This is a genomic window from Bacteroides sp. (assembly GCF_052357945.1).
Taxonomy (GTDB): Bacteria; Bacteroidota; Bacteroidia; order Bacteroidales; family Bacteroidaceae; genus Bacteroides.
The window spans coordinates 1-47,214 of record NZ_DAWCXD010000025.1 but is presented as its reverse complement, the minus strand read 5'-3'; the positions used below and the strand labels follow the sequence as shown (position 1 = coordinate 47,214).

Genomic DNA, 47,214 nt, shown 5'->3' with positions numbered 1-47,214 from the left:
CACGTACGGTTCTTAGAGGGGAAAGCTCCCGCAAGGGAGCTGACCTACTCGACAGTTCCGGCGATCCGGATGTGAGCAAAGTGGCATCCTCCTGGTTCGGTGCGTGCATCTTTCTGATTGTCGCCGCCACTATCCTGCGTTCGTTCTTCCTCTAAGGGACATATTCGCCTATATATAATAATGTATATGGACTATGAACTGAACAAGGGGATCGGCGAGAGTGCGGAGTTCAAGGGACTCAAGGCGCAATACCTTTTTATTTTCGCCGGCGGACTGCTGGCTCTGTTCGTGCTGTTTGTCATTCTCTATATGGCCGGTGTCGGCCAATGGATCTGCATCGCTTTCGGTGTAACCTCCGCATCCGCACTGGTCTGGCTGACATTCCACCTGAACGGCAAGTTCGGAGAACACGGGCTGATGAAACTGCTGGCCAGAAAACAGCACCCCCGCTACCTGATCAACCGGATCAGTCCCCGAAAATTATTCACGATTAAAAAGAAGAATGTATGCGGAACACACTAAAGGCCGCCACATTGGAAAGCAAGTTCCCGCTTCTCGCCGTCGAAGCGGACTGTATCATTTCCAAAGATGCGGACATCACCGCCGTCTTTGAGGTGGATCTGCCCGAACTCTTCACGGTGACGGCAGCTGAATACGAGGCTATCCATGCGGCATGGGCAAAGGCAATCAAGGTGTTGCCCAATTATACGGTGGTACATAAGCAGGACTGGTTTATCCGGGAGGATTACCGCAGCCAGACGGACAAGGAGAATCTAAGTTTCCTTTCCCGAAGCTACGAGATGCACTTCAACGAGCGTCCTTTCCTGAACCATAAATGCTATCTGTACCTGACCAAGACGACGAAAGAGCGCATGAGGATGCAGAGCAACTTCTCTTCGCTGTGCAGGGGATTCATCATCCCCAAGGAGGTGGACAAGGATACCACCGCCCATTTTCTGGATACGGTGGGACAATTCGCCCGTATCGTGAACGATACGGGGCTGGTGCGCCTAAGACGGCTCGGCGGTGATGAGATTACCGGCACGGAGGATAAGGCCGGACTGGTGGAGAAATATTTCTGTCTGTCAATGGAAAATACCACTGCGCTGGAAGACATCGAACTCGGAGATGACGGCCTGCGTGTCGGCGACAAGCACGTTTCGGTGCATACGCTCTCGGAACTGGATGCGTTGCCCAACAAGGTGGGTACGGACTGCCGGTATGAAAGGCTGTCAACGGACAAAAGCGACTGCAAGCTGTCATTCGCCAGTCCGGTAGGCCTGCTGCTCTCGTGCAACCACCTGTACAACCAGTATATCTTTCTGGATGACAGCGGCGAGAACCTGCAACGTTTTGAGAAGAGCGCACGCAACATGCAGTCGCTCTCGAAGTACTCACGGAGCAATCAGATCAACAAGGAGTGGATCGACCTGTACCTGAATGACGCACACTCGTTCGGGCTTACCTCGGTACGTGCCCACTGCAACGTCATCGCATGGACGGACAACCCGATGGAGGTGAAGAACATGCGCAATGACGTGGGCAGCCAGATCGCCATGATGGAGTGCAAGCCACGCCATAATACGGTGGACGCCGCCACGCTGTACTGGGCGGCGATGCCGGGGAACGGCGCTGACTTCCCGGCAGAGGAGAGCTTCTACACGTTCATCGAACAGGCTCTCTGCTTCTGGGTGGAGGAAACGAACTACCGCAGCTCCGTTTCACCTTTCGGACTGAAGATGTCAGACCGTATCAGCGGGAAACCGCTGCACGTGGACATTTCCGACCTGCCGATGAAGCGTGGCGTGACCACCAACCGCAACAAATTCGTATTGGGCGGCTCCGGGAGCGGCAAGTCATTCTTCATGAATCATTTGGCGAGGCAGTATTATGAACAGGGCACGCACGTGGTATTGATCGACACGGGGAACAGCTATCAGGGGCTTTGCTCGCTGATACACCAGAAGACCGGCGGCAAAGACGGCATCTATTTCACTTGTGCGCCCGTCAAGGCGATATAATAAATATGTCAATAGCAAGACGTTAGGCGAGTTTTCCAACAGCCTATCATCATCCGATTTATCCACCAACGAAAGACGGTGGGGAGTGTAGCATATCGGAAAAACCATTAGCTGGACGGCTATCAAGTCTGGGACTGAATGGCGAGATGAAAAGATAGATATAAGGATAAAATCCTGATTGATTGAATGGCAATCCAAGTGGTCGCTGTAGAGACTTTGGTGTTAGTGATAGCTATACTCACCATACTATGATACTTACACTGGTGTAGGTGAACAATGTAAGCAGGAAATTATCATAGCACAACCACAGTAAGTGGTAAAGGGTGGAAACCATATCCGACAATCTATCAAGCTAAGTTATTATATCACAAACGGGGATCACCTAAATCGGAAAGCCGGTTGTAAGGCTATGAGGTTCCAGCCTCTGAATATCCGACACGGTAACGGAGCTTCCATAGTAGTTCGAGCAAGGTAATATCTTGTACATAGCGAAGGGAAGCAGTTAAAGGTTTAATACAATTAAAGAAAAATGTGAGAGACATTATGAGAAATTCAGTAAACGTATTAAACGGTCTATCAAAACATAGTCCGCAAGTCGATTACAAGTATGAAAGGTTATACCGAATACTGTTTAACGAAGAGATGTTCTACGTTGCCTATCAACGCATTTATGCGAAAGAGGGTAATATGACGAAAGGGTCTGACGGAAAAACAATAGATGGTATGAGCCTAACACGGATAACCGACCTAATTGACTCGTTGCGTACGGAAGCGTACAAACCAAAACCTGCAAAAAGGGTATGTATACCAAAGAAAAACGGGAAAATGCGCCCTTTAGGAATACCATCTTTTGATGATAAATTAGTACAAGAAGTATTACGGATGATTTTGGAAGCAATTTATGAAGGACAATTTGAAAATTGTTCACATGGGTTCAGACCAAAACGTAGCTGCCATACTGCATTAACACAGATTCAAAAGAGATTCACTGGTGCAAAATGGTTCATCGAAGGAGACATTAAAGGTTTCTTTGATAACATCAATCATGAGATACTGATTGGCATACTCAAAGAAAGAATCTCAGATGAACGTTTCATCCGATTGATAAGGAAATTTCTAAATGCAGGTTACATTGAAAATTGGACATTTCACAATACTTACAGCGGAACACCTCAAGGTGGAATTATTAGCCCCATACTGGCTAATATATATCTAGACAAGCTTGATAAGTTTATGATGGAATATGCTCAAAAATTCAATAAAGGGAGGAAGCATAAGCCGAACAAAGTGAGAGTTCAGTTAGAAAAACAGAAAATGAGGGCTATGAGAAGCTTAGAAATTGTGAAAGACAAAAATGCAAGAGCTGATATTGTAAAACAAATTAAAATTATTGACAAAGCACGTCACAGTATAGCCAGTGATGACGAAATGGACGATAGTTTTAAAAGAATCCAGTATGAGAGATACGCTGATGATTTCCTTGTAGGTGTCATTGGCAGCAAAGAAGATAGCAAACGAATCAAAGAAGATATAAAGAATTTTCTTGCATCTAAATTGAAGTTGGAGCTTTCAGATGAAAAGACTCTCATCACACATACCGAAAAGAAAGCAAAATTTCTTGGTTATGAGATTTTTATAAACAAATCCAACCTAGCCCGACGTGACACTTTGGGCAGACTAAGCAGGGTGTACAACAAGAAAGTGCGACTTCATATCTCAATGGACACCATTAAGAAAAAACTCATTGAACTAGGAGTTTTAGAGATAAAATGTCCCAATGGGAAAGAAATATGGAAACCAAGAGAAAGAGGAAGATTAATCAATAATGATGATTTGGAAATTCTTAAAATATATAATTATCAAATACAAGGATTCCACAATTATTACGCTATTGCAAACAACAGTGCTCTATTGAACTCTTTTAAGTACATAATGGAATATAGTATGTATAAGACTTTCGCCGGTAAATATAGAACCAGCGTAAAAAAGATTCTTCGTAAATATAAGAAGAACAAATTGTTTACTATTCATTATACGAATAAAAAGGGAGAAACGAAAGCTCAAACCTTTTACAACAAAAGCTTCAAAAGGTGTAAACCAATTGTAAGTGAACAACTTGATGACATTATCACAATAAATTACATTACAGGCACAAGTCTGATAGACAGGCTAAAAGCTACGATATGTGAGAATTGTGGAGCAACCGAAAATTTAGAGATGCATCATATCCGAAAATTAAAAGATTTGGATGGTAAGAAGTTCTTGGATAAAATGATGATTGCAAGGCAGAGAAAAACCATTGCCTTATGTCGAAGTTGTCACTTAAAAGTTCACGCTGGAAAGATATGACTGACTCTTTAATGGAGAGCCGTATACGCGGAGACGTGTACGTACGGTTCGGGGGCGAGTACACGAAAACCTATCATAGAAATATGACAAGGCGTTGGGTGCTTAGCCTACATACGGACGAAAGCCCGATAGCGTTCAACCCTTTTTTCACGGATGATAAGGTTTTCGACATTGAGAAACGAGAGAGTATCAAGACACTGATCCTCACACTCTGGAAAAAGGACAACGAACCGGCGACACGTTCGGAAGAAGTGGCGCTGTCCAATGCGGTGGCCCTGTATATCAGGCGCATCAAGGAGGATGAGAATGTCGTTCCCTCGTTCAACACTTTCTACGAGTTCGTGAAAACGGACTACCGGAGGATACTGGAAGAGAAGGAAGTTCGGGAAAAGGATTTCGACCTTGCGGGTTTCCTGAACGTGCTGGAGCCTTATTACCGTGGCGGAGAATATGATTTCCTGCTTAACTCGGACAAGCAGCTCGACCTGCTCGGCAAGCGGTTTATCGTATTCGAAATCGATCAGATCAAAGGTGCGCCCGTCAAGGCTGCGTAAGTAACAATCCCATTAGCAAGGGATTAGGTAAGTGTACATTGAAATGACCTATCATCCACCTGCTTATCCATTCAACGAAAGACGATGGGGAGTGTAGCATGCAGGAAAAGCCATAAGTCAGTTAGTTACCAAACTGCGACTGAATGGTAGGATGAAAAGACAGATAAAGGATAAAGTCTATACTGATTGAATGATAGTCCAAGCGGTATCTTGTTGTACCTGCAACGTAAGGTAGCTATTTGAATTATCCCGAAGAGGGAAATTCATACTCGTTGTATCGTGACACTCGTCTTCCAGTCTTTGAGGAGGATGTAGCATGTACTTGTCACGACGCATCTGCAATAAGCAGAAAAGGACGAAAGTCATATCCGACAATCTGTCAAGCGGCAGTTATTACGCAAGCAAACGGGGATTGCCTAAATCGGAATGCCAATAAAAAGGCTATAAGGTGCAGACCTTTGAATATCCGACATGGCAACGGAGCCTCCGTAGTAGTCCGAGCAGGGTAACGCCCTGTACATGGCAAAGGGAGGCAGTTAATTCTTTTAATACAATTAATGAAAAATGTGCGAGACATTATGAGAAATTCAGAAAGAGTATTAAACAGTCTGGCAAAGCACAGCAAACAACCAGACTACAAATTTGAGAGGCTTTACCGCCTGCTGTTCAATGAACAGATGTACTACGTTGCCTACCAGCGTATATACGCAAAGGAAGGCAACATGACCAAAGGTGCGGACAATAAGACCATTGACCGCATGAGTATATCACGCATTGAAAAACTGATAAGTTCGTTAAAAGACGAGTCATATCAGCCAATACCGTCAAGGAGGGTATATATTCCCAAGAAAAATGGGAAGAAACGCCCTTTGGGAATACCTGCATTCAATGATAAACTTCTGCAAGAGGTGGTCAGAATGATTTTGGAAGCAATTTACGAGGGTAGTTTCGACATGAACTCACATGGGTTCAGACCTAAACGGAGCTGCCATACGGCTTTGCGACAAATCCAACGGACATTTAACGGAGCACGCTGGTTTATTGAGGGAGACATCAAAGGTTTCTTTGACAACATTGACCATGGTGTAATGATTTCCATTTTGGAAAAACGCATCTCCGATGAACGTTTCCTGAGATTAATCCGCAAGTTTCTAAATGCAGGGTATCTCGAAGATTGGACGTACCATAAAACATACAGCGGTACTCCGCAAGGTGGAATTATCAGCCCTATGCTGGCAAACATATACCTTGACCAATTAGACCGCTATGTACATGAATATATCCAACGCTTTGATAAGGGTAAAGAACGGGCAGACAATCCCGAACGTATCAAATTTGAGTATGGGAAAAGGCTGGCAGTGCTGAAACTTGAAAAGATAAAGGACAAGGAACAACGCAAATCCATAGTCAAGGAAATAAAAGCCTATGACAAAGGAAGAGCGGCTATTCCTTGTGGCGTGGACATGGACGAGAATTTCAGACGACTGAAATATGTACGTTATGCTGATGATTTTCTCTGCGCTGTGATAGGGACGAAAGCAGAGGCGGAAGCTATCAAACAAGACATCAAAGTATTCTTGCAAGAAAAGCTCGCCCTTGAACTTTCGGAAGAGAAAACTCTTATCACACACGGAAGAAAATCGGCAAAGTTTCTCGGATATGAAATCTATGTCCGAAAATCTACACAGACCAAGAGGAACAAGGCTGGCAAACTGACGAGACCTTATAACAATAAGATTTATCTGAAGATGCCCCTTGAAACGGTACGGAAGAAACTGTTGGACTATGACGCACTGCAAATCAATGTGCATAATGGGAAAGAACAGTATAATTCCAAACACCGTACCTATCTCATCAATAACGATGATTTGGAAATCTTGGAAAGGTACAATTCGGAAATAAGAGGTTTTTACAATTATTATTCACTTGCAAATAATTGTCATACACTTCACTCTTTTAAGTACATCATGGAGTATAGCATGTATAAGACTTTCGCGGCTAAATACAAAAGCACGGTCGTGAAAATCTGTAAAAAGTACAAGAAAGATAAAGTATTTACAGTGTACTACAAGAATAACAAGGGGAAAACTTTGGCACGTCAATTTTATCATGATGGTTTCAAACGCAAGAAACAGGACTATGCGCAATGTTACGACAAAATGCCCGAACGCTATTATTTTACACCGACAAGCCTTGTAGCTCGTCTAAAGGCATGTAGATGTGAACTGTGTGGCAAAGAAAATGTCAAGCTGGACATGCACCATGTTAGAAAGCTCAAAAATCTGAAAGGGAAAGAGGATTGGGAAAAACACATGATTGCACGGAAACGCAAGACTATCGCACTTTGTCGGAGTTGCCATAAGAAAGTGGATGGCGGTTGGATGGACTGACGGAATTAATGGAGAGCCGGATACGCTGAAAGGTGTAAGTCCGGTTCGGGGGCGAGCATTTGAAAACCTACCATAGTAATATGGAAAGGCGTTGGGTGCTTAGCCTACACCACCCCATTCTTTTCCCGGTAACGACTATCATCATCATGGAGCTGTTTATCAACAAGATGCGCCGTCTGAAAGGGGTGCGCAAGATGATCATCATAGAGGAAGCGTGGAAGGCTATCGCCAAGGAAGGGATGGCGGACTACATCCGCTATCTTTTCAAGACTGTCCGCAAATTTTACGGAGAGGCGGTTGTCGTGACACAGGAAGTCGATGACATCATTTCCTCGCCTGTCGTAAAGGAGTCCATTGTGAACAACAGCGACTGCAAGATCCTGCTTGACCAGCGGAAGTACCTTAACAAGTTCTCGCAGATACAGTCCCTGCTGGGACTGACGGACAAGGAAAAGGCGCAGATCCTGTCGGTGAACATGTCCAACGATCCGAAGCGCAAATACAAGGAGGTCTGGTTCGGATTGGGGGGCGTGCAGTCAACGGTGTACGCCACGGAGGTATCGCCCGAAGAATATTTGTGCTACACGACCGAAGAGAGCGAGAAGGTGGAAGTGGAACAACTGGCGAAACAGCTGGACGGCAATATCGAGCTGGCTATCAAGAGGCTTGCGGAAAAGAAACGAAATCCAAACAATGAAATACCGTAAATGCCTATGGAGTATGAAACCCTGTTTCCGCTCTACTGGATATGCGGGGAGTGGAAAAGCAACCGCAAGTCGCCGCCCGTTACCGTATTCCGTGACGGTGGCGCATACAAGATTGCCCTGACCTATCACCTTGATGCGGTGGTGGTCGGCACGATCCACCAAAGCGGCGGCATCATCTGGGCAGACCTGCTGGGAAGGGTGCAGCTCGCTTATGACCGGGAGGAAGACCGGCTGGTGCTGGCTACCGAAGGGATCTATGTACGTGCGGAATAATTATTAACGGATAAGGTAAACAATGGAAAAAATAGAAATATTCGTGATTGATGCCCCGTGGGAACAACGCAAGGGGGGACTCCGTAAGATACGGAAGCATCAAGGGCGTGAGCTTGATTATGAAACGATTTCCGTACCCGGCATTTTCGGCCTCCTGGAGAGGGATATTTTTCCGCTTGCAGAAAGTAACCATTGTATATTCATGTGGACGACAGAGCGATATTTGTCCGAATGCGAGGCGGAAATGTCCAAACGTGGATACAGACGCCATTGCAGGGTGGTGTGGAACAAGCTGAACGGGGTGGCTCCGGCTTTTACCGTCAGGTTTGCGCATGAATACCTGCTATGGTTTTACAAGGAAAAGCTCCTGCCGATAGCCCGTAGCGAGAGGGGCAGGTTCACTACCGTGCTGACGGAAAAAGGCAGGGAACACAGCCGCAAGCCGGAAGTGAGCTATCGGATGATAGAGGCACTGTATCCTGTGCACAGAAAAATGGATGTCTTTTCAAGGGAGTACCGGAAAGGATGGCTCCAGTACGGTGATCAAGTAAATCATTTCAATATTAAAACAAATAAGAATTTATGAGAGCAAAAATGATGATTGTATGCTGCCTGTTCCTGTTGGGGACAGGTATGGCGAAAGCGCAATGGGTGACGTTCGATCCCTCGAACCTTGCACAAAGCATCGTGAATACAACCCGCAATGTGGTACAGACCACGACGACGGCAGAAAATATGGTGAAGAATTTTCAGGAAACAGTCAAGATCTACGAACAGGGGAAGCGTTATTACGACGCCTTGAAAGCGGTCAACAATCTGGTGAAGGATGCCCGCAAGGTGCAGCAGACCGTTCTTCTGGTCGGTGAAATATCGGACATCTATGTGAACTCCTTCCAGAAAATGCTGACGGACGGGAACTATACGCCGGACGAGCTTTCGGCGATCGCTTCCGGATATGCGAAGATGCTGGAAGAGAGCAGCGGTATGCTGAACGAGATGAAGACGGTCGTGACCTCCACCAGCCTTTCCATGACGGACAAGGAGCGCATGGACGTGATCGACCGTGTGTACCGTGACGTAAGAAACCAACGCAATCTGGTCAGGTATTACACGAACCGGAACATCGGCATCTCTTACCTGCGTGCGAAAAAGAAGAACGATACCCGAAGGGTGCTGGACTTGTACGGAACGGACAATCAAAAATACTGGTGACATGACGGGCGAGGAAACTTTCGGCAACCTTCACGAAGTGTTGCGCAACCTTTATGACGAGATGATGCCGCTCTGTTCGGACATCACGGGTGTGGCTACCGGAGTGGCCGCACTGGATGCGCTGTTCTATGTGGCCTCACGGGTGTGGCAGGCTCTTTCGAGAGCCGAGCCGATTGACATTTACCCGCTCTTCAGACCTTTTTGTCTGGGTGCGTGCATCATGTTCTTCCCCACATTCGTTCTAGGAACTCTCAACGGCATCATGAGTCCTGTGGTTACCGGCTGCCACGATATAATGGAAGGCCAGACGCTGAACATACGGGAGTATTCCGAGAAGCGGCAGAAGCTGGAATACGAGGCGATGACAAGGAATCCGGAAACGGCGTATCTGGTCGATAACGAGGAATATGAACGCCAGATCGAGGATCTGGGATGGTCGCCTTCGGACTTGAAAGCGATGGCGGGCATGGCGGCGGAACGCTTCAAATACCAGGCCAGGCAGGGCGTGAGCAATTTCTTCCGCAGCTTTCTGGAGCTGCTGTTCCAGTCGGTTTCGCTGGTACTGGACACGCTGAGAACCTTCTTCCTGATCGTGTTGAGCATTCTGGGGCCCCTGTCGTTCGCCATATCGGTGTACGACGGCTTCCACAATACGATGATCCAATGGATTTGCCAGTATATCAGCATCTATCTGTGGCTGCCCATATCCGACCTGTTCAGTTCCGTGCTGGCAAGGATTCAGGTGCTGATGATCGAAAAGGACATCGCCGCACTGAGCGATCCCGCCTATGTGCCCGACGTGAACAATTCCGCTTACATCATCTTCATGCTGATAGCCATTGTGGGGTATTTCACCATTCCGACAGTATCCACATGGGTGATTCAGGCATCGGGAGCCGGCAACTACGGCAAGCAGGTCAACTCGTGGTCATTGAAGGGCGGACGTGCGGCTGCCGCCGTTACCGGCGCTGCCGTCGGTCACGTGGCCGGCAAGTTAAGAGGCAGATAATCCAATATAAAATCTTAGAAACATATGGAATTTAAGAGTTTGAAGAATATAGAAACGAGCTTCCGGCAAATCCGCACGATGGGTATCGTGTTCGTTTCGCTCTGTGCTCTGGTTACCGGCTATGCTCTCTGGAGTTCCTACCGGTTCGCCGAACGGCAGAGGGAGAAAATCTATGTGCTGGACAATGGGAAGTCCCTGATACTTGCTCTTTCCCAAGACCTTTCGCAGAACAGGCCGGTGGAGGCAAAAGAACATATCCGGCGTTTCCACGAGCTGTTTTTCACCTTGTCGCCCGACAAGGCGGCTATCGAGTCGAATATCCGCAGGGCGTTGTTCCTGTGCGATGAGAGTGCGTTCCGCTACTACAAGGACTGGGAGGAAAAGGGATATTACAACCGTATAATCTCGGCCAATATCAACCAGAGCATCCGGGTGGACAGCGTGGCGTGCGACTTCAACAGCTACCCGTATGTGGTGACGACTTACGCACGGCAGTCGCTCGTCAGGGCGAGCAACATCACGGAGCGGAGTCTTGTAACCCGTTGCCGGCTGTTGAACTCGGTCAGGTCGGACAATAACCCGCACGGCTTCACGATGGAGCAGTTCAATATCGTGGAAAACAGGGATTTGAGAACCGTTGAACGATAACTTAAAAAAAAGACAGGAAATGAACCGATTGAAAAAATGGATCAGGTACGTGCCTGACAGGATAGACGACGGACTCCGCTATCTGTGCGGACGGATGTCGCCCGATGTACGGCTCGTCTGCGTGGTGGCCATGCTCACCGGCTTCGGCTGTCTGTCGATATACATGACGGTATCTTTGATATACCGCATCGGCAGGCATGAGGGGGAGCAGTTGCAAATGGAGCATATCAGGCGGATGGAACTGTACAGGGGGATAAACAAGGATAGTATAAACATTAAAAACCAGGTGGATTATGGAAAACCTAAAAAATCAGGAACGGCAACCGGCGAACGCTGCAACGCCTGAAAAGGCAGAAGAGAAAGGGCAAAAGCCGAAACAGGGGAAGAAAGAGGCCAGACCTCTGACTCCGGAAGAGATGCTCAAACGAAAGAAGATGCTCGTGTATCCGTTGTTCTTTCTCGTGTTTCTGGGAGCGATGTGGCTGATATTCGCTCCTTCGGACAGCGACGAGCCATTAAGGGAGGGATTCAACGTGGATGTCCCGATGCCGGAGGATAAGGGGCTGCTGTCGGATAAAAAGACCGCCTACGAACAAAGTGCCTTTGAAAAGAAACAAAAGGAGAAAATGAACACGCTCCAGGATCTGGCGGTATCGCTGGAACAGGAAGAGCCGGTGGCGGACGAGGTATTCCTGACAGAAGAGGACACGGACAACGGCAGTCCGTCTATCCGTTCCTCGGCCAATGCCTATCAGGACATCAACCGGCAGTTGGGCAGTTTTTATGAAACACGGCCTGCGGAAGATGACCAGAAAACGCTGGAACTGGAATGGCGTATTCAGGAGCTGGAGCGTCAGGCGGAGGAAGAGCGCAAGGCCAGGGAAAACGGTGAGGAACAACTGCGGCTGATGGAGAAGTCCTACGAGATGGCGGCAAGGTACATGCCGGGCGGCGGTGGCGAAGCCAAACAGGTCGCCGTGTCCCCCTCTACGGGTAAAACGCCGGTCTGTCCGGTTACGCAGGTAACGGAACGGGTGGTCAGCCTGCTGGCCGCACCCCTGTCCGATGAAGAGTTTGCCAGACAGTACGGCAAACCCAGAAACATGGGTTTCCACACGGTGGGGACAGTCCGGAGCCGTACGGAAAGGAACGGTATCCGTGCCTGCGTGTACAGGACGGTAACGGTTTCGGGAAGCGACGGTCAGGAGGTGGGACTCCGCCTGCTGGAGCCGGTGCAGGCCGGGGAGTTGTACATACCCGCCAACACGATACTGACCGGCACGGTGAAAATCAGCGGTGAACGTATGGAAATCACCGTTTCCTCGGTCGCCTTTCAGGGAACAATCCTGCCGGTGGAACTGGACGCTTATGACACGAGGGGCATGAAGGGCATTGAGGTCAGGGGATCGCAGGAGCTTACCGCCGTCAAGGAGATGGCGGCCAACATGGGTTCGGCAATGGGAAGCAGCATCAATATCTCCACCAATGCCGGCGCACAGCTGGCTGCGGACTTGGGCAAAGGGGTGATACAGGGCGCATCGCAATACCTTTCCACAAAGTTCAGGACTGCCAAGGCGACTTTGAAGGCGGATTACGAGCTATTGCTCGTGTCAAGACAATAAACGGTTAAAATCAATTTATCAATCAAGAAAAAACAACAAGCATGAAAAAAGTAATTTTAATGATGGCTTTTGCCATTGGTATGACCGGTGCGTATGCACAAAAGACCGTGAAAGTGGAAAAGACGGGAAATGACACGGAAGAAACGGCGGATTCCGGAGAAACGGAAACCACGCCGCTGCCGGATAAGGAGGACGCAAGACGCAGCCCGTCCACCGGTGATTTGTTTGACGGGCTGACACGTCCGGTGACATTCGACCGGATGGTTCCTCCATACGCCTTGGAGGTGACATTCAATAAAACTGTACACCTTATCTTCCCGGCTGCTATCAAGTATGTGGATCTGGGATCGGCTGACATTCTTGCCGGCAAAGCGGACGGTTCGGAGAACGTGCTTCGGGTGAAAGCGGCGTTGAGGGACTTCTCCCGTGAAACGAATCTGGCGGTGATCACGGATGACGGCAGCTATTATACATTCAACGTGAAGTATGCGGACGAGCCGGCCAAGCTGAATATCGAGATGAAAGACTTCATCCATGATGGCGAGGCGGTGAACCGGCCGAACAACTCGCAGGAAATCTACCTTACGGAACTCGGCAGCGAGTCCCCGCTGCTGGTACGGCTGATCATGAAGTCCGTCTATGACAACAACAAACGTCTGGTGAAACATATCGGCTGCAAGCGCTTCGGTATCCAGTATATCCTGAAGGGGATTTATACGCACAACGGTCTGCTTTATTTCCATACGGAACTGAAAAACGCTTCCAACGTGCCGTTCTCCGTTGACTTCGTCACTTTTAAGGTGGTGGACAAAAAGGTTGCAAAACGTACCGCCATTCAGGAACAGGTTATCGTGCCGCTTCGTGCCTTCAACTATGTGACGGCGGTTGACGGAAAGAGCAAGGAACGGACGGTATTTACCCTGCCCAAATTCACCCTTCCGGATGACAAGCAGCTGGTTGTCGAGATGAACGAGCAGAACGGGGGAAGGCATCAGCGGTTTATTCTGACCAACGCCGAGCTGATCCGTGCCAGAGTCATTAACGAACTGAAGGTGAAATAGTATGAAAAGGGTATCTGTTATTATATGTATACTTTTGTGCTTTGTCCTGACGGACAAGGCACATGCCCAACGTTGCCTGCCCGGTACAAAAGGGCTGCGTATTACCGCCGGCATGACGGACGGCTTTCACACTGCGGACAAACGTAACGAGCTGGGTTACCATTCCGGGATGGGAATGGACAGATATGTGAACGGCTGCCATAAGTGGGTATTCGGTGGCGAGTATCTTCAGAAGTATTATCCATACAAGGACATACGTGTCCCGGTTTCCCAATTCACTGCGGAAGGCGGCTATTATTATAATTTCCTTTCGGATGCCAACAAGGTGTTTCTCTGCTATGCCGGCGGTTCGGTGTTGGCGGGATATGAAACCGTGAATTGGGGTACAGGCACGCTGTTCGATGGCTCACGCTTGTGTGCCGGAGATGCGTTTGTCTATGGCGGTGCGGTATCGCTGGAGATAGAAACCTACCTTGCCAACCAGGTGGTATTGCTGTTCCATGCCCGTGAGCGTTGCCTCTGGGGAAATGACAGCGGACACTTTCATTTCCAGTTCGGGGTGGGATTGAAAATTATTTTGAATTGATAAAACAATAATAGAATGAAAAAGATGATTGAAAGCATGATTATAGCAGGTTGTATGCTGGTAGCCTTGTTATGTATGACCGCCTGTTCTGACAAATTGGAGGTTCAGCAGATGTATGAGTTTGATCTGGCGACCTTGCCGGTGCAGACGACAATCATAAAGGGTGAGGAAGCGGAAATCCGTTGTCAGCTTGTAAGAAGCGGCGAGTATCAGGACACCAAATACTTCATCAGGTACTTCCAACCGACAGGCAAAGGGGAGCTTCGCATGGAGAACGGTACGGTGTTGTTGCCGAACGACCTGTATCCGTTACCGGAAGAAACGTTCAGGCTCTATTACAAGTCACTTGGCACAGACCAGCAGAAAATAGACATTTACATCCTTGATTCCTTCGGTCAGGTTGTGCAAAAGTCTTTTGCCTTTAATAATGAAGCGGAAGATGAAAAGGAGGATACCGAATGATTTATGCCGGATATACCTCGAAAAAAAGCAGCGACGAGCAGTACACTCCGGCTTATGCGGTGGCTCCTATAATCAAATATATACCCGGAAATAAAATAGTCTGGTGTCCGTTTGATACAGAGCATAGTGAGTACGTGCTTGCGCTGAAAGCCGCCGGTATCAGAGTGGTTCACTCCCATATCCTTACCGGTGAGGACTTCTTCGTTTACGAGCCGGAAGAGTGGGATCTAATTGTTTCCAATCCTCCGTTCAGTATCAAACAGAAGGTTGTGGAACGCTGCCTTGCACTCGGCAAGCCGTTTGCGTTACTGCTTTCCAATCTTTGGCTGAACAGCAGTGCACTGGTTCACTTGTTCCGGGAAAAGGAGATGCAGATGTTGTTGTTCAACAAACGTATCCAGTTTACGGAAAAGAACGCCGCTTATTTCGGATCAAGCTATTTCTGTTGGAAAGTCCTTCCAAGACAGATCGTGTTTGAGAGTCTGAGTCGTTCCAAATATGAAGAGAGCCGGATGGCCGATGATATGAAGAAATATGTTGATATGCTACCTGCACCAACATTGGGTGGAGAATCTGAATGAAAACCTAATAAGATAGCTCCCCTTACCGGAATGGAAATCGGTAAGGGGAACTTGTTCCTGTATTATTTCTTGTCCTCTTTCTTTTTAAGCCACTTGTTGCATTGTCGCCTGCACTCTTCCAATGTGGGCTTCACACAGGAGAAAAGTTCGTTGTCTGCCGTATCCCTGTAATCATAATGGTAAAACGTGCGCCTTTTCCGTCCTACGGTCATTTGGAATTTTTCATATTTCTCACCCGCTTTGCAGGTTGAAACTCCGTTCTCGTTCATTTTTGTTGCCATAACTTATGATTTTATAGTTCGTGAATATTAAAACAGATTTAACTGTCGGGGCTGTGTGTATTTCCGCTTGAGATCCAACAGTTTTCCTTTCAGACTGCGGATAACCTTCGGGTTGTAATTGCTTCTGTCGGAAACAGACCAACGTTCCGCTTTGTCGTATTGTCGCTCCAACAGAAGGATTCCTTGCCGGACAGCTTCCTTATAATCTCTGACAGGTTCATCCCAAACGGACGGGTGGCTACCGCCTCCGGCTGTGCCGGTACACCAGTCGATGGCTACCGCATACGTCCCGTCAACGGATTGCCCGATATGGATCGTGTTGAAGGTGTCTAACTTGATTTCCTCTATTATCGGCAACATGCCATTTATCCAACCGTATTCATTGAACCGCTTGCCTACATAGCCGAAAATCAGCCCCCTTTCATATGTGCGTACATTGAGTATGATATGCCGTACACTCTTGCCGAAACTCTCGAAATAAGCGATTTGTGCCGTGTCATTGCGGCGTACCGCCAATAAGTAACGGAGGACTGCGCTGCGCTCCACCCTGCAAGGACTGTATTCTACAATCTCCTGCAATTTCTCTTCTCGTGTCATTTGGGATATTGGTTTCATGTCATTATGTATTAAGGGTTAAAATGTCGCAATGAATAACCGGCTTTGGATGAACTGCACGCTTCCTTTGGAAATGCGCTGGTTGCACCAGAAATGGTGTGAGCCATAGCCGTAGGTGAAAAACTCGTCCAGTTCGGTCGTTTCCCGAAGTTTGTCAATGGATTGGCGGAGTTCCTCTTCCGTCCGGCAAAAGAGAAGGGTGTTTACCAGTCGGATAAGGAGTGCAGGGATTTTTTCATCCCATGCACAAATTACGGTTTCAAATGTTACGTTCATATTTTTCTGATTTATTCATTAGACAGTCATCTTTAAAATCTCTCTCCAGTATATCGGCTCTACCTCACTGAGAAGAAAGTCGATAAAATCTTTTCTCGCCTCTTTACACAATTCCCGGTAAAGTTCTCCAAAAGTGGTGATGTTGCCGTTCAGGTAGGTTTCCACCATATACTCGAAAATGTTGTTTACCTCGTAATATCTGCACTGTTGTGCGACAGTTCTGCTATATCGTTTCATAAGGCTTTATTTGTAAAGGTTTATAATGTTTTTGTTCATCATCCGTGCTTTTCCTACGGTATAATAAGTACCGCCATAGGGCTGCTTGTCCCAATAGGCCAGGACAATCTCGGAGTTGTCAATCAGGTAGTCGTTCCTATGATGGAAGCACCCTTTGCAGTAATCTTCCCGGAGAATGACCGTTTCATCGGCAGTTTTCATTATCCGGTCGTATAAGGACTTGTTCTCCGGGCGGTATCTGTCTGACTGTCGGCGGAACGGCACAACGGCAATGAGCCGAATATCCGTGTATTCCGTTTTGAGGTTGGCTACCGCTTGGGCTGCAAGCAAATCAAAGCCTTCCGCCATTCCGCTTAGAAAGTAGCGATAGCCCAGACTATACAACCTTCTCACTTGCGAAACTATATCCAGATAAAGATACAGCATACGGACTTGGAGGATACGCTCTGACCGGTGTCCGGTGAACGCTACTGATTTTGTAATATCCATTGTCATAACTGTGTGCATTAAAGTATTAATAACCAAATGATAATCCCGACTACGACAGCAAAGGAAAGAATGGAAACCAGACAACCCCATGCGAAGCGGATCACGTCCGTTATCAGTTCTTTTACGAGCGACAGACCGATAAACCACGCCCAAAGACTGCCACCGTACAGACTCCAACAGAAGCCTGAAAGAATGAGCCGAACCGACCAGCCAAACAATTTATGCAGAGGCAGATTGAGCCTGTTCTTATTTCCGTTATGTATTTCTCTTGCTGTTTTCATAATCACGACATTTTTTTTATGCATTGACGAGTTGAGCTGACTTATTTCATGTGCGTCAAAAGGTAGGGTTCAGGAAAAACAAGGTTTTTGGAAAAAATACCTCGTGCCATTTATGGCGCAGGGAAGATTTTTTTCAAAACCGGAACGGCTTGACCTTGTTTTTCCGTTAAGAACCCGAAGTACCTTTGCACTTGAATAAGTTAGTTCAATTCGTTCCTTTGCTTTAAATGTGGAGTGATGGTTACTGAAAACAGTGAGAGAAATACCCCGAAGGAAGTTAGCCTTAAACTTTGCTTAGAATCGTTGTGTTATAAATCCTTTATACATAAAGCGGTGATTAATACGAAAAAATTTCTACCTTTGTGTTAGCGATGCAAATAGCATCGTGTAATGTGTTCGTTTACCAACGTTCGGAAATCGCCAATTTCAAAAGTGTGAAGGTAGATGAACCGGGTAGGTTATACTTTGACGTAACCTGTCGGTTCACTTTACACTGGGTGTTTGGCGATACCTCGAACGTAGTATCCGGCAGAGTTACGTCAATTTAATATAATAACCTTATTATTATGGATTTACAATCGACTCCCCTGAAAGGAATAGTCCGGTCTTCAGAAGATGGGCTTTTCTATCTGTTGCCCCTTCAGAGTTTATCTACACTGCAAGAGATGAGAGGCCATTTGACCTGTGCGATAGATGTCTTGAGTAATCTGGATGAAAGTGATGCGGAAAAGCGTTTGGACGCAGTTCGGACATTGAACAGCCTTGTTGCTGCGTTGAGCGTTAATGACGGTGACCACTATGATGCGATAGATATTGCCTTTGAGGAAATCAGAGAGTAAAAAACATACAGATAAAAATAAAAGCCTTCCTATTTCAAAAAGGGAAAAAAGAAAGGTGTTGTACCAGGCAATGTGGGATTCATCACGCTTGCTTGTACAACACTTCTCTGCGATTTTGTATGGATGAAAGATCGCTCCGGTTTCGGAGAAATGGAAACGTTCTTTCTACCGATAATGATGCGGCTTTTATTCCGCTATCGGGGTTGAGGATTGGAATGGAAGAACTTCATCCGTTCCGTTATTCATCTGTTCCTGTTCATGCTCTTTACGCCGTTTTTCTTTTTCCTTCTTTTTTTCTTTATCCTTTATTTCCTGTTCTTTAAGTATTTGTTTCAGGGGCTTGACTATATCAGGACGTTCCTTTTTGAAACGTTTATAGAAGATCTCTTCTATAAATTCCGGTAAGGGGGCTTTCCATGACTCTTGCCGGTGGTTGTCTATCTTGCCGAGTTTGTCGGGGTTGAGTCCAAGTTCACGTGCCATTTGTACATGAGTATCCGATAGCCGGTGTTTCTTTTGGGCGACTATCCATTTTTCGATCTGGGATTTCTTGATTGCCATATTACTTTTGATTTTCAGACTTTACTGTTTTACCTAAAAACAAACCGGTAACGGATTTTGCTCCGAGTTGCATCAGTTTGCGTTTCATTTGCGTGAAGTTCTCACCGGAAGAAATAATGTCATCTATTAAAAATACGTCCCGGTCTTTAAAATAATCGGGATGAAAGATCAAGTTGGATAACTTGTCTTGTCCGTGAGTTCCTTTCATTTGCTCACGGTCTTCTTTTATCCATGTGGCACGAAAACCGTCCACGACTTTCAGCCGATGTGAGAGAAGGCTGCAAAAACGGGCGAAGCGGGCGATATTCCGTTCACGGGTTGCCGCCGGTATGGGGATCAGCACGGCGTTGGCGGCTTTTTCTTTAAAGAACGGCATCCGGGCGATGCAAAGCGAGAAAATCTTGGCGACAAGGGCTGCTTGTCGTCCTTCCTTAAATCTAAATACCAGATTACTCGTCTTTCTGTCGGATGCCGATATGTCCTTGCATCTGGTCGGGTAATAATCGTGAATATAGAAACACAATGCTTCGTCGATACGCATCTTGCCTTTGAAGTGGGTGTTGTACGGGAAGAACTGACGCACGAAATCGCTCTCGAAAGTAAAGCGGAGTATGTCACGCCAAAGGAGGAGCGTGGTTTCATCCTGTACACGATAGAGTTCTCCGTTGATGCTTTCTTTATCCGATAAACCAATGCCGATTATCAGGCGGTCATTAAAAGCGTCTTTTGATACAATATACCAATCAAAGGATTGGCAGATGCCCACGATGTCACAATCATTGGAACAAAGGAAGTAGAAGGTATTGTCGGGCTTCTGGATTATCAGAAACTCGCCGGACATTTCGGAAAGGCGGAAATAGTTGCCGACATGGGCTTCCTCCACTTCGCTGAAGGATACGGATATGGTGAGGTTTTCTATCATGACACTGTTATTTGGTGTAAAGATAGGATTTTCAGGAGAAAAAAAGCCTTGCCCGTCGGATTTTCGGGCAAGGCTCGCTATTTACAGGCTTCTATGCACATCAGTTATAAGAAATGGTTGTCCGGTTGCTGCCAGGATTGAAAACGACAAGGACTTCGGGCTTTTTCTCTTGCAGGCGTTTGTACTCGCACAGGGAGTTGAGTACCCATTCACGGAACAGTTTTGTGCAATAGGTGTTGATGCGGAAGCTGAGAAATATGATCGCTTCCAGATTATAATAGGTAACGATGCTTTTGTCCTGTTTCTCGGTTATGGTCACATCGCCGTCGTAAAGCAGACGGGATTTGAAGATGGAACGCACATTGGCGTCTATTGTCTGCACGAACACTCCGAACAGACGGGAAAGTTCGTGCTTGGTCATCCATACGTTGCCGTTCTCTATCTTTACACTGACGATGGGTTGTTCATCCTTGTTTTCCAAACCGGTGATGGTGATGTATCCTCTATTTTCCATAAGGCGTTGTTTTTTTTAATGGTGTGACAATATAATGATTTGTTTATTCATACAGCGTTTTGCGCCGTACCTTTTTGCATACTTTTTAGTTTTCGATCCAGCATATTCATGTCATGGCTCAACTTTCTGTCCACCACACGGGCATAAATCTGTGTGGTCTGAATGTTGGTGTGTCCGAGCATCTTGGACACGCTCTCAATGGGAACGCCTTTGGTAAGGCAGATTTCCGTCGCAAACGAATGTCTGGCAAGATGGTAGGTGATCCGCTTGTTGATTTGGCAAATAGCGGCTATCTCCGCCAAATATTCATTCATCTTCTGGTTACTGATTACCGGAAGCAATCTTCCGTCTTTCAACTTGCCCTCGTATTTGGCGAGAATATCCAACGGTATTTGCAGTAGTGGAATGAATGATTCCACTCCGGTTTTACCCCTGTCTTTCATAATCCACTTCTTGCCGTCCACGCCGATCTTTATGTCCTCGCTTGAAAGCGTATAGATGTCACAGTAAGGTAAACCAGTGAAACAGCTGAAGATGAAAGCGTCACGCACGTGCTCCAACCGCTTTGACTTGAATTCCTTGTAATAGATCGTGTCAATTTCCTCCTGCGTGAGATACCCTCTGTCGGTCTTGTCAAAATTGAACCTGAAATTCCCGAAGGGATCAATGAAGCTCAATCCGCTTTTCTGGGCAAACAACAGTATCGTATGGAAACGTTGTACAAATTTCATGGCGGTGTTGTTGCTTACCTCACATTCCTGACGCAAATAAAGGTAGAAGTTCTCGATGTGGGTGACGGTGATTTCCTTCACGGGAATGTCCGACAACTTGTATTCCTTCTGCAAGAACTCTATCATCCGCTGCTTGGTCAGTTCGTAGCGGGAATAGGTCTTTTGTGTGGCAGTCTTGCCGACCTTCTTTGCATATTGTTCATTGTGCTGGGTGAAGTAACTGATGAGTGTTTTCTCCTTTTCCTCCAATCCCAAGAATGCGTTCCTGATTTTTTCTGGCAGTGCGTAACCGTCCACGTTCATCATGCGTGTGTAGTGCATGGTGATGGCCGAACGTATCTCGTCCAGTGTCTTGTTAAGTGAGGATACCCTGAGGTTTTCTTTCTTGTCCGCACTCTGTTTGTTGATGACGGCTCTTCCCGCTTTCGTGTCCCAATTGTCGGGGTGTATGTCCAGCTTGCTGCTGAATTGCACCTGATCACCGTCCACCGTGATGCGCACCATAATTACTACATGACCGTTTTTCTTCGGTTCGTTCTTCTTTAAATAGAAGAGTGTTTTGAATGTCGATTTCATACCGTAACTCCTTTCTTGTTGCAAAGTTAATTTGTTCATTCCGTAACGGCTATGACTTTCGACTGCCAATATTCGACAAATGAGCGACTTACCTATAAATTCGTTACGGTTTTTATCGTAACGGAAAACCGTAACGAATTAGTAACGATTTATCTTCACAGGGTGGCTTTTTGAGGTCTTTTTTCTGTCGTAGGCGGGCAAGAAAAAAGCTCTTTAAACCACTGGTTTAAAGAGCTTTGTCTTAGTTTGTCGGAGTATTTTCATTTCTCCTAAGTGATCCGCCTGGGGCTCGAACCCAGGACCCCAACATTAAAAGTGTTGTGCTCTACCTGCTGAGCTAGCGAATCAATCCTTATTTGCGAATCAGTTATTTCCTGATTGCGGGTGCAAAGGTAGTTACTTTTATTTAATTTGCAAGCATTCCGTAGAAAAAAGTTTCAATTATTTTTCCTCGTTATGGCTTGTTTCTTGATTATCAGTAGTTTCTACTTCATCATATTTTATCTTTTCTTTGTTGATAATAAAGCGTTGGTAGTAGGAGAGCATCAAAGTTGTTAGTGGCAAGGCGATAATCATGCCGAGCATTCCCATTAATGAACCCCAGATAGAAAGAGATAAAAGGATGATGGCAGGATTCAGTCCGGTAATCTTTCCCATGATTTTGGGGACAAGGAAGGTATCCTGTATGATTTGTACGATTGCAAAGACGGCTAATGCACATGCAATGATAATCCAGAAGTTCTGTCCGGTGTCGGCAGCTTTGAGAATTGCCAATAAAATGGTGGGAAGGAAACCGATGATTTGCAAGTAGGGAACCATATTCAATGCTCCGATGAAAAGTCCCAAAGCAATAGCCATGGGAAAATCGATAATTAGGAAACCAATGCTGAAAAGGATACCTACGCAAAAAGCAACCAAAGCCTGTCCACGGAAATATCTGTTCATACCATCCTGTACGTCGTGAACCAGGTTGGAGGCAAACGTACGGTATTTATTGGGTAGCAGATGCAACCATCCTTCAGCTATCGCTTCGTAATCCAATAATATAAAGATTACATATAATAATATAATGAAGGAGGCAAGGATGCTGAATAGAATGTTGAGAGATTCTGCAAGCAAAGTCCACACTCTGGGGACGGTATCCTTGATTGCCGCCAGGATATTCTCTTCACTTAATACACGGTTCAGTGCCTGAAGGTCGATGTTCTCGTGGATAAATTCAGAAAGATTTTTAGGCACATTGTTTCCGGCTCCATTGGTGAGGTAAGTCACCAGCAAATCGTTCATTCTGCCTATTTCCGAAATCATCGGTGGCACTAATAGGTAGAATAAAGTGACTCCGATAACCGTAATGAGGAATAAGGAACAGAAGATGGAAATAATGCGGCTTTTTAATCGTAGCTTATACTGGAAGAATTTGACTAACGGATAGACCATATAAGCTATCAGCCACGCAATAAAGAAAGGTAATAACACTCCGCTAAGACGTTCCACGAGCATTAATATTCCTACAACTAACACACATCCGATGGAACCGCGTATAAAACTGTCGAATGTTATCTTTTTCCTTTCCATAATCTGTTTCTTTATAGAGTTTATACTTTCTGCTCATCTTCCCCTCGCGCACGGAGATAACATTCCCTGCACAGAGGCTCATATTCGGCTGTTTCGCCTAAAAGAACCTGTTTCTCATTCTTGACTGTACGATGTGAGAAAGAGGCCAGCTGACCACATTTCACACAGATCGCATGAACTTTGGAGACTTCATCGGCAATGGCGCACAATTGTGGCATAGGTCCGAACGGATTTCCTTTGAAGTCCATATCCAATCCTGCAATGATAACACGGATTCCATTGTTGGCAAGCTGGTTGCATACATCAATCAAACCACTGTCGAAGAACTGTGCTTCATCAATACCTACTACATCTATCTCAGAAGTAAACAGTAAAATACTGGCTGACGAATCGATGGGGGTGGAGGCGATAGAATGGCTGTCGTGAGAGACTACGTCTTCTTCTGAATAACGGGTGTCGATAGCAGGTTTGAATATCTCGACACGTTGTTTCGCGAATTTCGCTCTCTTCATTCTGCGAATCAATTCCTCTGTCTTTCCGGAGAACATAGAACCGCAGATTACTTCGATCCGCCCTCTTCTTCTAGTCTCCTGTATGTGGTCTTCTGAAAATAATACCATGAGATTTTGTGTTTTCTTGATTAAATAAATATGTGGACAAAGGTAAGCAATTCAATGTGCAAGAACTGTTAAATTATCCATTATTTTAAGTTATTGCATAAATTATTCCTACATTCGCACCGTATAAACAATGGACTGACATGAAACAGAAGCTATTAACAGATATTGAGTTGGATGTTCATGAGTTGAAGTATCTCATGGATTCATTTACCAAGGAGCCGACTCCGACTTTGTCTGAACTGTTGAAGCGGAGCATTACACGGATGCAGGGGCGTTTGGACGAACTGCAGCAGGAGGTGGATGCTGTTCAGGTAATTTCTCCGTCAGCTGTGGAAGAGACAGCGGAAGAGGAGGATGAAGTTGCCGGGTCTGAAGAGGATTCCCCCGTGATTATACAATCTCTCGAATCGGTTGTTGTGAAAGAAGATGAGGAAGGAGAAGCCATTGTTGCGGAAGAGAAACCTGTCGTAATAGCGGCAGCTGCAGAGACAGCAGCAGCAGCAGCAGAAGAAGAAGAAGAAGAAGAAGAAGAAGAAGGGAAAAAAGAGGAATCGGCAATTGTTGAGGAACCTGTCGTTGAAACTGTTGTGAAAGAGGAAGAACCTAAATCGGCTGTGTTGGGAGAAAGTCTCAAACTGTCTGCCGGCTTGCGACATGCTATCAGTTTGAATGATTCTTTCCGTTTTTCTCGTGAACTGTTCGGAGGCAACACTGATTTGATGAATCGGGTTATCGAACAGATATCAGTAATGAGTTCCTACAAGACTGCAGTCGCATTTCTGTCCTCGAAAGTCGAATTGAATGAAGAAAAGGAGGCGGTGAACGACTTTCTGGAGCTACTAAAGAAATATTTTAATCAATCAGCATAAAACAAAAACAAGATGGGAAAGCTATATGTGGTGCCTACACCGGTAGGGAATCTAGAGGACATGACTTTTAGGGCTATCAAAGTCCTGAAAGAGGTCGATCTGATTTTGGCGGAGGATACACGTACTTCCGGTATCTTGCTGAAACACTTTGAAATAAAGAATGCAATGCAATCCCACCACAAATTTAATGAACATAAAACGGTGGAAAGTGTTGTTAATAGAATAAAGGCAGGTGAAACGGTGGCACTAATTTCGGATGCCGGAACGCCTGGAATTTCCGATCCCGGATTTCTGGTTGTTCGTGAATGTGTGCGCAACGGTATTGAAGTGCAGTGCTTGCCGGGAGCAACCGCTTTTGTTCCGGCACTCGTTGCATCGGGATTGCCGAACGAGAAGTTCTGCTTCGAGGGATTTCTCCCCCAGAAGAAAGGACGGCAGACACGACTGAAGACATTGGCGGAAGAACACCGCACGATGGTGTTTTATGAATCACCCCACCGTCTGTTGAAGACGTTAACACAGTTTGCCGAATATTTCGGTGCTGAACGTCAGGCAACCGTGTCGCGTGAAATATCCAAACTCCACGAAGAAACAGTTCGGGGCAGTTTGGCTGAATTGATAGAACACTTTACCGCCACCGAACCCCGGGGCGAGATTGTGATAGTATTAGCAGGAATAGATGATTAAATAACTTCATTAAAAAACGTAAAACGTAAACGTATGAAAAAGTTAGCTGTTTTATTTGTATGCGTAGCCTTGTTGGCTTCGTGTGATGGCTTTAAAGGTGGAAGTAAAGACCTGAAAGCTGAAAATGATTCTCTTTTGATGGAACTGAACCAGCGCAACGCTGAACTGGATGATATGATGGGGACTTTCAATGAAGTTCAGGAAGGTTTCCGTAAGATCAATGCTGCCGAAAGCCGTGTTGACTTGCAGCGTGGAACCATCACTGAAAACTCTGCCAGTGCCAAGCAACAGATTGCTTCTGACATCGAATTCATCTCCAAGCAAATGGAAGAAAACAAAGCGCAGATTGCAAAGTTACAGGCACAGTTGAAGAATAGCAATTACAATTCTGCACAGATGAAAAAAGCTGTTGCCGCTTTGACTGCTGAATTGAACGCTAAACAACAACGTATCGAAGAGCTTCAAACAGAACTGGCTTCCAAGAATATCCGTATTCAGGAATTGGATGCTGCTGTTAGCGATCTGTCTGTAGCAAAAGAAACTCTGGCCGCAGAAAACGAAGCGAAAGCTAAAACCGTTGCTGAACAGGAAAAGAGCTTGAATGCTGCCTGGTTCGTATTTGGTACTAAATCTGAGTTGAAAGCTCAAAAGATTCTTCAGAGCGGAGACGTGTTGAAGAGCGCTGATTTCAACAAGGATTATTTCACGCAGATCGATATCCGTACAACCAAAGAAATCAAGTTGTACTCTAAACGTGCTGAATTACTGACTACTCATCCGACCGGTTCTTATGAATTGGTAAAAGATGATAAAGGCCAGTTGACATTGAAGATTACTAATCCTACTGAATTCTGGAGTGTATCCAGATACTTGGTTATCCAGGTAAAATAAGGTAGATATCCCTTTTGAATTGCCAATGTGCTGATTCCTGGATTAAAGAAATTAGCACATTGGCTTTTTTGTTTCTTATTATACGCATAACTACTGATGAAATATAAAAATCTTTTTTTTGATCTTGATGATACCATCTGGGCTTTTTCTCAAAATGCTCGTAACACCTTTGAGGAAGTATATCAGAAATATTCGTTCGACCGCTATTTTGATTCATTCAATCATTATTATACTCTTTATCAACAAAGAAATACCGAACTCTGGGTTGAGTACGGTGAAGGAAAGATAACGAAGGATGAATTGAACAGCCAACGTTTCTTTTATCCTTTACAGGCCGTGGGAGTGAAAGATGAAGCGCTCGCTGAACAGTTTTCGAGAGATTTTTTCGCTATTATCCCTACTAAAAGTGTTTTAATGCCTCATGCAAAGGAGGTATTGGAATATCTTGCTCCCAAATATAACCTCTATATCCTTTCCAATGGGTTTCGTGAATTGCAATCACGCAAGATGCGTTCGGCAGGAGTGGACGGGTATTTCAGAAAGGTGATTCTCTCGGAAGATCTCGGAGTGCTGAAGCCTTGGCCGGAGATATTCAATTTTGCTTTGTCTGCTACTCAATCCGAGTTGCGCGAATCCTTAATGATTGGTGATAGTTGGGAAGCGGATATAACCGGAGCGCACGGAGTAGGGATGCATCAGGTTTTCTACAATGTGACAGAACGGACAGCTTTCCCTTTCCTCCCTACTTATCACATCCATTCCTTGAAAGAATTAATGGATTTATTATAGGTTTTCTGGATTAAGTCGTATTTTTGTTGCGTTTTAGTTTTGCATAAAATACGATATAATCATGGATAGTACGCTTCTGCCTTTCGCCTTACTTTGTTTCACTTCATTCTTCACGTTGACCAACCCGTTGGGAACGATGCCTGTCTTTCTTACCATGACTCATGGTATGACGGATAAAGAACGTCAGTCTATCGTACGTCGTGCTACTATTGTGTCGTTTATTACATTGATGGTATTTGTCTTTGCCGGGCAGTTTCTTTTCAAGTTCTTCGGTATCTCTACCAATGGTTTCCGTATTGCCGGTGGGGTGATTATCTTCAAGATAGGCTTTGATATGCTTCAAGCCCGCTATACACCGATGAAGTTGAAGGACGAAGAAATCAAAACGTATGCGGATGATATCTCTATTACTCCTCTCGGTATTCCTATGTTATGCGGTCCCGGAGCGATTGCCAATGCAATCGTTTTGATGCAGGATGCGCATTCTTATGAAATGAAGGGGATATTGATCGGTACTATCGCCCTGATTTATCTGCTGACTTTCTTTATTCTTCGTGCTTCCACGAAATTGGTAAAAGTCTTGGGTGAAACGGGTAATAATGTGATGATGCGTCTTATGGGATTGATTTTGATGGTGATTGCAGTGGAATGTTTCGTTAGCGGATTGAAGCCGATTCTGGTGGATATTGTGAGAGAAGGAATGATTCCTTGATGAATAAGAATATGAGGGACGGAGAGTCCCTATAATGAAACTTGCCCCTGTTACAAAAAGATTTGTAGCAGGGGCAAGTGCTTTAAGATATGGTTTTTAGACATTTAGCATGTCTTTATGTGACCTTTCTGTGGCTATTTTCCTTTGGGATATACATAATGTGTATTTGCCCATTTGTTCCATTCGTCTACCAGTTGTTTTAGAATCTTGGGATTTTCTCTGGATAAATCAACACGTTCTGTACGGTCTTTCTCCAAGTTGAAAAGTTCCCATACTTTAGAGTTCTGGTCTTTAACGGCTTTCCAGTTTTTCCACCATACTACACAGTTGTCAAAGTGTTCACCAAAAATATATTCGTGCAATTCGGTGTCTGTATTGGTTAGTATCGGTAGCATGCTTGCGCCTTCCAAAGGAATGATCTCATTTCCTCCGTGATAAGTCTTCGGATAGGTCGTTTCCGCTGCATCGATGAAGGTTGCCATGATGTCGGGCAAGAAAGCTCTGTTGTGTCTTATCTCGCCATTGTATTTTGCATACTTGCCAGGCCAGGAAATAATCAATGGAGTGGAGGTCCCGCCTTCATACGCTCTTACTTTATACTTACGGTACGGTGTATTGCTAACCTGTGCCCATGGCAGACCATAAGACGGGTTGACCCATTCATCCGGATTATTAATCATATCGATGGTTCCGAAACCTTTCTCACGATGAGGCTCGGCACATGCACCATTATCCGACAAGAAAATAAGTAAGGTGTTATTCAGTTCCCCTTTTTCTTCCAGATACTTTATTAACCGTCCCACATTATAATCCATACAATGAACTTGTGCCGCATATACTGACATTCTTCTATCCAGTTCTATTTGTTCATCTTCGGTCAGTTCGGACCATTGGCGACCCTCCCATTGAGCAAGATCCCATTTTTTGTCCACCAATCCCATTTTAATCATACGTTTTAAACGGGCTTCACGTACTTTCTGCCAACCTTTCCGATATTTGCCTACAAATTTGTCTATATCCTCCTGTTTAGCATGTAACGGCCAATGAGGAGCGTTGTATGCCAGGTAAAGGAAGAACGGATTGTCATCCTTGGGGCGTTCATCGACAAATTTAATCGCATAATCAGTAAATGCGTCAGTAGTGTAATAAGGTTGTTCTGGTGGGGGTAACTGTTGATTGTCTAAAGTCAGATTGCGATCTCCATGAGGTTGCAGATAACTGCAAGCTCCCGACAAGATACCATAAAAATGATCGAAGCCACGTTGCAACGGCCATTTCTCCTGTCCGTGCATACCGACATGCCATTTTCCCGACATATAGGTGTGATAACCGGCTTCTTTCAGCACTTCTGCTATGGTGACTGAATTACGATTCAAATATCCCATATATCCATGCACTCCGTGATCTTCGGCAGAGTGAGGATCTTCGGACATCATTCCGATACCTGCCTGTTGGGGATAAAGTCCGGTCAGTAGACTGGCACGGGAAGGGCAGGAGCGTCCTGTGTTGCAGAAATGGGTAAAGCGTACTCCTTTTTTTGCCAGATTATCCAGATTAGGCGTAGGAATTTCTCCTCCGTAGCACCCTAGATCGGAATATCCCATATCGTCCACCATGATTAAAACAATGTTGGGCTTTGGGTCATTCTGGGCTGCTGCATGTAGGGACAGTAAGGATGCAGTTCCCATTAATAACATGTTTTTGTTTGTCATACAATTTTGTTTTATTTTTGGGTTAGTTTATTTGTTTGACAAATATACTTATAAATTATTTCTTAGATGAATTATTTCAGTCTGAAAATTTCTGAATAGACAGCTTGGTCTGCTCCGTTCGCTTTTACACCGATGCGGGCGAATAGGGCTTTGGCCGACTGTACGTTCTGGTTACTCGTAATATCTAGCGAAATATTTGTTACTCCGGGATTTATGTTGGATAGATTTTGCCGGGCTATATTCGTGTTCTCGTCAACAAAAGTAGTTTTGCTGACGAGCAGCATTGCCTGGCTTATCTTTGCATCCTGTACTATTTGCTGTATATCGCACGTGCCGGATACGATGTTGTTATCCAATGTGATATTTTCGTCTGATATTGTAAAATAAGGGGTGACTTTTACTTCACACTGTGTTTTTCCTTTTACTTCCACATATATGGTATCGCGGTTATTCACCCAGGGACCGTTTTTGTCTTTAGTTACCAGTTTGTACGAACCATCGAAAAGTACTGCAGAGAAAGTTCCGTCCTGTGTGGCATACACGGTGATAGGATCATGGTTGGCATAACCATCCTGATACAATTGTAGTTGAATACCTCCGTTTGTACCTTTCAAACCGAGTTGTTTTCCCTCATACGTGATTTTCCCTTCCAGAAATGATTCGGGTTCGTCGTAATTGTCTAAACCGCAACTTACGGCAAGCAGGGAAAGTGAAAGCAAAGAAAATATAGTTCCTATTTTTTTCATTGTTTTACAGTTTTATGTTTTACTGATACGGATTTTTCACTAATAACGGGTTCTTGTTGAGCCAGCTGTTATCGAAGAAGTTATAATAGTTCTTCATCTGGAAATAGCGGGGGTAAGGAACCATGTAGGCTTTCTTTTTGTCGAATACCCACATCTTGTCATTGGCGCTGCCCGGATCATTAACCTGATAAGGGAATAGTTCGTAGAGCTGCGCATCCGGATTTTCCGAATTACCATCCCAGATTTCGTGAGCCAGGCGCCAACGTTTCAGATCCCAGTAACGATGATCTTCCAATGCAAATTCCACCCGGTATTCGTGGACAATATCTTCAAATGTGATTGATTCCAGTTCGCTGATGCCGGCGCGTGTACGAACAGGATTGATGTAGTTCAACGGATCATCTTCTCCGGTTTTATTGAGCTCATAAGCAGCCTCACAAGCTATCATATATGCTTCTGAAATACGGAAACGAGGATACCACATGGTACTCATCTTCGAATTGGTAGAAGCACCGATGGTTTCGTCCAGGAATTTGCGGAAGAAGAAACCTGTTTTGTTTATACGGATTTCATTTGATTCCATTGGTCCGTTGATAGAAGTAATCAGGCGGTTATTGTCATCGTAAGAATCGGCTTTACCTATGATTTCTTTCCAATTTCCGTTTCCGTCGGGCACTTTCTGACCGGCTTGCAATACTACTTCACTACCTCTGAATTTGGCTCCCGGATAAAGTACGGTTCCCCACAACCGGGCATCTTTATTGGCAAAGGCATCTTCCGGCCGACTGTACATGATGTAATTTCCAGATTCATCCTTAACTTTGATTGTGCCGTCGCGGTTGTCTTTGTATTCAAATGCTTCTACCAGATTTAATACTGCGCCGGAATAACAACGTTCCTGATCTTCTGCTAGAGAAGCGGGAATATTCTTTTGTGTGAATCCATGGGTGGCTCCTGGATATGCATAATCTTTGGCCCAGATCACTTCATGATTATTCTCTTTGACACAGACTGCATTATAAAAATTCTGTCCCAGATCATTAGGAACCGTTATGTCCAGGTTATAATAGGCAGAAGCTTGAGTTATCACCTCTTTGGCTGCTTCTAATGCTGTTTCGTAATATGGGGTAGCCATTTCCGCCGGAATACCGACTTCATTTCCTTCTGTGCGTATAGGAGCAACCATCTTATTATTGTAGTTGGCCAATGATCCTGCATAAACGGCAGCACGTGCCTTTAACATCAGGGCAGCCCAACGTGTGGCACGGGCGGCATTGGTGGTGGGCTTTGTAGGCAGGTAATCTGCGATAGTGGCACATTCATTGATGATATAATCGTAGACTTCTGATTCTTTGGAACGGGGAACAGCCAAACCTGAAACATCCATCCCTGCCTCATATTCGTATACGTTATCATTCACAATAGGTACACCGCCTAAACCTCTGCACATACTAAAATATGCCCAGGCGCGTAAGAAGCGAATTTCGCCTTCATATCGCAATTTCTCTGTAGATTCAAGTACGGTTGTAGCTCTTAATCCCGCCAGGAACTGATTTAAATTACGAATATATTTATATGGATAAACTCGCCATTGATTGTCACTGTATTCCTGCATGTTATCACGGCCACCATCAGTCACGCAACCGTCATCCACTTTAGTAAAGCTGGCGGGAGTGGCAAAACTTTGTCCCCAATTCTCTGTATCTCCATAAAAACCGGCCAATACGGAGTTTATCATTTTAGCATCGCTGAAGATCTGGTCATTTGTCAATATCTGATCGGGATCACGATCTAAAAAATCAGAACAAGATCCTAATATCAAAGTTAAACCCAATAACAGGTATCCTTTTATATATTTCATTGCTTTTAGAATTTAAGTGTTAAACCCAGATTGATAATTCGCATACTCGGGTAAGCTGTTCCGTTACCGGCTGAAACTTCCGGATCGATAGGTACATTGGTGAGTGTAAACAGGTTCTGTCCGGCAAGATATAACCTTAGACTGTTAATTCTGCATTTTTGCAGCCACTCTTTGGGGAAGGTGTAACCAAATTCCAGATTACGCAGTTTTAAATAACGGACATTGTACTTCCAGAAAGAGCTATCCCAATAATTACTATGGTTATTGGCATTGTTTCCGATTAATAATGTCGGGTATTTGCCAGGAATCATTTCACTGTTTGCATCAAAGATATCAGATAGTCTCCATGTATCTTCCATGTAGTAAGCCGGGTTGTTTCCATTATTGTTAAATGGAATCTTTTGGATTAATGACGGATTCCAGGTAGACATTCCCGCACCGGAGAAATCCAATGCTAAATCGAAGCCTTTCCATGCGAATGCAAGGTTAAAACCGAAGTTCAGAACGGGTGTGGAGTCTTCTTTGTATCCGATGGGGCGTTTGTCCATATCGTTGATTATGCCATCCCCATTTTGGTCGACGTACTTGATATCACCCGGGCGTAATGTCGTATTTCCTTTCTGATCATTGTCAATCGGCCACGACGCAATCTCTTCCCAACTTTGGAACTGGCCATCTGCCTCGTATGCCCAGTTGACATTCCCGAAACGGTGCCATGTAGAATTACGATATTCATCCCATGAATTACTGAACTTAGGATTATACTGCTCCCAGTTGTAGAAACGGGAATAGGTGAAATTGGCACTGATAGAATAGTGAAAGTCATTGACCTTATCACTCCAACGTGCAAGCAAATCATATCCGGTATGAACATTAGAATTGAGATTTTCCTTGGGACGCTCAAAGCCCACTTCTTCCGGAAGTAATACGTCGTCACGGGAAGCCGGAATACCGGTTTTGATACGTCTGAAGAAATCTACGCTTCCTGATAAACGGTTATTCAGGAAAGCAACGTCGAGACCAATGTCCAGAATTTTAGCCTTTGCCCATGAGAGCGTGGTAACAGGCAGGTTTCGCGGGGTAGTACCAATGATATAGGAACCGTCGATTACTCCTCCTCCCTGTTTGTAATCGTAACCTGTCATGTAGTCGAAAGCACTGTAGCCGTCAACGTTGTCATCTCCTACCAATCCATAAGATCCCCGTATCTTTAAATCGCTGAAAATAGAAGCTATTTTTGATTCCTTCCAGAAGTTTTCTTCTGATATTCTCCAGCCTAATGAGGCGGAAGGGAAGAACCCCCAGCGATGATTGGGCGGGAATTTCCATGAACCGTCATAGCGTGCGGAGAAGTCTATCAGATATTTGTTGGCGTAGTTGTAGTTGAAACGTCCCAGCCAGCCTAAACGTGCTTCCGTATTGTTGCCAGTATCTTCGTATTTGTCAATCGTATCATAATAGATCAGATGCAATGAGTTGGAAGCCGGGATGGCATGCAGCCAAGATTTTGGAGTGTCTCTTTTTATTGCTTCGAAACCAATTACTGCATTGATGGAATGTGCTCCGAATGCTTTTTCATAAGCCAGTTGAATGTTTGAAGTCAACTCTTCCACATAAGCATTCGTCCTTTCCCTCCAGGCACTGGCACGTCCACCTACATCTACATATTCGTCCGTTGCTTCGTCATATCTATAGACACGATAGGTATATTCTTGATTGTTAAGTAATTCGCTTGCAAAATAATACCCGAACAAAGCTTTGGCTTTAAGTCCTTTGATAATTTCATACTCTGCGTTCAGGTTTAATTGGGCCATTCGCCAAGTGTCTTCAAAGGTTCCGCTTTTCTCAAAATTCAATAATCCGAAGTTTAAGCCATTGTCAGAGCCTACTGATGCCGGATAGTTAGGGTTGTCATTGGCAAACGGACGGACAGTCGGTAGATTGCGGTAGGTAGCTGCTGTCGGGTTTGAATAGTCGTCAGTTCCCGGTACACCCGGATTTCTCAGCTGTTTGATACGTCCGTTCATGTTCATACCGATTTTGAATTTATCAGTGACCTGTGCTTCGACATTCATTTGTACGTTGTATCGTTTCATACCGCCATAATTGCGAATGGCAGATTCCTGATTCATGTGTCCGACACTGAAATAATAATTGATCTTGTCCGAACCTCCGGAAACATTGGCATTGACATAATATTGCGGAGAAGTCACCCAGATGTAATCATACCAGTTAAATGGCACATAGCCTTTTTCTGTACCTTGACGCCATTTCTCCAGATCTTCTTTACTATATAAACGGGACGTTTTTCCCTGAATTGTTTCAGACTGTATGTAATTCTCTACATACGTTATGGCATCTGCCGGTTCCGGTAAGCGTGATACATGTTGCCAGCCATAATAAGTATTTAACGTCACAGTGCTCTTGGTGTTTTTCTTTCCTTTCTTGGTTGTTACAACAATGACCCCGTTTGCAGCCCGTACACCATAAATGGAAGCAGAGGCATCTTTCAAAATAGAAATGGATTCGATGTCATTAAAATCAATGTTGTTGAACTGACCTTCATCGGACTGCACACCATCAATCACAAATAAAGGTGTTCCCATATTACGGATTTGCAGGGTAGTGGCATTTCCCGGGCGACTGTCTGCAGATCTGTAGTTCAATCCGGCTACCTTTCCGACCAGTGCTCCGGAAGTGTTTACCGCTGAAGATCTGCTTATATCATCAGCTCCTACGGAGGCGATAGCTCCTGTCAGGGTTGCTTTCTTTTGAGCAAGGCCAAAGCCAGTCACTACGACTTCATTTAATAATTTGGTATTTTCTGCCATTATGATTTTGACATTTGTCTTTCCGGAAACTACGGCCAGTTCCTTAGTCTCATATCCGATATAGGATACTTGCAGTTGTGATTGTACCGGAACTTTCTCTAAGGAGAAGTTACCGTCAATATCAGTGATGACCCCATTGGTAGTTCCTTTCACTAACACGTTTGCACCGATTATAGGATTGTCCGTAGTGTCTACTACACGGCCTGTTATGCTCTGTAATTTTGTCTGTTGTGAAGGTAGGTCGTCAGATAATACAATCTGGAAATTAGGCTTAATCAAATAACTGAATGGAGCCTGCGAAGACAGGTCCTTTAAAACCTTTTCTATACTGCTATTCTGTGCTTCGAGAGAGACTGGCTTATTGAGATTAGCCAACTCTTCATTATAGAAGAAACGATATTCACTTACTTTTTCTATCTGTTTTATCACTTTCTTCAGAGGTTTGTCTTTCATGGTGAGAGTGATCTGCCCCATGGCACTTAGACTACTTGATAAAAATATAATAATATATAATATTCGAGAAAAGAGATGCTTGATGTTACTCATTTTATAGGAAATTAATCATTAAACAATAAAAAAGATGTAACTTTACAAGCTGAAAATCGGGTATATATACCCTCTGACACTGCCTTCCGCCAGTTGTCAGTATCAGAGTGAGTTTCCAAGGTCCGATTTAAGCTTAAAGGAGATAGTCCTGACCTTGTCAGGCTATCTTTTTTTATGTTCTACCGAGGCTATTTCATACGCATTGAATTTTAAAGGTTAATAATTAGGAATATATTGGGCTACCTATTGCCTAGTATTATGGTATCTCCACGAGTTTCATAAGTGATGGGAGAGGTTAGGCTAATCAGTTCGATTACATTATCAAGACTATTGTTGCAGATCACTCCCGAGAAACGATATTGCTTGATACGTTCGGATTTAAATGCTATTTGCATATTATACATCCTGTTAAGCAGTACGGCAATTTCTTCCAGTGTTTCTCCATTAAATACAAGATCGTTATTTCGCCACATTTTGGCATACGATGAATTATCCAGTTTATGTATTGCCAGCTTGCCCGATCTTCGTTCGAATGTGGCATTTTCGTCAGGAGAAAGAATAACGTTATCTCTATCGGAAGAAACACGGACCGAACCGGAAAAAAGTGTTGCGATGATTTGAGAGTCTTCCCGGTAGGCTTTTACATTAAAAGTAGTTCCCAAAGCTTCTACATTCATTCCTGCCGTTTCTACAATAAATGGTTTCTCTTTATCCTTAGCTACTTCGAAATATGCTTCGCCTGTCAATGACACCACTCGTTGAGTGGCTCCGTAATTCGCATTGTAATGCAGTTGAGTATATGAATTTAGCCAAACGACTGTACCGTCCGGTAAGGTAATATTTGCCCGTTGTCCTTTTCCTGTTTGGACAAGATAGCTCTTATCCGTTACTGTGGGTTCTGTTTGAGAAACTGTATATAAATGACCTCCTATTCCTGCTGTTATGATTAAAAGAATGACTGCTGCATACTGGAATAAACGCCTGATTCGCATTGTCCGTTTCTGCTTTCGTCCATTCAACTCTTGTACGGCATTATGCATTTGACTTTTGACCCGTTCAAACATACGTCCTTGTACTTCGGCAATGAGCTTGTTATTAGAGCCTTTCCAGGTTTCCTGATAATAGTTGGATAACTGTTCTTTTGCTTCCTGACTGTGGAGCCAGTCAGATAGTATTCGTTCTTCATCCGGAGAGGTTTCTCCCCGCATAAAACATTCTAATAATAATATATTCGTATTCTTCTCCATGGGCTTTTATTATGTATATCTCCATGGAGCCAAGAACCCTTACAGGGTGCAAAGATTTTACTCTGTATTTAACATTATTTAAAATTAGAAGAAAGAAAAAATAGAGCCAAAGCTACAATTTCATTGGCTAATTTAGAACGTAAGAAATGAAGGGCACGATATAATTGCGTTTCAACTGTTTTTTCTGACAAAGATAGTTGGGCGGCTATTTCTTTATTTGTCAGATGTTGTTTCCTGCTCATGAGGTAGATTTTCTTCCGGGAAGAGGGTAACTGTTCTACCAGTTCGTCTATATATTCTTGTAGGGAGTCGGTGTCAACATCTATTTCAAAGTGCTTGTCGGCATCAGTTTGTTTGATTGAATCCAGAAAACGTTCCGAGAGCAGCCGTTTCTCTGTTTCTTTGTATACCATGTTGCGTGCTATCGTGAAGAGATAGGCTTCAAAACCTTCTTCCGGTTTGATATCTTGATGTCTTTCCCAAATCTTTAGAAATACATTTTGAGTGAGGTCCTCTGCTAGTATTTTATCATATAGAAGGGAATGAATAAAATGAAATACACGGGGATTATATTTCCAGAAAATAGTGTCGAAAGCCTTTTCGTCACCTTGTTGTAAGAGTGATAAAGTGTGTGTGTCTATTTTCTCTAAAAAATGATCCATATATTCAGTGTCTTCAATCCTTTTCAGAGGAAGTTTAAAGAGTTATCATTCAAAAGCTACTCTGTTTATAGACGGAAATAAATACTCTTTTATATAAAAAGTATATGTAAATAAACCCGTAAACCATTGGCAAATATAAGGAACATTTTTTATTTTGAATTACTTTTATAGAGAAAATGTGTTGGTCGGCAGGATGAATGAAAAGAGTATGCTCTATGAAATTACATGAAATAAGAAAGGGGGAGATCGGGATTTTTGTATAAATAATAAAGGCTTTTATAATTATGATATAAAGAAATGAGACTGAATTCCCGCCTTTCCCCTGGAGAATTCAGTCTCATTTATATGATTCAAGTCAATGGATTATCTGCTTCCGCCTGCCCACCAAACGTTTTCACTATATACATATTGTCCGTTTCCGTATGCTGCTTTCACTTCGGCATTCGTTGTTGTGTCGCTATTGCCATAAGGACAACGTAATGGGAAAGAGTTCGGATTTTTTAGCTCAATAAAGTTTTCGCCAAGTCCTTTCATTCTGCGAACATCATTGTAAGATTCTGTCGCTTCTCCTGAAGCTCCCCATAATGCGAAGTATTTTTGAATCATTGTTGTTTTCAACGGTTCGGCTGTATATTTGGCTTCTACTGTATTGTCAAAGTAACTTTCGGCTTCAGTATCTGTAATACTACTTGCCGGGTTGATGAGCGTTTTGCCCAATTCCTTTCTTGAAACGCTAAAGCTATTTTCTGCATTTAACAATCCGGCTACTACAGCGTCTTTTAATGCACTTTTTGCATCACGTCCCAATCTGCATAGAGCTTCTGCTTCCAGGAACTTTAATTCATGATAGCTCAATAACAGTGTGGGTGCTGATATAGAATACATAAATAAAGAAGTTCCATACTTGGAAGTACCTTGTTCCGGAGAACCGTTAGGCGCATATACGGCATTGTCAGCAGTTCCCGGGGCTTGTTCTTTTCCAGATGCACCTTGTTTAGTGATGAAAGCTCTGGACAGGCGTGGGTCGTTGTATTCTGCCAGTTTGCTTCTCATGCTTTCGCTCGCACCTAATCCGGCACGTGCCACAAAGAAACCGTAAAGCGGATTTATATTGTTGGCGTCATATACATCGAATGCTGCTTGTTCTTCTGCACTTTCGAAAGAGTTATCCACATATTCCAAAACCTTCTCCATGTCAGCGTCTTTGTTGGCAGATCTTTTAAGAAGGTGCATTGTGTAACGCGCTTTCAGACCATACGCCAACTTTAGCCATTTTTCAGCATCGCCCTGATATAACAAATCTTGAGCTCCCGGGTCTATCAGATCTTCTTTCTGTAAGTCTGCAATAGCATCGTCCAGGTATTGCATTGCTTGTGTATAGATCTCTTCTTGTTTATCCATTTTAGGAGTCAGGTAAACAGGAGAACCATTTTCGTCAACTAAGGCTGCCTGGCTGCATGGAGCATCTCCGAACATATCGGCTATCAATGCACAATTATAAGCAGCCAACACCTCTGCCATACCTTTGGTTGCAAAATTTCCATAATCTATTCCTCCCTCACTGCATTGATTGATAATGATACGGGCGGATTTCAATGTGGAATACAAACCATTCCATGTATTATTGAAAGTGGAAGATGAAGTCGGTTCGCTTTCTCTGGTTTCTGCATAATACAACTGGTTGTCAACACCTACTTCATATTCAATGTAAGCAGATAGATAAGTATTGAAATCACCTCCTGCGTTAGAGAATGCGGTAGAGGTTATTACATCTGTCAGAATGAATCTTCCGGCCACGCTTTGCGTATGTCCGTGATCCTTATTGATTCTATCCATTGCATCTTCCGAACATCCGGAAAAGACAACTGATAAAACAGTAGCGGCAAAAATGCCTTTGATTATATTATATGTTTTCATCTTTCTTTTTAGCTAATTAGAATTTTACATTAAATCCAAAACCATAGCTGGCTGTTCCCGGAAGAGAGAAACGTTCGAATGCACCTCCCATATTGTCATTACCCTGTGAAGCTTCCGGATCGAAGCCTTTCATTTCAGACCAAACCAAAATGTTGCGGGCAAAAACATTCACGTTCACATTCAACCATTTCTTTGAGAATACCGGATAGCTTACTGATAATTCACGCAGTTTTATATAAGAATTGTCATAAATGTAGGATTCGTCAATGGATCTTCTTCTTGTGAAATATGCTTGAGCGTCTGTTACCTTTATATCATTGGGCGCATAGATTGAGTTACCGTCTGCATCTTTTCCTGTTTCTTTAACGGAGTTTTCCACAATGAATTCGGTATTACGCATATCACCAGATAATTTGCTCACACCGTAATAGTTCATTTCACCTGCGGTACCACTATACATCTGTCCTCCTTGTTTCCAGTCGAATACTGCAGAAATACGGAACTTGTACAATTCGATATTTGTATTGAAACCTAAACGGAAGTCAGGAGATACAGTTCCGATAACCGCATCTTCTCCCTGCATGGGAAGTCCGTTTTTGTCTACCACAATCTTGCCTTCGTCATTACGCATATAGCTTTTTCCGTAGATCACAGGGAACTTGTCACCAATTCCGGCACGTACCTGCGGAGTAACAAATCCTCCTAACATAATACTTTCTACTCCTGGAGCCAATTCGTCTACGTAATTGTCGATTTTGGAGAAGTTGAAAGCGAAGTCGAGTTTGAAGTTCTTGGTATCTACCGGAGATACGCCCAATGTCAACTCGTGAGTATTTGTGTGGATTTTACCTCCATTCATTATCATACTTGAGGCTCCGGTTGAACCTGCCAAAGGAACTTCAAATATCTGATCTTTTACATTCTGACGTGAATAGGTATAATTCAAGGTTACCAGTCCGTTTAAGAAAGTAAGATCTGCTCCCAGTTCGTATGATTTTGTATTTTGTGGTTTTAAGTTAGGGTCATATACCTTATAATATGGAATGTAAGCCATTGCTCCATTAATTGGATAAACAATAGGATTTCCCATATAGAAGCCGCCACCATAAGACGGAGTATAATAATAACTTTGAGTATAATCACCGGCCATACCAACTTCTGCATAAGAAGCACGTATCTTACCGAAAGTCAATATGTTATTCTTCAGGGGAGCCAGTTCGGTGAAGATGAATCCTAATGACACTGAAGGATAAGTGAAAGAACGGTTGTCACGTGGCATGCTTGAAACAATATCGTTACGTATACTTCCGCTTAGATAGAGCATATTTTTCCATGCTACTGACAAGTTGGCGAAATTACCTACCGTCCGCTTCTTGTTGTATTGGCTTTCGTTAGAGAATACAGAAGCATTATTCAGATGATTCCATCCCGGGAAATTGAAGTTCATGCTATATGCGTATTCATATTTTGTCTTTTTATCTACAAACTCATTACCAATCAACGCATCCAGGGTCCATTCTTCGTTGATATTCCATGTGTAAGCGGCAGTTAACAGTGAGTTTAACTCATTAACAGTGTAATGGTATTCTGAATCTTCACCTGTAGGTGCCCAGGTACTTCCATATCCGTAGATTTCTGAATAATTGGTAGTGTAAGCGTCATCACCGATCTGGTATTTAATATCCAGTTTGTGATTGTCCGTTCCAAATTTAGTGGTGTATTTCACGAAAGCATTTCCGAAGAAACGTTGTGAACGTTCAGAGAACTGGTTATTGTCAACTGCCCAATATGCATCGTCGATCCAGCTGTCACGATATGTATTTTGTGTGTAAGGGTCGCCTTCTATGTGAGAAGGAATGCCGGCCATATTATAGCTGACGGGTGCATTATAGATCGTAGCAACCACACTGGTGTTGGCTGTAGACTGTTTGGAGATTTTTGAAGTCACAAAGTTTCCATTAAATCCGGTAGTCCAGTTAGGATGGAGTTGTGCTTCGGCGGACATTTTCACGTTATATCTATCCATACCAGTTGATGGAACGATACCATTACTCGTGGTGTTACCCAAAGAAAAGGAGTAGTTACCTTTGTCGAATCTCTGGGCTACATTGACGTTATTGCTCCAAGATACACCTGTTTCAAAAAAGTCCTTCATGTTGTTATATGCCTGTGGAGTAGCCCACGGATTCATGCCGGCAGCTGCAAGTTGAGGAACATAGTATTTTCCGGACTGTTTACCATATTGGCTGGTGTAACTGTTGTCTGTATTTCCTCCGTAGGTAGGGTCGTTAGCTAATTCGGAAATCTTAGGACCCCATGCGAAAGGAGATGACGGATCGAAAGTACCGCCTGAACCTTGTGCATATTCTTGTTGCAATTCCGGAAGAGTTGAAATCTTATCAAAGGAAAGGTTAGTACTGAAAGTTATAGTAGGTTTCCCTTTATCTGCTCCTTTACCACTTTTGGTAGTGATAACGATAACACCATTGGAAGCTCTCATACCATACAAAGCAGAAGCGGCTTGTCCCTTTAATATATTGATACTTTCTATATCATTAGGGTCAATGTCGACAGCACGGTTAGCATAGTCCGTTCCATACGCTCCATCGGTAAGAGAAGTGCTCACATCTGCGGTAGAAGCGATAGGCATGCCATCAATTACATACAATGGAGTATTGTCTCCAGTGAAAGAACGAGAACCGCGAATCGTAATCTTTGAAGAAGCACCCGGCATACCTGATGATGGGGTGATGTCAATACCTGATACTTTTCCTTGTAAGGCTCCCGCTAAATCTGTATTAGCAGCACGTGTCAACGCATCCGATTTGACATCTTGTACGGCATATCCCAATGCTTTCTTTTCGCGTGAAATACCCATAGCGGTAACTACTACTTCGTCTAGCTTTTGGGCGTCAGCCTTTAATACAACTCTCAAATTTGGCTTAATAACGACTTCTTGTGTTTGCATTCCGATATACGAAATCTGCAAAGTCTTTGCAGAACTAAATATTTTATATCTTATTGATTATCAATAATGTAATGTCTCGCATTTAGCTGTGGGGAGCTTTTTCTTTTCTTAATTAATGATACATATATACTTAATTATTAGATAATTAAATAAATTCGTTATTATTACCAGTCTATATATGTAATACTTAATCTCTACCCAAAAAAGATGTAATCATCTGATAATAAACGTGATATTTATTTAGTAAGGGAATACTATATGAAGAAAATTGTAACAAACTAATTCAGACTAATATTCAAATGTTGATTATTAGTCAAAGTAAATATGGCGTTCATTGAAATTTCGCAAGCGAGTTATTGTTTCTTACGTAAAACTACTTATGTATATATTTATAAATAATAAGACCTGCAATTTCGATTAATTCTAAAATTGCAGGTCTCATCTATTTATTTAAAACTTATCCTTATATGGAGGCAATATTAAAAAATGTTTTATCGAGGTAGATTATTACTCCATCCCTCTGTTTGTATAACTCCAAAACCTGAATTGACTTCAAAAGAAGGTATTGGGTACACAAATTTTGCGATGTTGAAATTAGTGTACGATCCATCTGCTACACTAATAATTTTGCCTAATCTTCTTGCATCAAAGAAGCGATGTCCTTCTTGAACCAGTTCTAATTTTCTTTCTTTATCAATGGCATCAATAACCGTTTGATCCTCTGCTATTTCATTGTCATCCAAATTCGGATTTCTTTTGGCAGCTACTTCCAATAGTTTTTCTTTAGCTTTTCCATAATCAGGAGTTGACTGTTTTGCATATGCTTCTGCCTGTATTAAATACATTTCAGGCAGTCTGAAAACCGGCAAGTTAGAAATCTGATTATTGGTTGTGATACCACGCATTTTTCCACCAGTCCACGTACCGCCAAGAAGTGCCAGACGAATATCATTAGATGAATATTCTGCTATTGTTGCGCTGTTAATAGACAAACCGTATTTATTCCATAAAGTATTCAGAGCATTAGCGGACAAATAATCATCTTCGGCTTTTGCTATAAAGAAAATGTCTTCTGTCGAAACAGCCAATGTCGTGTACATATTCTTATAGTCTTCTTTGGTTGATACAATTGTACCACCACTTAGGGTTATTGCCTCTTGAGCCGCTGTAATAGCCCCTTCGTAATTTTTCATATAGAGTTTTACGCGAGCTTCAAGTGCAGCAACTGCAGCCGTATTCATATACTGTTTACCTACATTTTCAACACCTTCTTTAGCATAATATTCTTTAGCCTTCGTTATATCATCAAGAATCAGGCTATAATTTTGTTCTACACTGACTCTTGACACCTGTGAATAGGCAGGGATGGGTTCAGTAACGTTTACGATACCTAATGTCGTTTTGTTGGCTTCCGAATATGGCAAACCAAACATGTTAGTCAAATAGAAAGAGCAGAGGGCTTTAATTGCATAGGCTTGAGCGATGCATCCTTCCACTTCTGACAGATCCCCCTTTGTTACTTCTTTAAATGAAGCACCTTCTTTAATGATACGTGCACAACGGTCGATAGCCCAATATCCGTATGCCCATATTTCTTCTATGTATGAATTAGTATCCAGTATCTGATAGCGGAAGATGTCATAGAAATGAGACGTTGCAACGGAATGTGAAGTGATATCCGTTGGCGCATCTCCAATTGCTAATACATCACGTCCCAGAAAACGATATGAACCTAATGTGTAATATACACCATTTAGAGCATTCTGAAAATCTTGGGTAGTAACCAAGGCTTCTTCTGTCGGAACAGAAGTTGATGGCGTTTCTGTCAAGAAGTCATCGCATGCGGTGAATGAAATTGCCATCCAACCGGTTAATAAAGCAAATAATATTTTCTTCATTGTCATAAATTTCTAAAGTTATTTTTTAGAAGCTAAGATTAAGACCGAACATGATATTTCTAGGTACAGGATATGCCCAAGACTGCATACCGGTAGATCTGGTTTGTGGATCAAATCCTATAAAATCTTTAGCAGTGATAGTGAACAAATTGTCAGCAGAGATATAAACTCTTAAATTGTCAATAGCCACCTTATTCATAAGGTTCTTCGGAAGAGTATATCCTAAAACCATGGATTTCATTCTTAAATAAGAACCATTCATTAAGAAACGGCTGGAATTAGTTTCTGCTCCCGAGTTGTCTCCAGCTACAAATTTGGGTACGTCGGTTATATCTCCCGGCTTTTGCCAGCGGTTGTCATAAACATAGTTAGATACCGGACCTAAGAAATAATGTCCAACCTGCATATCAAATGCAAATCCGGAGTTATATACTTTATTTCCCAAGGTGAAACTGGTATCAAAAGAGAAGTCAAAACCTTTGTATTTGAAATTCATTCCAAAGCCACCATAAAATTTAGGATCGGCAGAACCTACAATTCGCTGACCGGCTTCATTTACATTTTTTGTTTTCTCATCCCCTTCTTGTCCTTTATACCACATTGCTTCTCCTGTTTCAGGATCCACTCCTGCATATTCCGGCATATAGAACGTATTATACGCTTCACCAACTTTTCTGATAGTTAGAGTATTCTCAATTGGTTTTTCTGTAGCAAGTTTTATGATTTTATTTTTATTTGCCGTACCAGTGAAACGAACATCCCAACTGAAATCTTTATTTCTAAGTACGTTAGCGTTAATTAAGAATTCTATACCTTTGTTTTCCATCTCACCTACATTTTTCAGGATAGATCCGAATCCAGTTGTGTAAGAAAGTGGTACATCAAATATCATATCTTTTGTCCGTTGGTTATAATAGTCTACTTCGAGTGTCAGTCTTTCGAAGAAAACAGCATGGATACCGATATCGGCTTTCGCAACAGTCTCCCATTTAAGATCCGGATTGGCTATTTGGTAAGGAATAGCTCCAGGTTTGCCATTATAAGAATATCCATAATTATACAATCCCATTGCTGCATAATAACCAATATCCTGATTACCTACAGTTCCATAACTACCTCTGATAGTCAAATCTGTCAACCAATTTTTGGTATTTTCCATAAAGCTTTCGTTAGAGATTCGGTATTTTGCTCCTATAGACCAAAAAGGAGCCCATTTGTTGTTTACACCAAATCTTGACGAGCCGTCATAACGGAAACTGCCTGACAGATAATATTTATCATTCAAGTTATATTCTGCATTCATAAAGAATGAAGAAAGAGTGCTTGCTTTGGTTGAAGATCCCGCCCCTGTTGGCTTGGAAGCATTGTCCAATTCAAAAACAGCATCACTAGGATATCCACTGGCAGCTGCATAAATTGTTCTATAAGATATTTTCTGTGCTTCTTGTCCCAACAACACATTCAAATGATGCATGTCTTTGAAAGTGCGGTTGAAGTTTACGGTATTGGTAATGGTCAAGGTTGTTGCTCTTTCCTGGTTTCTTTGACCAAGCATACCACTACCGGAATATTGAGGATTATAAATTGAACTGTAAAAGAACTCGTCCAAGTCAATCAAGCTCAATCCTGCATTTGTCTTCCATGTTAAGCCATCAATAATATTATAAGTAAAATATGGATTCACAACCAATGTAATCTGCTTTTGATTGCGTTTATCACCTTTTTCTTTATCGTTAATAGCTACAGGATTATAATTAACATTTGTATTATATGTTCCGTCTTCATTGCGCACCTGTTCAAACGGACGGATGTCATATACTGCTACAATAGGATTAGTATATTGGCTTTCAGTCATAGTGTTGTTTATATCGGAGAGTGCTCCATTCACAGAAAGTCCATATCCTATCCGCCCGCTTTTTCCATCTAAACTAATACGTCCGCTATAGCGTTTCATTCCAGTTCCGATGACGATACCTGTATTCTGAAAATATCCTCCACTAATATAATAGCGCAAATTTTCATTCCCACCTTGAGCACTGATATCATATTCTTGTGAAAAACCATTTTGCAGAATCTCCTTCAGCCAATCCACACTCTTGATATTTTGCGTCAAGTCCACATTATACCAATCCATAACATAGGCATTCAGCCATTCAGCAGAAGTCATGCCATCCTTACCGTCATATCCTGCATTTGTTAGTCCTTCGGTCCAGATCTCTTTGTATTTATCCAGATTTGTCGTACGATAATTATGATCTATCTTACCTACAAAACTAGTTCCGACTTTTGCATTCACATTAAAACGCGCTTTTCCCAGACTACCTTTTTTAGTAGTAACTACAATTACTCCATTCGCTGCACGAGCTCCATAAATAGCTGTAGCTGTAGCATCTTTCAAAACTGTGATGGACTCAATGTCGTTAGGATTGATGTTAGCCATCGGACTTGCCGCCATATCCCCTGTTCCAGCTTTGTTATAAGCCCCCATTTTGTCTGTGTAAATGGCAATACCATCAATTACGTATAAAGGTTCAGTTCCAGAGTTCATTGAACCAACCCCACGAATAGTAGTAGAAGCGTATGCACCAGGTTGTCCAGTCAAGCTATTTACTTGTAAACCAGCTACTGATCCTTCCAAAGACTTCATAAAGTTTGCATCTGTTTTCTTCATCAAGTCCTTGTTATCCACCGTTTGGGCAGATCCCGTAAATGCCGCTTTTTTAGTTACCCCATATCCGGTTACCACAACCTCATCTATTAGCTGTGCATCAGATTTGAGAACCACTCGCAAATTAGGCTTTATCGCCACTTCCTGCGTCTGCATACCGATGTACGAAATCTGCAAAGTCTTTGCAGAACTAAATACAACTATAATATATTGATTAC

General features: G+C 43.5%; 43 protein-coding genes, 1 tRNA gene and 3 pseudogenes. 24 read left to right on the top strand and 23 right to left on the bottom strand.

The window, feature by feature from the left end; genetic code table 11:
- From ACT8YW_RS07570 to ACT8YW_RS07485, 18 genes and pseudogenes are all read left to right on the top strand, one after another.
- On the top strand, positions 1–155 hold a 155-nt coding region (locus ACT8YW_RS07570), incomplete at its 5' end, for a DUF4134 family protein (protein WP_444104534.1).
- 31 nt (positions 156–186) lie between these two features.
- Positions 187–522 carry a DUF4133 domain-containing protein gene (locus tag ACT8YW_RS07565; protein ID WP_444104532.1) on the top strand — a complete coding sequence of 112 codons (336 nt, stop codon included), beginning with the start codon at positions 187–189 and terminating at the stop codon, positions 520–522.
- Positions 507–1,997 (top strand): annotated as a pseudogene (locus ACT8YW_RS07560) (TraG family conjugative transposon ATPase); the annotation flags it as partial. The gene ACT8YW_RS07565 and the pseudogene ACT8YW_RS07560, both read left to right, overlap by 16 nt.
- 567 nt (positions 1,998–2,564) lie before the next feature.
- Complete coding sequence (locus ACT8YW_RS07555; protein WP_444104531.1) at positions 2,565–4,370, top strand: reverse transcriptase domain-containing protein; 1,806 nt, start codon at positions 2,565–2,567, stop codon at positions 4,368–4,370.
- Positions 4,371–4,480: 110 nt separating this feature from the next.
- Positions 4,481–4,912, top strand: a pseudogene (locus ACT8YW_RS07550) (TraG/VirB4 family ATPase); the annotation flags it as partial.
- 590 nt (positions 4,913–5,502) lie between these two features.
- Positions 5,503–7,314, top strand: a complete 1,812-nt coding sequence (locus ACT8YW_RS07545; RefSeq protein ID WP_444104530.1) for a reverse transcriptase domain-containing protein — start codon at positions 5,503–5,505, stop codon at positions 7,312–7,314.
- A 110-nt stretch (positions 7,315–7,424) separates the two neighbouring features.
- Positions 7,425–8,021: pseudogene (locus tag ACT8YW_RS07540) on the top strand (TraG family conjugative transposon ATPase); the annotation flags it as partial.
- Between the two features lie 6 nt (positions 8,022–8,027).
- A complete protein-coding gene (locus ACT8YW_RS07535; protein WP_021936894.1) occupies positions 8,028–8,294 on the top strand; it encodes a DUF3876 domain-containing protein in 267 nt (88 codons plus the stop codon).
- A gap of 43 nt (positions 8,295–8,337) precedes the next feature.
- Positions 8,338–8,880, top strand: coding sequence for an MT-A70 family methyltransferase (locus ACT8YW_RS07530; RefSeq protein ID WP_444104529.1), 543 nt, complete (start codon positions 8,338–8,340; stop codon positions 8,878–8,880).
- Positions 8,877–9,506, top strand: coding sequence for a DUF4141 domain-containing protein (locus ACT8YW_RS07525; RefSeq protein ID WP_444104528.1), 630 nt, complete (start codon positions 8,877–8,879; stop codon positions 9,504–9,506). Before ACT8YW_RS07530 ends, ACT8YW_RS07525 begins: the two co-directional genes overlap by 4 nt.
- Position 9,507: 1 nt before the next feature.
- Positions 9,508–10,515 carry a conjugative transposon protein TraJ gene (gene traJ, locus ACT8YW_RS07520; RefSeq protein ID WP_444104527.1) on the top strand — a complete coding sequence of 336 codons (1,008 nt, stop codon included), beginning with the start codon at positions 9,508–9,510 and terminating at the stop codon, positions 10,513–10,515.
- A gap of 24 nt (positions 10,516–10,539) precedes the next feature.
- Entirely contained in the window at positions 10,540–11,163 is a 624-nt protein-coding gene (gene traK / locus ACT8YW_RS07515; protein WP_005643528.1) for a conjugative transposon protein TraK, read from the top strand.
- A gap of 19 nt (positions 11,164–11,182) precedes the next feature.
- Complete coding sequence (locus ACT8YW_RS07510) at positions 11,183–11,509, top strand: TraL conjugative transposon family protein (protein WP_444104526.1); 327 nt, start codon at positions 11,183–11,185, stop codon at positions 11,507–11,509.
- A complete protein-coding gene (gene traM / locus ACT8YW_RS07505; RefSeq protein WP_444104525.1) occupies positions 11,457–12,785 on the top strand; it encodes a conjugative transposon protein TraM in 1,329 nt (442 codons plus the stop codon). Before ACT8YW_RS07510 ends, traM begins: the two co-directional genes overlap by 53 nt.
- A 41-nt stretch (positions 12,786–12,826) precedes the next feature.
- Positions 12,827–13,846 (top strand): conjugative transposon protein TraN, encoded by a 1,020-nt coding sequence (gene traN, locus ACT8YW_RS07500; protein ID WP_005643524.1) that lies wholly within the window; start codon positions 12,827–12,829, stop codon positions 13,844–13,846.
- A gap of 1 nt (position 13,847) precedes the next feature.
- Positions 13,848–14,432 carry a conjugal transfer protein TraO gene (locus ACT8YW_RS07495; RefSeq protein ID WP_444104524.1) on the top strand — a complete coding sequence of 195 codons (585 nt, stop codon included), beginning with the start codon at positions 13,848–13,850 and terminating at the stop codon, positions 14,430–14,432.
- Positions 14,433–14,447: 15 nt separating this feature from the next.
- The gene (locus ACT8YW_RS07490; protein WP_005643521.1) at positions 14,448–14,894 is read left to right on the top strand and encodes a DUF3872 domain-containing protein; all 447 of its coding nucleotides are present in this window, start codon (positions 14,448–14,450) and stop codon (positions 14,892–14,894) included.
- Positions 14,891–15,475 (top strand): tRNA (adenine-N(6)-)-methyltransferase, encoded by a 585-nt coding sequence (locus ACT8YW_RS07485; protein WP_444104523.1) that lies wholly within the window; start codon positions 14,891–14,893, stop codon positions 15,473–15,475. The genes ACT8YW_RS07490 and ACT8YW_RS07485 overlap by 4 nt, the downstream gene beginning before the upstream one ends.
- A gap of 62 nt (positions 15,476–15,537) precedes the next feature.
- Here the strand turns inward: ACT8YW_RS07485 and ACT8YW_RS07480 are convergent, their stop codons facing one another.
- Genes ACT8YW_RS07480 through ACT8YW_RS07455 form a run of 6 tightly spaced genes read right to left on the bottom strand, consistent with a single transcriptional unit; the run spans position 15,538 to position 17,654 of the window.
- The gene (locus ACT8YW_RS07480; protein WP_005643517.1) at positions 15,538–15,756 is read right to left on the bottom strand and encodes a DUF3873 family protein; all 219 of its coding nucleotides are present in this window, start codon (positions 15,754–15,756) and stop codon (positions 15,538–15,540) included.
- Positions 15,757–15,783: 27 nt separating this feature from the next.
- Positions 15,784–16,371: a hypothetical protein gene (locus tag ACT8YW_RS07475; RefSeq protein ID WP_444104522.1), complete on the bottom strand. Its 588-nt coding sequence runs from the start codon at positions 16,369–16,371 to the stop codon at positions 15,784–15,786.
- A gap of 18 nt (positions 16,372–16,389) precedes the next feature.
- Positions 16,390–16,647: a hypothetical protein gene (locus ACT8YW_RS07470; protein ID WP_005643513.1), complete on the bottom strand. Its 258-nt coding sequence runs from the start codon at positions 16,645–16,647 to the stop codon at positions 16,390–16,392.
- Positions 16,648–16,665: 18 nt separating this feature from the next.
- A complete protein-coding gene (locus ACT8YW_RS07465) occupies positions 16,666–16,884 on the bottom strand; it encodes a hypothetical protein (RefSeq protein ID WP_005643512.1) in 219 nt (72 codons plus the stop codon).
- Positions 16,885–16,890: 6 nt separating this feature from the next.
- The gene (locus ACT8YW_RS07460) at positions 16,891–17,379 is read right to left on the bottom strand and encodes an SLOG family protein (protein ID WP_005643508.1); all 489 of its coding nucleotides are present in this window, start codon (positions 17,377–17,379) and stop codon (positions 16,891–16,893) included.
- Positions 17,380–17,390: 11 nt separating this feature from the next.
- A complete protein-coding gene (locus tag ACT8YW_RS07455; RefSeq protein ID WP_005643506.1) occupies positions 17,391–17,654 on the bottom strand; it encodes a hypothetical protein in 264 nt (87 codons plus the stop codon).
- A gap of 566 nt (positions 17,655–18,220) precedes the next feature.
- Here ACT8YW_RS07455 and ACT8YW_RS07450 point away from each other — a divergent pair.
- Complete coding sequence (locus ACT8YW_RS07450) at positions 18,221–18,493, top strand: hypothetical protein (protein ID WP_005643504.1); 273 nt, start codon at positions 18,221–18,223, stop codon at positions 18,491–18,493.
- A gap of 186 nt (positions 18,494–18,679) precedes the next feature.
- On the opposite strand, the gene ACT8YW_RS07445 is transcribed toward ACT8YW_RS07450, so the two are convergent.
- From ACT8YW_RS07445 to ACT8YW_RS07415, 7 genes are all read right to left on the bottom strand, one after another.
- The gene (locus ACT8YW_RS07445; RefSeq protein WP_444104521.1) at positions 18,680–19,054 is read right to left on the bottom strand and encodes a hypothetical protein; all 375 of its coding nucleotides are present in this window, start codon (positions 19,052–19,054) and stop codon (positions 18,680–18,682) included.
- A 1-nt stretch (position 19,055) separates the two neighbouring features.
- Positions 19,056–19,976 (bottom strand): ribonucleotide-diphosphate reductase subunit beta, encoded by a 921-nt coding sequence (locus ACT8YW_RS07440; RefSeq protein ID WP_444104520.1) that lies wholly within the window; start codon positions 19,974–19,976, stop codon positions 19,056–19,058.
- Positions 19,977–20,076: 100 nt separating this feature from the next.
- Positions 20,077–20,490, bottom strand: coding sequence for a hypothetical protein (locus ACT8YW_RS07435; protein ID WP_443615080.1), 414 nt, complete (start codon positions 20,488–20,490; stop codon positions 20,077–20,079).
- A 47-nt stretch (positions 20,491–20,537) separates the two neighbouring features.
- Positions 20,538–21,797 (bottom strand): site-specific integrase, encoded by a 1,260-nt coding sequence (locus ACT8YW_RS07430; protein ID WP_444104519.1) that lies wholly within the window; start codon positions 21,795–21,797, stop codon positions 20,538–20,540.
- 274 nt (positions 21,798–22,071) lie between these two features.
- Positions 22,072–22,144: transfer RNA gene (locus ACT8YW_RS07425), tRNA-Lys, on the bottom strand.
- Positions 22,145–22,238: 94 nt separating this feature from the next.
- Positions 22,239–23,372: an AI-2E family transporter gene (locus tag ACT8YW_RS07420; protein ID WP_004306487.1), complete on the bottom strand. Its 1,134-nt coding sequence runs from the start codon at positions 23,370–23,372 to the stop codon at positions 22,239–22,241.
- Between the two features lie 20 nt (positions 23,373–23,392).
- Entirely contained in the window at positions 23,393–23,992 is a 600-nt protein-coding gene (locus tag ACT8YW_RS07415) for a thymidine kinase (RefSeq protein WP_004299175.1), read from the bottom strand.
- A gap of 140 nt (positions 23,993–24,132) precedes the next feature.
- Between ACT8YW_RS07415 and ACT8YW_RS07410 the strand changes: the two genes are divergently transcribed.
- The 5 genes from ACT8YW_RS07410 to ACT8YW_RS07390 all read left to right on the top strand — a co-directional run bounded on the left by ACT8YW_RS07410 (position 24,133) and on the right by ACT8YW_RS07390 (position 27,940).
- Positions 24,133–24,861 carry a hypothetical protein gene (locus ACT8YW_RS07410; protein WP_444104518.1) on the top strand — a complete coding sequence of 243 codons (729 nt, stop codon included), beginning with the start codon at positions 24,133–24,135 and terminating at the stop codon, positions 24,859–24,861.
- A 12-nt stretch (positions 24,862–24,873) separates the two neighbouring features.
- On the top strand, positions 24,874–25,548 hold the full coding sequence (gene rsmI, locus ACT8YW_RS07405) for a 16S rRNA (cytidine(1402)-2'-O)-methyltransferase (protein ID WP_004299177.1): 675 nt from the start codon (positions 24,874–24,876) through the stop codon (positions 25,546–25,548).
- Between the two features lie 33 nt (positions 25,549–25,581).
- Positions 25,582–26,439 carry a Cbp1 family collagen-binding glycoprotein adhesin gene (locus ACT8YW_RS07400; RefSeq protein ID WP_004326281.1) on the top strand — a complete coding sequence of 286 codons (858 nt, stop codon included), beginning with the start codon at positions 25,582–25,584 and terminating at the stop codon, positions 26,437–26,439.
- A gap of 96 nt (positions 26,440–26,535) precedes the next feature.
- Positions 26,536–27,228, top strand: coding sequence for a YjjG family noncanonical pyrimidine nucleotidase (locus ACT8YW_RS07395; protein ID WP_004306496.1), 693 nt, complete (start codon positions 26,536–26,538; stop codon positions 27,226–27,228).
- Between the two features lie 61 nt (positions 27,229–27,289).
- The gene (locus ACT8YW_RS07390; RefSeq protein ID WP_004306500.1) at positions 27,290–27,940 is read left to right on the top strand and encodes a MarC family protein; all 651 of its coding nucleotides are present in this window, start codon (positions 27,290–27,292) and stop codon (positions 27,938–27,940) included.
- Positions 27,941–28,074: 134 nt separating this feature from the next.
- Here ACT8YW_RS07390 and ACT8YW_RS07385 read toward each other — a convergent pair whose 3' ends face one another.
- The 10 genes from ACT8YW_RS07385 to ACT8YW_RS07340 all read right to left on the bottom strand — a co-directional run.
- Positions 28,075–29,652: an arylsulfatase gene (locus tag ACT8YW_RS07385; RefSeq protein ID WP_444104517.1), complete on the bottom strand. Its 1,578-nt coding sequence runs from the start codon at positions 29,650–29,652 to the stop codon at positions 28,075–28,077.
- Positions 29,653–29,723: 71 nt separating this feature from the next.
- Entirely contained in the window at positions 29,724–30,398 is a 675-nt protein-coding gene (locus tag ACT8YW_RS07380; RefSeq protein WP_444104516.1) for a DUF3823 domain-containing protein, read from the bottom strand.
- 19 nt (positions 30,399–30,417) lie between these two features.
- Positions 30,418–32,259 carry a RagB/SusD family nutrient uptake outer membrane protein gene (locus ACT8YW_RS07375; protein WP_250701779.1) on the bottom strand — a complete coding sequence of 614 codons (1,842 nt, stop codon included), beginning with the start codon at positions 32,257–32,259 and terminating at the stop codon, positions 30,418–30,420.
- A 5-nt stretch (positions 32,260–32,264) separates the two neighbouring features.
- Positions 32,265–35,636 (bottom strand): TonB-dependent receptor, encoded by a 3,372-nt coding sequence (locus ACT8YW_RS07370; RefSeq protein WP_444104515.1) that lies wholly within the window; start codon positions 35,634–35,636, stop codon positions 32,265–32,267.
- A gap of 239 nt (positions 35,637–35,875) precedes the next feature.
- Positions 35,876–36,883 carry a FecR family protein gene (locus ACT8YW_RS07365; RefSeq protein ID WP_444104514.1) on the bottom strand — a complete coding sequence of 336 codons (1,008 nt, stop codon included), beginning with the start codon at positions 36,881–36,883 and terminating at the stop codon, positions 35,876–35,878.
- A 74-nt stretch (positions 36,884–36,957) separates the two neighbouring features.
- Positions 36,958–37,545: an RNA polymerase sigma-70 factor gene (locus ACT8YW_RS07360; RefSeq protein WP_128859747.1), complete on the bottom strand. Its 588-nt coding sequence runs from the start codon at positions 37,543–37,545 to the stop codon at positions 36,958–36,960.
- A 363-nt stretch (positions 37,546–37,908) separates the two neighbouring features.
- Entirely contained in the window at positions 37,909–39,462 is a 1,554-nt protein-coding gene (locus tag ACT8YW_RS07355; protein ID WP_099147512.1) for a SusD/RagB family nutrient-binding outer membrane lipoprotein, read from the bottom strand.
- 16 nt (positions 39,463–39,478) lie between these two features.
- A complete protein-coding gene (locus tag ACT8YW_RS07350; RefSeq protein WP_444104533.1) occupies positions 39,479–42,472 on the bottom strand; it encodes a SusC/RagA family TonB-linked outer membrane protein in 2,994 nt (997 codons plus the stop codon).
- A 449-nt stretch (positions 42,473–42,921) separates the two neighbouring features.
- Positions 42,922–44,334 carry a RagB/SusD family nutrient uptake outer membrane protein gene (locus ACT8YW_RS07345; RefSeq protein ID WP_444104513.1) on the bottom strand — a complete coding sequence of 471 codons (1,413 nt, stop codon included), beginning with the start codon at positions 44,332–44,334 and terminating at the stop codon, positions 42,922–42,924.
- Positions 44,335–44,353: 19 nt separating this feature from the next.
- The coding region (locus ACT8YW_RS07340) for a SusC/RagA family TonB-linked outer membrane protein (protein ID WP_444104512.1) at positions 44,354–47,214 on the bottom strand (2,861 nt) is incomplete at its 5' end.

Excerpts from the sequence above, each read along its gene's own strand:
- traM (WP_444104525.1), top strand. The coding sequence starts at position 11,457 with ATGGAAAACCTAAAAAATCAGGAACGGCAACCGGCGAACGCTGCAACG.
- ACT8YW_RS07395 (WP_004306496.1), top strand. The coding sequence starts at position 26,536 with ATGAAATATAAAAATCTTTTTTTTGATCTTGATGATACCATCTGGGCT.
- ACT8YW_RS07490 (WP_005643521.1), top strand. The coding sequence starts at position 14,448 with ATGAAAAAGATGATTGAAAGCATGATTATAGCAGGTTGTATGCTGGTA.
- rsmI (WP_004299177.1), top strand. The coding sequence starts at position 24,874 with ATGGGAAAGCTATATGTGGTGCCTACACCGGTAGGGAATCTAGAGGAC.
- ACT8YW_RS07440 (WP_444104520.1), bottom strand. The coding sequence starts at position 19,976 with ATGATAGAAAACCTCACCATATCCGTATCCTTCAGCGAAGTGGAGGAA.
- traJ (WP_444104527.1), top strand. The coding sequence starts at position 9,508 with ATGACGGGCGAGGAAACTTTCGGCAACCTTCACGAAGTGTTGCGCAAC.
- ACT8YW_RS07380 (WP_444104516.1), bottom strand. The coding sequence starts at position 30,398 with ATGAAAAAAATAGGAACTATATTTTCTTTGCTTTCACTTTCCCTGCTT.
- ACT8YW_RS07370 (WP_444104515.1), bottom strand. The coding sequence starts at position 35,636 with ATGAGTAACATCAAGCATCTCTTTTCTCGAATATTATATATTATTATA.
- ACT8YW_RS07420 (WP_004306487.1), bottom strand. The coding sequence starts at position 23,372 with ATGGAAAGGAAAAAGATAACATTCGACAGTTTTATACGCGGTTCCATC.
- ACT8YW_RS07535 (WP_021936894.1), top strand. The coding sequence starts at position 8,028 with ATGGAGTATGAAACCCTGTTTCCGCTCTACTGGATATGCGGGGAGTGG.
- ACT8YW_RS07470 (WP_005643513.1), bottom strand. The coding sequence starts at position 16,647 with ATGAACGTAACATTTGAAACCGTAATTTGTGCATGGGATGAAAAAATC.
- ACT8YW_RS07345 (WP_444104513.1), bottom strand. The coding sequence starts at position 44,334 with ATGACAATGAAGAAAATATTATTTGCTTTATTAACCGGTTGGATGGCA.
- traK (WP_005643528.1), top strand. The coding sequence starts at position 10,540 with ATGGAATTTAAGAGTTTGAAGAATATAGAAACGAGCTTCCGGCAAATC.
- traN (WP_005643524.1), top strand. The coding sequence starts at position 12,827 with ATGAAAAAAGTAATTTTAATGATGGCTTTTGCCATTGGTATGACCGGT.
- ACT8YW_RS07510 (WP_444104526.1), top strand. The coding sequence starts at position 11,183 with ATGAACCGATTGAAAAAATGGATCAGGTACGTGCCTGACAGGATAGAC.
- ACT8YW_RS07430 (WP_444104519.1), bottom strand. The coding sequence starts at position 21,797 with ATGAAATCGACATTCAAAACACTCTTCTATTTAAAGAAGAACGAACCG.
- ACT8YW_RS07555 (WP_444104531.1), top strand. The coding sequence starts at position 2,565 with ATGAGAAATTCAGTAAACGTATTAAACGGTCTATCAAAACATAGTCCG.
- ACT8YW_RS07485 (WP_444104523.1), top strand. The coding sequence starts at position 14,891 with ATGATTTATGCCGGATATACCTCGAAAAAAAGCAGCGACGAGCAGTAC.
- ACT8YW_RS07360 (WP_128859747.1), bottom strand. The coding sequence starts at position 37,545 with ATGGATCATTTTTTAGAGAAAATAGACACACACACTTTATCACTCTTA.
- ACT8YW_RS07445 (WP_444104521.1), bottom strand. The coding sequence starts at position 19,054 with ATGGCAATCAAGAAATCCCAGATCGAAAAATGGATAGTCGCCCAAAAG.
- ACT8YW_RS07495 (WP_444104524.1), top strand. The coding sequence starts at position 13,848 with ATGAAAAGGGTATCTGTTATTATATGTATACTTTTGTGCTTTGTCCTG.
- ACT8YW_RS07415 (WP_004299175.1), bottom strand. The coding sequence starts at position 23,992 with ATGGTATTATTTTCAGAAGACCACATACAGGAGACTAGAAGAAGAGGG.
- ACT8YW_RS07400 (WP_004326281.1), top strand. The coding sequence starts at position 25,582 with ATGAAAAAGTTAGCTGTTTTATTTGTATGCGTAGCCTTGTTGGCTTCG.
- ACT8YW_RS07385 (WP_444104517.1), bottom strand. The coding sequence starts at position 29,652 with ATGACAAACAAAAACATGTTATTAATGGGAACTGCATCCTTACTGTCC.
- ACT8YW_RS07525 (WP_444104528.1), top strand. The coding sequence starts at position 8,877 with ATGAGAGCAAAAATGATGATTGTATGCTGCCTGTTCCTGTTGGGGACA.
- ACT8YW_RS07410 (WP_444104518.1), top strand. The coding sequence starts at position 24,133 with ATGAAACAGAAGCTATTAACAGATATTGAGTTGGATGTTCATGAGTTG.
- ACT8YW_RS07455 (WP_005643506.1), bottom strand. The coding sequence starts at position 17,654 with ATGAAAACAGCAAGAGAAATACATAACGGAAATAAGAACAGGCTCAAT.
- ACT8YW_RS07355 (WP_099147512.1), bottom strand. The coding sequence starts at position 39,462 with ATGAAAACATATAATATAATCAAAGGCATTTTTGCCGCTACTGTTTTA.
- ACT8YW_RS07465 (WP_005643512.1), bottom strand. The coding sequence starts at position 16,884 with ATGAAACGATATAGCAGAACTGTCGCACAACAGTGCAGATATTACGAG.
- ACT8YW_RS07480 (WP_005643517.1), bottom strand. The coding sequence starts at position 15,756 with ATGGCAACAAAAATGAACGAGAACGGAGTTTCAACCTGCAAAGCGGGT.
- ACT8YW_RS07545 (WP_444104530.1), top strand. The coding sequence starts at position 5,503 with ATGAGAAATTCAGAAAGAGTATTAAACAGTCTGGCAAAGCACAGCAAA.
- ACT8YW_RS07375 (WP_250701779.1), bottom strand. The coding sequence starts at position 32,259 with ATGAAATATATAAAAGGATACCTGTTATTGGGTTTAACTTTGATATTA.
- ACT8YW_RS07450 (WP_005643504.1), top strand. The coding sequence starts at position 18,221 with ATGGATTTACAATCGACTCCCCTGAAAGGAATAGTCCGGTCTTCAGAA.
- ACT8YW_RS07475 (WP_444104522.1), bottom strand. The coding sequence starts at position 16,371 with ATGAAACCAATATCCCAAATGACACGAGAAGAGAAATTGCAGGAGATT.
- ACT8YW_RS07390 (WP_004306500.1), top strand. The coding sequence starts at position 27,290 with ATGGATAGTACGCTTCTGCCTTTCGCCTTACTTTGTTTCACTTCATTC.
- ACT8YW_RS07565 (WP_444104532.1), top strand. The coding sequence starts at position 187 with ATGGACTATGAACTGAACAAGGGGATCGGCGAGAGTGCGGAGTTCAAG.
- ACT8YW_RS07460 (WP_005643508.1), bottom strand. The coding sequence starts at position 17,379 with ATGACAATGGATATTACAAAATCAGTAGCGTTCACCGGACACCGGTCA.
- ACT8YW_RS07365 (WP_444104514.1), bottom strand. The coding sequence starts at position 36,883 with ATGGAGAAGAATACGAATATATTATTATTAGAATGTTTTATGCGGGGA.
- ACT8YW_RS07435 (WP_443615080.1), bottom strand. The coding sequence starts at position 20,490 with ATGGAAAATAGAGGATACATCACCATCACCGGTTTGGAAAACAAGGAT.